Consider the following 57,317-nt stretch of genomic DNA (forward strand, 5'->3'; position numbering starts at 1 on the left):
CTGCGCGGCCGAGATCATGTAATTTTCGTCCACCGACAGGCGGATTTCGAAAGTCTGGCCAGCGCCGTTGTTCCAGGTCAGCGTGACGGGGCTGGTCGGCGTCAGTTCGCTGCCCTGCGCGGTCCAGACCGTGTCCTTGTTCGGCGTCTTGAGGCCCTCGCCCTGCCAGCCGAAGCCGGCGAAATAGGCATCTGCCGTGCCCGACGGGCTGTAGAGGCGGACGGCGGGCGAATCCTTGGCGATCGTCTCGCTGTAGGTCGGCAGCACGATATCGTCGATGCGCGCGCCCTTCAGGTTGATGGAGCCGGTCAGCTTGGGCGTGCGGATCGGCACGCGGGGGCTTTCCTTCAGCACGATCGCGCGATCGCGAATCACGGCAGAGCCGTCGGCCGTGTCGGTGCCGGGGGCGGCGACCGGGGTGGTCTTGCCGCCTTCGATCTTCGTGACGGGCGGATTGGCCGCCGGGAAGACATAATGCGAGACATAGGGCCAGCCGAACAGGATCGCTGCGGTCAGCAGCACCGCCAGAATGATATTCTTCTTATCGTCCACTTTGTTCGGCTCCGCCGTCTTATGTCTATATCGTCAGGGAACGGGATCGTAGCCCGAGCCGCCCCATGGGTGGCATCGCATTAGCCGCTTGAACCCCAGCCAGCTACCCTTGATCGCGCCATATTTGCGGATCGCCTGAATAGTATATTCCGAACAGGATGGGGCGTAGCGGCAGGTGGGGGGCAGGATGCGGGAAGGGCCGACCTGCCAGAAGCGCGCGATCAGGATCAGCAGGCGGGCGATCACGCCCCGTTTTCCTGCCTGGCGGTCTGCTTCTGCTGGTCGCGGGAGGGGCGGCCACGGCCCCTTGTCTTGCCGCCGGTGCGCGAAAAATCGCGCGGCGGGTCGATCGGGCGCGCCATGATCTTGCCCAGCGCCTTGCCCAATTCGGCATGCAGCAGGCTGAAATCGCGCTCGATACCGCCATCCCGGCCGATCAGCACATGATCCGCCCCGGCGATGCCGTGCAGCGGCAGCAGCTCACGCGCCAGGACGCGAAAACGGCGCTTCATCCGATTGCGGATGACAGCGCCGCCTACTTTCTTGGTGACCGTGATGCCATAACGCATCGCCGGATCGCCGTCGCCACGCTCACGCACCAGCAGGACAAAGCCCGGCATCGGCGCGCGGCGTCCGCGATTCGCCGCCAGAAAATCCGCGCGCCGGACCATCATGGCCGGCGCAGCAGCATTTTCGGGCGTTGAAATCAGGCGCTCAGGCTCTTGCGGCCGCGCGAACGGCGCGCGCGAATCACATTGCGGCCACCGGGGGTCGCCATGCGGGCGCGAAAACCGTGACGGCGCTTCCGAACCAGATTGCTCGGCTGAAAAGTGCGCTTCATCGTTCATTCCTCAAAAACAAATAGAGAATCAGGCGTGACAAAAAAGGGCCGCCAAATCAGCGGCCGCCAGTCAGGGGGCGTCCGATAGGCAAAAGGGGGGGGTAAGTCAATGGGCGGGCGACCCCAATCCCAACATCCGTTCGGTTCGAGCTTGTCGAGAACCCTTGCGTAAGGGTTCTCGACAGGCTCGAACCGAACGGAAGTGGGTTACTTCCCCCGCGCGCTCGCCACGCCGGCCTTGAGCGCATCATAGCCCACCGCGCCGTTCAGCACCTGACCGCCGATGACGAAGGTCGGCGTGCCGCTGGCCTGCAATTTCTGGGCAAGCGCGATGTTGGACTGGATCTCCGCATCATATTTGCTGGATGCGATCGCCGATTCGGCTTCCGACTTGGTCAGGCCCGCCTTGGCGGCGGCGGCCAGGATCGTTTCGCGCGATACCTTGCCCGCGCCGTAGAGCGCCCGGTGATAGGGCATATATTGGCCACGCTCGGCGGCGAGCAGCGACACCTTGGCCGCGTCGCTGCTGGCTTCCGACAGGATCGGCAGTTCGCGATAGACGACCTTCACCTTCGCGTCCGAACCGACCAGCTTGGCCAGATCGGGCAAGGACGCGCGACAATAACCGCAGGCATAGTCGAAAAATTCGACCACGGTGACGTCGGCATTGGCCGCGCCTTCCCAGGCGCCCGCATAAGGGGTTTCGAGCGTGCTGCGGCTGGCGTCGATCGTGCTCGACATGCGCTTGGCCTGCAACTTCTCCACCGCCTGCGGGATGATCTCGGGATGCTCCAATATATAGTCATGCACGATCTTCTCGATCGCCGTCTTGTCATTGGCATTGACGCTGGCGGGGGCCTGCGCGGCCAGTGCGACGCCGGCAATGGCGGTCAGGGCGAGGGCGCCAAGGGTCATCTGTATGGTCCTGTTGGAAAGGGCCGCGCGAAAGCTGGGCCGGGTCTGATCTGTCATATCTATCTTTTCTTGCGCTGCTGTTCGATCGCGGCGCGGGAGGTCATCGCGATATCCTGCGCCCGCAGATAGTCAACCGTGCCGGCCTGCAATCCCTGCATCGCGGCGTCCGCGCTGCGCAACGCCATGGGATGCTGGCCCATCATGGCATAGCGCTCCGCGGTCGCCAGTGCGGCGCGGGGCGTATCGCCGCGCCGTTCGTAGACGACGCCCAGTTGATACCAGGCAAAGGGATTTTCCCGGTCGCGCTGCACGGCCAGGCGCAACACCTGCTCGGCCTCGGCGAAATTGCTTTCATCCTCCGTCGCGATCAGCGCGTGGGAGAGCAGTACGGAAATAAGGGGCTGGTTGGTGATCTTCACCGCTTCGCGCAGCGGCGCGACGGCATCCTTTGGCCGGCCGCTTTCCAGTAATATCTGGCCCTTGAGTTCCAGAAAATAGGGGTCATGCGGCGCGGCCGCCAGCAAGGCGTCGGCCTCCTCCAGCGCTTTTTGCGGATAGGCGCTCTTATGCCAGGCATAGGCCCGGGCATAATGGGCGGGAATCGACTGGTCGCTTTCCGGATATTTCTGCAAGGTCTGGGTCGGTTCGGACACGAAGCCGATCAGCTTCGCCTTGATCCGCTCGAACCGCGCCTCCAGCGCCTTGTCGGGTGGCCGCTCCCAGGCCGGATCGACGGTATAGACTTCGCGCAGCACATTGATGCGCTCGCCCGACAGCGGATGGGTGCGGCCATAACTATTGTCCTGCGGGATCGCGAGACGATATTCCTGATTTTGCAGCTTCTTGAAAAATTCCAGGCTGCCCTTGCCGCTCAGCCCCGCCTGCGACAAATAGCGCGCGCCCGCCAGATCGGCGGAGCTTTCCTGCCCGCGCGAAAAGGCGAGATATTTGGTCATCGCCGCCTGCTGGCCCAGGCCCATCAACCCCATGCCCGCTTCCGCGCCACCCGCCGCGATCGCCGCCGCGCCCAGCACCAGACTCAATATGGTGACGCTGGTGGCTTCCTTGATGCCTTCGCCCGACCGGATGATATGGCCGCCCTCGATATGGCCCAGTTCGTGCGCCACCACGCCCTGCAACTGGTTCACATTGTCGGCCTGCGCGATCAGCCCGCTATGCACCCAGACATATTGGCCGCCCGCGACGAAGGCGTTGATCTCCGGGTCGTTGATCACCATCACCTGGACGTTTTTCGGCTCCATGCCGGCCGCCTTGACCAGCGGACCAGACATATCGGCCATGAAGGATTCGGTTTCGGCGTCGCGCAGGATGGATTGCGCCATGGCCGGCCGCGCCATCAGCGCGAGCGATGCCAGCAGGACGGCGAAGAATTGAAACAGGCGCATCATGGACGGGCGCCGATGCCATGTCCGCCCTGAACCGGCGGTGAAGACGGGGGATGGGGCGCAACCCATATGAAAAGCGCCGCTGCGCACCGGTCGGGACCGGAAGAGCAGCGGCGCTTGTTCATCACATCGAGTGTCCGGGCTTACTGGCCGAAGGTGCGCTGCCACCAGCCACGGCGTGGTTCGCCATTTTCGCCTTCGCCCTCTTCGCCGGCATCGGCATTTTCGGCGACGGGCACGTCCGGGGCGGCGTCCACTACGGCCTCGGTAGCGGGCGCGGCTTCTGCCTCGACTTCGGCAGCGACCACCTTCTTGCGGCGGGTACGCTTGGGCTTGGCCGGCGCTTCCTCGGCGGCGGCTTCTTCCGCGACCGGGGCAGCGGGTGCAGGCTCGACTACAGGAGCTTCCGCTTCGGCAGCAACGACGTCGGCCTTCTTGCGACGGGTGCGCTTGGGCTTGGCCGGCGCTTCCTCGGCGACGACGTCAACCGGGGCTTCGACCGGCGCGGCCGGAGCTTCGACTTCGGCCGCAACGGCTTCAGTCTCTACCTTCTTGCGCGCGCGGGGACGACGACGGGTCTTGGGTGCTTCCTCGGCCGGGGCTTCGGGGGCGACCTCGACGACAGGCTCGGCTGCGGCTTCCGCGACCGGCTCGGCGTCCACCGATTCGGCCTCAGCGGCGTCCGCCTCGGTCGACACGGCATCATCGCCACCTTCGCGACGGCGACGGCCACCACGACGACCGCGACGACCGCGACGGCGAGCGCCGCCTTCTTCCTCGTCACCAGCGGCAGCGGTTTCGACAGGTGCTTCCGCACCCTCCTCGGCCGGCTCGGCATCTTCGGCTTCGCCATCGGCCTGCTCGGAGCCTTCTTCGCCGCCTTCGCCATGCTGTTCGTCGCGCTGACCGCCACGACGGCGACGACGGCGACGGCGACGGCGGCCGCCGTCACGATCCTCGTCACCACGCTCGCCGCGCTGGCCACGTTCCTCACGGTCGGACTCAGCTTCGGCTTCGGCCTCTTCGACCTCTTCCTCTTCTTCCTCCTCGATGACGTCGAAATCGTCATCCTCTTCGGGCAGCGGCGCATAGGTCACGACGCGCTCGGGGCGGGGGCCGCTGGCCTCCACCGACATGCGGGCGCCTTCGACCTCGCCGTCGGGCAGGACTTCGATCCGCACGCCATAGCGCTGTTCGATCTCGTCCAGTTCGGCACGCTTGTTGTTGAGGACGTAGAAGGCCGCTTCCTGGCTGGCGCGCAGGGTGATGAGGCTGCCACGACCACGGGCCGCTTCTTCTTCCAGCATGCGCAGCGCGCCCAGGCCCGCCGACGATGCGGTGCGGACGAGGCCGGTGCCTTCGCAATGCGGGCACTGGCGGGTCGATGCTTCCAGCACGCCGGTGCGCAGGCGCTGGCGGCTCATTTCCATGAGGCCGAAGCCCGAAATACGGCCGACCTGAATACGGGCGCGATCGTCCTTCAGCGCCTCCTTCATCGCCTTCTCGACCTTACGGATGTTGGAGTTCACCTCCATGTCGATAAAGTCGATGACGACCAGGCCCGCCATGTCGCGCAGGCGCAACTGGCGTGCGATTTCGCGCGCGGCTTCCAGATTGGTCGCGACGGCGGTCTGTTCGATGCCATGTTCGCGGGTCGAACGGCCCGAGTTGATGTCGATCGACACCAAAGCCTCGGTCGGGTTGATGACCAGATAGCCGCCGGACTTCAGCTGGACGACGGGATTGTACATCGCCGCCAGCTGCTCCTCGACGCTGGCGCGCTGGAACAGCGACACCGGATCGGCATATTGCTTCACCCGGCGCGCGTGGCTGGGCATCAGCAGGCGCATGAAGTCCTTGGCGGCCTTGTACCCATGCTCGCCCTCGACGATCACTTCCTCGATATCCTTGTTGTAGATATCGCGGATCGCCCGCTTGATGAGGTCGCTGTCGTTGTGGATCAGCTCGGGCGCGGCGGCGCTCAGCGTCTTTTCGCGAATCTCGTCCCACAGGCGGGCGAGATAGTCGAAGTCGCGCTTGATCTCCGGCTTGGTGCGCTGGAGGCCGGCGGTACGCACGATGCAGCCCATCGACGAAGGCAGCGCCATTTCGGCGATGATCGTCTTCAACCGCTTGCGGTCGGCGGCGTTCGAAATCTTGCGCGAAATGCCGCCACCATGGCTGGTGTTGGGCATCAGCACGCAATAGCGACCGGCCAGCGACAAATAGGTGGTCAGCGCCGCACCCTTGTTGCCGCGCTCTTCCTTGACGACCTGGACCAGCAGCACCTGGCGGCGCTTGATGACGTCCTGGATCTTGTAACGGCGGCGCAGCGCCATGCGCTTGCGGCGCAGTTCGTCGGCGGCATCGTCGCCACCCCGGCCACGACCGCGTCCACCGCCGCGACGGCCGCCACGATCGGCGCTCGCTTCGCTGGTTTCGCCGCTTTCGGCCTGCTCGCCTTCTTCCTCATCGTCATGATGATGGCTGGCTTCGACATATTCGACGCCGCCTTCGGGCGCGACATGATCGTGATGATCATGATCATCGTCTTCATCGTCATAATCGGCGCGCAGTGCGGCTTCTTCTTCCGCATGGGCGCGCTCTTCGCGCAGCAGCGCTTCGCGGTCTTCACGCGGGATCTGGTAATAATCCGGGTGGATTTCGCTGAAGGCCAGGAAGCCGTGGCGGTTGCCGCCATAATCGACGAAAGCCGCCTGGAGCGATGGCTCCACGCGGGTGACCTTGGCCAGATAGATATTGCCCTTGAGCTGCTTGTGCTCAGCGGATTCGAAGTCGAACTCCTCGATCCGGTTACCCTTGACGACCGCAACCCGGGTCTCTTCCCGGTGGCGCGCGTCGATCAGCATACGCATTGTCATTTATAAGTCTCCGGCGTGGACGGGTCGCGACGCTGGGCCGCGACGCCACGCGATAGTGAAGGGACGGCCGGGCGCGCGCCGTGACGGGCGCGGATGTCGGTGTCGTCCAGGTTTCAAAGGAAAACTGCGCGTCTGCTGCGTCGGCAGGGCCGGACAAGTCGCCGGGCCGCTCCATCCACGCCGCTACGCCCGTTGCCGGGGTCAGCGTGGAATGGAAATCTTGCCTCATGCAGCGTCAACCTGTTCATGTCATCGACGGGGGTGCGATCCCGCGACCGCCGATGCTTATCTCATTGCCCCAAAAGGCCCTCTGTTAAGGGCGGACCTGTCAGGAATATGAATGGGTAGCAGTCAAACATCCATGGAGCAACGCCTGCCTGAAATATTGTGACGCGCTTGCCACATTTGGCGCCGCGTTGTCGCGACGCCGACTTTTCATACTGAAGCGGTCGTTAACCGTCTCATTTTACGCGACTCACACCGCTGATGCTTAATCCGGAATTCAGCGTGGGGACGCTCAAGACGGAACATCGTCATGAAAATTGGCTGGACGGCCAAAGGCCGTGCGTTGCACAAGCAGCGCATGTTCCAGAGCCTTGCCCTGGCAGGCATGATCATTGCGGCGGCACCCGGAAGCGCGGGCGGCATCGCCGGCGTCGATGTGCGGGACGACGATGTCGTCGTGCGATTCGATGGCCGGGTGGATGGCGCATCGGCGTTCCTGCTGGACGCGCCGCGCCGCATCGCGCTCGATATCGACGGCGCACAGATGGGCCGTTTCCAGTTTGCGCCGGGCAGGGGCAATATCGCCTCGGTGCGTCAGGGGCAGTTGAGCAACGGCACGGCGCGTGTGGTGCTGGACCTGTCGGCGCCCGCGACGCTCGGCAATCCCCGGCTGGCGCAGGACGGCAAATCGCTCAGCTTCTCGCTCCAGGGCGTCAGCGACACGCGCTTCCGCAGCGAAGTGGGCAAGGGACGCACCCGGTTCGACGGGCCGGTCGACATGGCCGCCCGTCCGCAAAAGCGCATCCATTCCATCACCGTGCCGATCCCGACCGCCGCGCGCGGCGTGGCGCTGCCGGCGGTGGAGGGCGCGCATGACGGCGCCCGCCCGCTGGTGGTGATCGATGCGGGCCATGGCGGCCATGATCCGGGCGCCATCAACAAGGAAAATGGCAAGCGGGAAAAGGACGTCACGCTGGCCATCGCCCAGGCGATTCGCGATCAACTGGTCAAATCCGGCCGGGTGCGCGTGGCGCTGACCCGCGACGACGACAAATTCCTCGTGCTTCAGGAACGCTATGGCATCGCGCGCAAGCTGGGCGCGGACCTGTTCATTTCCATCCATGCCGACGCGGCGGAAAATACCGAAGCGCATGGCGCCACCGTCTACACCCTGTCCGAAACAGCATCCGATCGTGAAGCGGCGCGGCTGGCGGCGCGGGAGAATAAGGCCGATATCATCAATGGCGTGAACCTGGGTGGCCAGTCGGGCGACGTCTCCTCGATCCTGATCGACCTGACGCAGCGCGAATCGATGAATATCTCGGCCAGTTTCGCGCGCCTGCTCCAGCGGGAAGCCGCGCCCTATGTGCCCTTCCGCAGCGCCTATCACCGCTTCGCATCGCTGATGGTCTTGAAGGCCCCCGATACGCCGTCGATCCTGTTCGAAACCGGCTATATCAGCAACGAAGCCGACAGCGCCTTCCTCGCCTCACGCGAAGGGCAGGGCAAGATCGCCCGCGGCGTCGCCCGCGCGATCGAGGTGCATTTCGCCCGCAAGCTGGCGATGCGCGACGGCACGGCGGGGGGCTGACATAGATCAGATCCTCCCCTGCAAGGGGAGGGGGACCGCCAGCGAAGCTGGTGGTGGAGGGGTAGCGCCCTATCGAGAGCGAAATACCCCTCCGTCAGGGCCATGCCCTGCCACCTCCCCTTCCAGGGGAGGAATGTAGGAAGCGTCGACTTGAAACTATAGCCACTGGCCTTGTCCGCAATTTGACCCTAGAGCCTCTTTCCCATGGAAGAGGCCCGTTCCGATACCGCCCCATCGTCTTTCGCCTACCGCTTGCGCCGTGACGCCGGGGGCTTTTTCAGTCGCTTGCGCCCGCTCTGGTCGCGGCGCCTGTTCCGCTGGGCGGCCATCGCGCTGGGCGGGCTGCTGCTGGGCATGGGCCTGTTCTGGCTGATTTTCGCGCGTGGCCTGCCCGACGCCGCGACGCTGCTGGAATATGAGCCGCCGCTGCCGACCATCGTGCGCGACATCAATGGCCAGCCGGTCCACAGCTATGCCCGCGAACGCCGCGTCCAGTTGCAATATAGCGATTATCCGCAGCAGTTGATCCACGCCTATCTGGCGGCGGAGGACAAGACCTTCTTCGAACATCATGGCGTCGATATCCCCGGTTTCGCCGGCGCGGTGTTCGATTATGTCAGCAAGCTGGGGTCGGGCCAGCGCGCGCGTGGCGGCTCCACCATCACGCAGCAGGTGGCCAAGAATCTGCTGATCGGCGACGAATATTCGCCCACGCGCAAGGTGAAGGAGATGATCCTCGCCTACCGTATGGAAAATGTGCTGTCCAAGCAGCAGATTCTCGAACTCTACCTCAACCAGATATTTCTGGGTCGCAACGCCTATGGCGTGCAGGCCGCCGCGCGCGCCTATTTCGACAAGGACGTCGCCGACCTGCAACTGCACGAAATGGCCTATCTGTCGATCCTGCCCAAGGGGCCGGCCAATTACCGCCCCGAAAGCGAAACCGGCCATGCCCGCGCGCTCGACCGCCGCAACTGGTCGCTGGGCGAGATGGAGAAAAATGGCTGGATCACCGCTGCCCAGCGCGACGCCGCCCGCGCCCAGCCGCTCGGCACGGTGGCCGCCCATGGGTCCAGTTTCGATGCGCGCGCCGGCGGCTATTATATGGAGGAGGTGCGCCGTCGCCTGATCCAGCGGTTCGGCGAAAAGGCGGAGGACGGCCCCAACAGCGTCTATGCCGGCGGCCTGTGGGTGCGCAGCCCCTATGACCCCGCCTTGCAGGATCATGTGGCGACCGCATTGCGCAACGGCCTGTTGCGTTTCGATGCCGGACGCGGCTGGTCCGGGCCGCTTGGCCATATCAATGTCGACAATGGCTGGGAGCGGGAACTGGCCGCCAGCTATATCGACGTCGACTATGCCGAATGGCGCGTCGCCGTCGTCATCAGCCGGTCGTCGAGCGATGCGCAGATCGGCTTTGCCGACGGGTCGACCGGCACGCTGCCGGCCGGCGCCGCCAACACGCCTTATCGCAAGACCGGCGGCCCGGCCTTTTCCGCGATGAAGCCCGGCGACCTGATCGTCGTGGCGCGCAATGGCGCCAGCTGGGCACTGCGCAACATTCCCGAAGTATCGGGCGGCATGGTCGCGCAGGAGGTCCATTCGGGCCGCATCCGCGCGATGCAGGGCGGATTCGATTCGCGCCTGTCCAGCTACAACCGTGCGACGCAGGCGCTGCGTCAGCCGGGGTCCACCATCAAGCCCTTCGTCTACGCCGCCGCGCTGGACGGCGGGATGACACCGGCCTCGATCATCGTCGATGGGCCGCTATGCGTCTATCAGGGCGCGGGTCTGGGCCAGAAATGCTTCCGCAACTTCTCGGGCGGCAGCGCCGGGCCGCAGACGATGCGCTGGGGCGTGGAACAGTCGCGCAACCTGATGACCGTGCGCGCCGCCAGCCAGACCGGCATGGACCGGGTCGTGCGCACCATCAAGAATATGGGCATCGGCGACTATCAGCCCTATCTCTCCTTCGCGCTGGGTGCGGGCGAGACGACGGTGGAGCGGATGGTCAACGCCTATGCGACGCTCGCCAATCAGGGGAAGCAATTCCCATCCAAGGTGATGGACTATGTCCAGGATCGCCGCGGCAAGGTGATCTGGCCGGAACGCTGGCGCCCGTGCGATGGCTGCAACATGGCCAATTGGGACGGCAAGCCCATGCCCCGCTTCGGCATGGAGGGCAAGCAGGTGATGAACCCGATGACCGCCTATCAGGTCGTCCACATCACCGAGGGCGTGATCCAGCGCGGCACTGCCACGGTGCTGGCGGATCTGAAACGCCCCCTGTTCGGCAAGACCGGCACCACCAATGGCCCGACCAACGTGTGGTTCGTGGGCGGATCGCCCGATATCGTCGCGGGCGTCTATATCGGTTACGACCAGCCGCGCAGCCTTGGCGGCTGGGCGCAGGGCGGGCGCATCGCAGCCCCCATCTGGAAGGCGGCGATGACGCCGCTGCTGGAAACCATGCCCAAGACGCCCTTCGTCGCGCCGGCCGGCATCCGCATGGTCGCGATCGACCGTCGTTCGGGCAAGCGCGTCTATGGCGCATGGCCCGGCACCGACGCCAAGCCCGCGATCATCTGGGAAGCGTTCAAGCCCGAATCCGAACCCCGCCGCACCATCCGCAAGGAAGAGGCGGAGGAGCAGGCCAAGGTCGCCGCCGCCCGCGCCGACCGCGCCGTATCGGGCGGCCGCCGCCGCACCGACGCCGACTTCCTGGAAGGACAGGGCGGGATTTATTGAGGGGGCGGGTTAAGCGCCCGCTATCCCTCCGTCAGGGCTTCGCCCTGCCACCTCCCCTTCCAGGGGAGGATTTTAAAATGCTGAGCCTTGTCCTCAATCAGTTCCTCCCCTGAAAGGGGAGGTGGCTGGCCGCAGGCCAGACGGAGGGGTAGGGTGCGGCATGCTCTATGGTCCCAAGAAAACGCAGCATCGCGCCCTTATCCTGCGCCGATCCATGACCTTGCCCGAAGTGTTGCTGTGGCAGGAACTGCGCAAAGGTCCTGCCGGCCTCCGCTTTCGTCGCCAGCATCCAGCTGGTGCCTATGTGCTGGACTTCTTCTGTCCGCGCCATCGGATCGCCGTTGAAGTCGATGGCGAAGTGCATGGGCGCGGAGACACGCCGGTCCGCGATGTTGCCCGCGATGCCTGGTTGATTGGGGAGGGGATCAGCATCCTGCACATCCGGGCGGCCGACGTGCTGCGCGATGTGGAGGCGGTCGTCCTCCACATCATCGTCAACGCGCGGGGTAGGCTGCCACCTCCCCTTTCAGGGGAGGATTAGGCGGCCCTGCGCCGCGCGGGCTGGCCTAACTCCATATCCATCAGCAATTGCACCGATCGCAGCGCGCAGCAGAAGGTGCAGAGCAGGGCGTCGCTGCATGTGTGGACGAAGGGCGCAGTGCGGCGGCCTTGCAGCAGGTTGATGAGGCGATTTTCGTCGTCGGACAGGGCCTTGCCCCGGCCCAGCCGTAGCGGACGGCCCAGCAAGGTGACGGTCAGGTCCAGCAGGCTGTCGATCGCCGGCAGTATCTGGCCGCAGCCATAATGGCCCAGTCGCGCATAGAGGCTGGTCAGCGTCGGACGGTGGTGCCGGCGCGCCTGGCCCCAGCAGCGCACGGCGTCGAGAAACAGGAACAGGGCCGAAGGGCTTTGGCGGGCGACGATGGAATGGGCGGTGTTAGGGATGGTCGTCATGGGATAGCCTTTTGATGAAGCCTGTCCCCCTTTTTGCCGCGCCGGCCGACCTGCGTTGGATCGGCTCTGCGCACACCCCTGTTAGCGGCCTGATATGTCCTGAAAATTTCGCATTTGCGCGCGGTTCGCAATAGGGCGACACCGGCTTTTCGACGGACCGCATTGCGCTTGCGATAAGGCAGGTGCTTGACGAACGGCCATTTCCTCAAGAAGTACGGCCGTTCGACAAATCGGGGCCGAACGCCTAGTGCACTGTTCGACCGCCGAGGCGTGAAAGTTGGAGAATCAGTCATGCGCGCCGAAGCGCAGCAATATATCGATCGTATCGACGCCGCGCTGGCCCTGCTGCGCCAATCGCTGGACTGGGACCGTGCCCTGCGCCGCCTGGACGAGCTGAATGCGCGCGTCGAAGACCCGACCCTGTGGGACAATGCCAAGCTGGCGCAGGAGGTGATGCGCGAGCGTACGCGCCTCGACAGTGCGATCGGCGCCACCCGCGCGATCGGGACGGACAAGACCGACACCGCCGAACTCATCGAAATGGCCGAGGCCGAGGGCGATGAGGATATGGTGAGCGAAGCGATCGCGTCCCTGAAGGCGCTGGCCGACCGAGCGGACGAGGACAAGATCAAGGCGCTGCTGTCCGGCGAGGCCGATGGCAGCGACACCTATCTGGAAATCCACGCGGGCGCAGGTGGCACCGAAAGCCAGGACTGGGCCGAAATCCTGTCGCGCATGTATCGCCGCTGGGCCGAACGACGCGGCTACAAGGTGGAACTGGTCGATTATCAGGCAGGCGAAACCGCCGGCATCAAGTCCGCGACCTTCCTCATCAAGGGCGAGAATGCCTATGGCTATGCCAAGACCGAAAGCGGCGTCCACCGCCTGGTCCGCATCAGCCCCTATGATAGCGCGGCGCGGCGCCACACCAGCTTCTCGTCGGTGTGGGTCTATCCGGTGATCGACGACAATATCGATATCGAGGTCAAGGAAAGCGACCTCAAGATCGATACCTATCGCGCATCGGGTGCGGGCGGGCAGCACGTCAACACCACCGATTCTGCGGTCCGCATCACCCACGTTCCGTCGGGCATCATCGTCGCGTCGCAGAACGACCGATCGCAGCACAAGAACCGTGCGACCGCGATGAACATGCTCAAGGCGCGTTTGTACGAAGCCGAACTGCGCAAGCGCGAGGAAGCGGCGAACACCGATTATCAGGCCAAGACAGAAATCGGCTGGGGCCACCAGATCCGCTCGTACGTCCTCCAGCCCTATCAGCTGGTGAAGGATCTGCGCACCGGCGTCACCTCCACCGCGCCCGACGATGTGCTGGACGGTGCGCTCGATCCCTTCATGGCCGCCGCCCTCAGCCAGAAGGTGACGGGCGAGAAGGTCGATGTGGAGGATGTCGACTGATGAACCGGGCGGTTTTGGCGGGCGCATTTGTCCTGCTGGCCGTCCCGTTGGCTGCCTGCGACCGGATGGGCGGCGGCAAGGGGACGCAGCGGTCCGCCGCCGCCGAACCCTTCCCCCAGGCCGACCGGCCGGTCGCCCCGATCGTATCGACCCGCTGGTCGAGCGAGGAATCCCGCGACCGGGTGAATGAGGCGGAGGATATCATGGACCGGGCGGGCATCCGTCCGGGCATGACCGTGGCCGATATCGGCGCGGGCGAAGGCTATTATACGGTGCGCCTGGCTAGGCGGGTCGGCGCCAAGGGTCGCGTCCTGGCCGAAGATATCATGCCCGAAGTGATCGAAGCCTTGTCGCGCCGCATCACGCGCGAAAAATGGGACAATGTCAGCGTGAAGCTGGGCGCGCCGGAAGATCCGCGCCTGCCCGAAAACAGCTTCGACCGAATCCTGATGGTGCATATGTATCATGAGATTGCCGAGCCCTACGCCTTCCTCTGGCACCTCAGTCCCGCGCTCAAGAAGGATGGCGAGCTGATCGTGGTCGATGCCAACCGCCCGACCGACCAGCATGGCACGCCGCCGCGCCTGCTGGGCTGCGAACTGGCCGCCATGGGTTTTCGCATGGAGCAGGTGATCGCCAAGCCGACTGCTGGCGGTTATCTCGCGCGCTTCCGCCGCATCGCCGCGCGACCCGACCCCGCCAGCATCGTCCCCTGCGCGTTTCAAGGCTAGCTTGCCCATGCGGCATGCCCTGCTGTAGGGCAGGGGTCATGCATTTCGATGATCAGCTTCAGCGCTATTTCGGCACCACCGACCTCGACACGCTGCCGGCCAGTACGGTCGAGGCCGGGATCGACCGGATGCGCGTGGATCTGGGTCTGGAGGAGGATCGCGGCCGGCGGTTCGCGCTCTGGTCGCTGTTGCACCTGCTAGGTGCGGCGCCCGACCTCGACGTCGCTTTCGAAGAGGAAGCGGACCGGGAAGCGGCGCGCAATTTCATGGACATGACGGACGAGGCTTGATCGCTGCTCATCGGTCGATGAGTTTTGATGAAGCCCGCTGCGCCCTCTTCCCTTCCGCCCCTCGACGGATAAGAGGCAAGGCCAATATTTCTGACCCAATATCTCCGGAGGATCGGATGGACTATCGCACGCTTGGCCGCACGGATATCAAGGTCAGCCTGATCTGCCTGGGCACCATGACCTGGGGGTCGCAGAATAGCGAGGCGGAGGCGCATGAGCAGCTCGACTATGCGGTCGGGCAGGGCGTCAACTTCATCGACACGGCCGAAGCCTATCCGGTCACGCCGGTCAGCGCCGATACGCAATTCCTGACCGAAACCTATATCGGCAACTGGATCGCGCAGCGCGGCAAGCGCGACGATATCGTGCTGGCGACCAAGGTGGCCGGGCCGACGCGCGACCCGATCCGCAAATTTCGCGGTGGCAACAACCGGCTGGACCGGTCCAACATCGTCGCGGCGGTGGAAGATAGCCTGACCCGGCTGAAGACCGACTATATCGACCTGTATCAGATCCATTGGCCCGACCGGCCGGTGCCATCCTTTGGCCGGCGCGGCATCGCCGCGATCGAGGATACGGATGAAACCGTGTCGATCGAGGAAACGCTGAGCGCTCTGGCGGAATTGGTGCAGGCCGGCAAGATCCGGCATTTCGGCCTCTCCAACGAAACGCCCTGGGGTGTCAGCGAATATCTGCGCCTGTCGCGTGACAAGGGGCTGCCGCGCCCGGCGTCGATCCAGAACGCCTACAACCTCCTCAACCGCACCTTCGAAATCGGCCTGTCCGAATTCGCCCTGCGCGAACATGTCGGGCTGCTCGCTTATTCACCGCTCGCGGGCGGCAATCTGACCGGCAAATATCTGGGCGGCGTCATTCCGGCCGGATCGCGCCGCGACGTGTCCCGCCAGTTCGTGCGTTACGACCTGCCCAATCAGGCGGTGGCCAGCGCCCGCTATGTGGCGATCGCCCATGCCTTCGGACTGGATACGGCGCAGCTGGCGCTGGCCTTCGTCAATGCCCAGCCCTTCGTCACGTCGAACATCATCGGCGCGACCAGTCTGGAGCAATTGCGGACCAACATCGCCAGCGTGGACGTCCATCTGACGCAGGAGCAAATCGCCGCGATCGAGGATATTCACCGCGTCATTCCCGATCCCTGCCCCTAAAGGCAGCATCGGTCAGGCGGCGCGGTGCGCCCGGGAAGCCTGATCGGACATATCGGGAAGGGCAAGGGCATCCGCCATAGCGGCGATTCCCTGCCACCAGTGATCGACCGGCGGAACTAGGATCGACAGCGCACCATGGCGAGGCCGGGCATGCCATGTGGTGCCGTCATTGTAGAAGCGCCAGAGCGGATCGCTGTTGACCGGGCGATGATGGAAGCGCGCCTGTGCGCCGCTTTGGCCGTTATCGACGGCGCGCAATTCGCTGGGAACCGCGCGGTAGCTGCCATCGGGATATCGCACATCAATCGCCATCGCATCCTCCATAGGCCCTCAACGCTTCACAAGCCTTTGAGTTCATTACGGCTTACGTCCCTATCGCAGGATTTTTGCGCAAAGGTTCGCACAGGCGATCGCGAAAGCGAATCAGTATAAATTTGACAACGCAATTGCGAATCTATCGCAATATCTGTAGGGCGCCTCCCCATGAACATAGCGGAAGGGGCGTTGGAATGAAGGTGAAGTGGATCGCGCTGCGCAGCGCAGCGGTTATGGCGCTGTGCCACACGGCGGCCTATGCGGCGGAAGACGCCATTCCCGCCGATGCGGATCAGGCGCAGGACAGCATCATCGTCACCGCCGCGACGACCGGTACCAAGACGGACACCGCGCTGGTCGAACTGCCCCAGCCGATCAAGGTGATCAGCGCCGAACAATATCTCTCCCAAGGTGCGATCAGCATCAGCGACACGGTGAAATATGCCGCCGGCGTGCTGGCCAATCCCTATGGCCGCGACACCCGCGTCGATGGCTTCAACGTGCGCGGTCTGGATGCGCTCCAGTTCCGCGACGGCATGCGCGACATCTTCAGCTACTATGCCAGCGTCGCGTCGGACCCGTACAACTTCTCGCGCGTGGAAATCGTGCGTGGCCCGGCATCGGTTCTGTTCGGTCAGGGGTCGATCGGTGGCCTCGTCAACCTGGTCAGCAAGACGCCCGAATTCCGCACAGGCGGGGAACTCAACCTCGTCTATGGCAGCTATGACCGCAAGGAAGCGATGGGCGACGTCAATGTCGCGCTGGCCGGCAATCTGGCGGTGCGCTTCGTGGGGCGCGTCCGCGACGCCGACACCTATGTCGATCATGTGCCCGACGACCGCGTGATGTTCGCGCCTTCGATCCGCTGGCAGCCCACGCCCGACACGGACATCGTGCTGAATGGCGTCTATCAGGAAGATGATACCGGCTCGACCTCGCAATTCCTGCCGATCATCGGCACCTTCCGCCCCAACACCGTCGCGGGCGAGCAGCTTGATCGCTATACTTTCGTCGGCAAGGCCGGCTGGGACCATTATAATGGCCGGTCGTTGCAGGGCGGCGGCTCCATCACCCACCGCTTTTCCGACGCGGTCAAGATCAGCCTGAAGGCTCGCTATATCGATAGCGACCTTTCCTATAACACCCATTATGCCGACAGCTATTCCAACCCGCAGGATCCCTTCTCGGTCTATGGCACCGACGGCCGCACCATCGCCCTGACCGCCGACGCCAGCGATGCGCGCATGAACGTCTTTTCGACCGACAATAATGTGCAGTTCAATTTCAACACCGGCGCCAATATCGAACATAAGCTGCTGGTCGGCATCGACTATAGCTGGAACAAGGTCGGCAAGCGCTATGATGGCGGCAACGAACTGGTCGATCTTTACGACATCGATTACGACTCGCTCAAGACCTACGACCCCACCGGGCCCTTCACCACGGAAAGCCAGAAGCAGCTGGGCATCTATGTCCAGGATCAGATCCGCTTCTACGACCGCGTCTCGGTCGTGCTGGGTGCGCGCCGCGACCGCGTGACCGGATCGTCGGGTCAGAAGGATAATGCCACCACCTTCCGCGCCGGCATCATCGGCGAAATCGGCGCCGGCATCTCGCCCTTCTTCAGCTACACCGAAAGCTTCCTGCCGGTCGCCGGCCGGATCGAAAGCGGCAAGGACGCGCAAGGCAACACGATCTACGGAGATCCCTACAAGCCGCAGACCGGGACGCAATTCGAAGCGGGCGTGAAGTGGCAGCCGGGCGTCAACACGCTGGTCACGGCAACGGTGTTCAAGATCAAGGAGCGCAATCGCGTCCTCTATCTGGCCGCTGGCGGCACCACCCAGTCGGGTGAACTCAACACCAAGGGGTTCGAGATCGAGGCCAGCCATACCTTGCCCGGTAATTTCGAGCTGCTGGCCAATTATGGCTATTCGAAGCTGAAATCGGAATCCAACACCAACCTGGATTATATGCCGCGCCACACGGCGTCGATCTGGTCGACCAAGACGTTCGGCCTGCCCGGTGAGGCGCAGCTGCGTCTGGGCGGTGGCGTCGTCTATAGCGGCAAGAGCGTCTCGACCAGCACGATCTGGTCGATCGTCACGCCCTCGCGCACCACGGTCGATGGGCTGGCGGAGATCAACTGGCAGAATTGGCGCTTTGCGCTCAATGCCACCAACCTGCTCAACAACAAATTCTACGCATCCTGCCTCGCGCGTGGCGATTGCTTCGTGGGCGCGCCGCGCAACGTGATGGGCACGGTTGGTTTCCGTTTCTGAAGATTATGACGGGAGAGTGAAGATGAAGATATTGTCCATGGCCCTGCTGGCGTTGGCCGGCCTGACCGCCACAGCGCAGGCGCATGAAGTGTGGGTGGAGCGCGACGGTACCGGCCCGGCGCGCATCTATCTGGGCGAACCGGCGGACGTTCTGCCCGAAGGCGGCGATCCCGAGTTCGAGAAGCTCAACGCACCCAAGCTTGTGCCCGCGTCCAAGGCGGCGCAGACCCGCAAGGCCGGCTATATCGAGGTGGCCGCCCCCGCCGGCGACGTGCGCGTCATCGACGACAGCGTGTTTGCACCCTGGGGTGAGGACGGCAAGAAGGAGGGCGTGATCTATTATGCCCGCGCCGGCCGCACCGAAGCCAAGGCGGGCCTGCCGCTGGAAATCGTGCCGACCGCCGCCAATGCCGACAGCTTCACGCTGGTACGCGACGGCAGGCCGGTGCCCGCCGCCAAGCTGACCGTCATTTCGCCTGACAAATGGACGAAGGAACTGGTCACCGACGCGCAGGGCCGGGTGACGTTGCCGATCAAGGCAAAGGGCCGTTTCATCGTCACGGCCTCGCAGGAGGAGAAGGGCGATCTGACCCTCGCCAATCAGAAGGTCGCGACCCTCTATCATATCGCGACGCTGACCTTCGTGAACGACTGACCATATACAGGGCCGGGGAGGGCGTTGTCTCTCCCCGCCTTCTTTGTGACAGGCCTGTCACGCGACTGACTTCGTGCCGTCAACCATCCCACATTGCACTGCAATATCGCGCAGCTAGGCCGCCCCCGACCAAGGGTCCAAAGGGGGATTATAAGTCCATGCGTATCACCACCGCTCTGCTGATGGCGTCGACCGCCGTCATCGCCATGCCAGCCTTCGCCCAGAATGTGGCGCCCGTCGATGCCGCCGCTGCCGATGCTGGCGCGGAAATCGTCGTTTTCGGCCGGGGCGAAACCCGCCAGGTGCAGGAAATCACCAGCAAGGACATCATCACGCTGACGCCCGGCACCAATGCGCTCAAGGCCATCGAGAAGCTGCCCAGCGTCAATTTCCAGTCGTCCGACCCGTTCGGCAATTATGAATGGTCGCAGCGCGTCACCATCCGCAGCTTCAGCCAGAACCAGCTTGGCTTCACCTTCGACGGCATTCCGCTGGGCGACATGAGCTATGGCAACCATAATGGCCTGCACATCACCCGCGCCATCAGCAGCGAAAATATCGGCAGCGTGCGCGTGTCGCAGGGCGCCGGCTCGCTCGGTACGCAGTCGACCGGCAACCTTGGCGGCACGATCGAAACCTTCTCCGCCGATCCGGCCGATTATCTGAGCGGTGGTTCATTGGGCGCGCAGGGCAACCTGACCTATGGCAGCGACGAAACCTGGCGCGCTTTCGGCCGGGTCGCCCTCGGCACGCGCGATGGCATTCGCGGCTTCCTCTCCTACGGCTATGGCGCGACCGACAAGTGGCGCGGTCAGGGCACGCAGGATCAGCATATGGGCAATGCCAAGGTCGTGATCCCCGTGGGCGAAGCGAAGATCGATGGCTGGCTCAGCTATTCGGATCGCCGCGAGCAGGATTATCAGGATATGTCGATGGGCATGATCCGTCGCCTGGGCTGGAAGTGGGATAACACCTATCCCGACTATAGCCGCGCGATCGACTATGCCGACCGGCTGAACGACGTCGATCGCGTCAGCAACAGCGGTGGTTCGCCCTTCCCCGATGGCCGCTACGACTATAGCGGCGCGCCGGTCGCCGGCGGTCAGGTCTATCCGGGCAATGTCACCAGCGCCGACGACGCCTATTATGACGCGGCGGGCCTGCGCAAGGATTGGCTGGGGTCGATCGGCCTGACCACGCCGCTGGGCGAAAACGCCAATTTCAAGATCAAGGGCTATTATCACAACAACAGCGGCATGGGCCTGTGGGCCACGCCCTATACGCCCAGCCCCAACGGCGTACCCATGTCGATCCGCACCACCGAATATGACATGGACCGCATCGGCGCGTTCGGCAGCGTCGATTACACGATCGGCATCCAGACGCTCAGCGTCGGCGCCTGGTACGAAAATAACAAATTCCATCAGGCCCGCCGCTTCTACGCCTTTGCCAGCCGCACCGATCCGGGCCTGAGCTTCCGCGACTATCCCAAGAACCCCTTCGCCACCCAGTGGGAGTTCGATTTCACTACCGATACGTTCCAGTACCATGTGCAGGACAAGATCGACCTGGGCACCGTGACGATCAACCTGGGGTGGAAGGGTTTCAACGTCACCAACAAGGCGGACGCGATCGTCGCCTCCACTTTCCCGGAAGGCAAGATCAAGGCGCAGGACTGGTTCCAGCCCCATGCCGGCTTCGCGGTGGAACTCAGCCCCGAAATGGAAGCCTTTGGCGGCTTCACGCAGGTGACCCGCGCCTTCGCGTCGGCCACCACAGCCGGTCCCTTTCAGACCAACCAGGCCGGCTTCGATCAGATCAAGGACGATCTGAAGCCGGAATCGTCGGACACCTATGAATTGGGCCTGCGCTATAACAGCCCCGTGTTCAACGGCGTGGTGGGCGCCTATTTCGTCAACTTCCGCAACCGGTTGAACGCGGTGCAGGTGGGCAGCCCGATCCAGGGTCTGGCGTCGGCACTCCAGAATGTGGGCAAGGTCCGCACGATCGGCGTCGAGGCGGCCGGTACGGTCAATCTGGGTTCGGGCGTCAGCCTGTTCGGTTCCTACAGCTATACCGACGCCACCTATCGCGACGATGTGTTCAACAGCTCGAACGGCATGCTGGTCGCCGCGCTCAAGGGCAAGACGGTCGTGGACAGCCCCAAGCACATGCTGCGCGGCGAGCTGAATTATGATCAGGGTCCGCTCTTCGCCCGTATCGGCGGCAATTATATGTCGAAGCGCTTCTACAGCTACACCAACGACGTGTCGGTCCCCGGCCGCGTGATCGTGGACGCTTCGATCGGTTATCGCCTGACCGACAAGATCGAAGTGCAGCTGAACGCCAGCAACCTGTTCGACAAGAAATATGTCAGCACGATCGGTTCGGGCGGTTTCGGCAACAGCGGCGACGCGCAGACCCTGCTGATCGGCGCGCCGCAGCAATTCTTCGCGACGCTGAAGGCCGGTTTCTAAACTCCGTAACGACGGACGGTTCGGTCACAAATGCGTGACCGAACCGTCATCATTTTGACCGAGTGCGGTTATCCCGCTGCAACGCCAATGTAGGCGCCCTGTCACGCGCGGCCTGTAATCCGGCGGCATGATCGCGACACATCCCCGCCAGATCCGCATCCCCGCCGCCGACAAGGCGCGGCTGCGCCTTCTCTTCCTTGCCAAGCATGCCTGTGCCGACGGCCGGCCGGACGCGCAGGATGGCAATCACGCCATCTATCATCATGAAATGCGCACGACGCTGGAGGCGATCGGCCTCAACGTCGATGTCGCGAACAGCTATGACGCGCTTTACGAGCGGCCCGATACGGACTTCGTCGTCACCCTGCTCAACCGGGGCGGTTTCCAGAATAGCGAGATGCTGGCCCCCTTGCTGCTCAGCCGGTGTGATATGCCTTATCTCGGCGCCAGCCCGATCGTGCGTGGCCTGTCCGACGACAAATATCTCAGCAAGATGATCGCCCGCGCGCGCGGCGTGCCGACCATGGCGGCGCAGCTTTTCCGTCGCGGCGGCCTGTTCGAGGCACCCGCGTTCGAAGCGGATCGGCTGGTGATAAAGCCCAACGCTTCCTCCGCCTCCTGGGGCGTGAAGATGGTCGATACATGGGCGCAGGCGCGCGATCATGCCGACAGCCTGTTCGCGCTGGGCCATGATGTGCTGGTGGAACAATGGGCGCCGCTGCTGGACGTCGCAGTGCCGGTGGTCGGCGGCAGCGGTGGCCAGCCCTGGATCCTGCCGCCGATGATGTATGTCCCCGCCGACCCGCATCGCGAGCGCAGCTATGAGGAGAAGCGCGGCCTGATCGACGCGGGCGACGATCCGCTGATCCTGGTGGAGGATGCCGACCTGCGCAGCCGGCTGGAAGCGATGACCGCCGCGCTGCTGCCCGAACTCTGGCCGTTCGACTATGGCCGTTTCGAATTCCGCTATGATCCGGCGAGCGGGCAATTGCTGTTCATGGAAGTGAACCTGTCCTGCAATCTCTGGTCGAAGAAGACGATCTCGCGCTCCGCCGCCTCGATCGGCGTCGATCATGCCGCTTTGGTCGAAACCATCGTCGGGCATAGCCTGGCGCGGCAGGGCCTGCTGGACGAAGCGATCGTGCAGGTGGCGGCATGAGTGGCCGGACAACGGCGATCCTGCTCGCCGGCCGCCGCGACGGCGCGACCGATCCGCTCGCGCTGACCCATGGCGTCAGCCACAAATGTCTGGTGCCGGTCGCCGGCCAGCCGATGCTGCTGCATGTCATCGACGCGCTGGTCGCCAATCGCCGGATCGGCACGGTCCGCGTGGTGATCGAAGATCCCAATTTGCTGGCGACCATCCCGGCGTTGCGCGGGCTGCTCCATAATGGCCGGCTGGTCGGCGTGCCGGCACAGCCCAATCTGGTGGACAGCGTGCTGGCCGGCGCGGAGGGGGCTGCCTTCCCGCTGCTCATCACCACCGCCGACAATGTGATGCTGACGCCGGACGCGATCGACGAGATGCTGGATGGCTGCGCCACGCAGGGTGCGGACGCGGCCGTCGCCTTCACGCGCCGCGCGTCGGTGCTGGCCGCCCATCCGGAGGGGCAGCGCAAATTCTACACCTTCGCCGACGATGGCTATTCCAACTGCAACACCTATTGGCTGCGCGATCGCAAAGCGTTGAAGGCCGCCGAAACCTTCCGGTCGGGCGGGCAGTTCGTCAAGCATCCCGGCCGCATCATCGGTGCCTTTGGCCTCATCAACCTCATCCGCTTCCGCTTTGGCATCGGCACGCTGGATCAGGCCTTCGCCCGCTTCTCGCGCCGCTTCCGCATGACCATCAGCCCGGTGATCCTGACCGACGGCGCGGTGGCGATCGATGTCGACAATGCACGGTCGCATGGCGTCGCCACGACCCTGCTCGACCAGCGCATGTCCATGGCGCAGGCGGCGGAGTAACGTCCCTTGCTGACCGTGCGTGCGCTGCCGCTGCGGGACCGGGGCGGCAATGCCCTGCTGCGGGCCTATCATGACGGGCTGGTCCGGCATTGGACCCCTGCGCAGCGTCTGGCCGGCCATCTGCTCGCCGCGCTGGGGCGGGGCGGCTGGACGCCGGCCGAGCGGCTGTATCTGGGCGACGCGGTGCGCGGGCAGGGCCTGAGCATGCGCGATCGCAAGGGGCTGCACCGGCTGCTCAACCCCGCCGCCTTTCCGCTCGCCACCAATCCGCTCAAGAACAAGCAATTGTTCGCGCGGGCCGCATCGGGCCTGCCGTTGCCGGACGCCTGCGATCCTGATCGGCAGGATCTGGACGCATGGCTCACAGGGCAGGATGATATCATCGCCAAGCCCAGCTACCGGTCGAAGGGGCAGGGGGTCGAGCGTTTCGTGCGCGAAGGCACTGGCTGGCGCGATGGCGATCGGGCGATGGACGCTGCTCAGCTTGCGACCCATCTGCGCCGCGTCTGGCGGCAGGGCGGGGTGATCCAGCAGCGCCTGCCCACGCATGGCGCGTTGGCGGACCTGTCGCCGGGCGCGCTGTCGACATTGCGCATCGTCACCTGCCTGAATGAACAGGGCGAACCGGAGATTTGCGACATGGCGCTGCGCCTGTCGGCTGGCGGCCCGCGCCCTGTGGATAATTTCAACGCCGGCAATCTGGTGCTGGCGGTCGATGGCGCGGGTCGTTGCGGTCCGGCCTGGCGCAGCGGCGGCAAGCGGCCGCCCTCCCGCCACATCAGTCACCCTGTGACCGGCGTGGCGATCGAGGGCGCGTTGCTGCCCGATCATGCCGCCGCGCAGGCGCTGGCGATCCGGGCGCATGAGCGGTTCCGCGAGGGCTTCACCCTCATCGGCTGGGATATCGGCCTGACCGCGCAGGGACCGGTGCTGATCGAGGGTAATTGGAATCCCGGCACCGACATCGTCCAGCTGGTGAACGGCCGGGGGCTGGCGGACAGCCGGCTCGGCATCCTTTACGGCCATGCATTGTCCCGCCTGACGGCGGAGGACTGGCGCGGGGCGCGGGTGGTGCAGCGGGACCGGCGATGAAGATCGCCCTCTATGTCCATGCGCTGGCGGCCACCGGCGTCGTCCGCAACGTCCGCCTGCTCGCCGCCGATTTCCGGGCGCGGGGGCATGATGTGACGCTGCTGACCGCGCTGCCGGGGGGCAAGGGCGTGGACGGCGTGCCGCATCATGCGCTGCTGTCCGACACGGGCGGATCGCGCCTGCTCCAGAAATGGCGCGCCATGCCCCGGCTGAAAGCCCATCTGCGCGCGCACCGGCCGGACCTGCTGATCTCCGCCGGCAATCATGGCCATCTGACCGCGCTGCTGGGCAGCCGGGCGATGCCGGGCCTGCGCCGCCTTTATCGCATCAGCAACGACCTGCGCCGCGCCGCGCCGGGCACACCCAAAAGCGCGATCCGTTCGGCCGGTCGATCGCTGGTCGCCCGGCTGCTGGCGGCGGATGCGGATCATCTGCTGCTGGTATCGCCGACGTTGGCGAGCGACACGCCTGCCTTCGGTCGCGCACTGGCCCAGGGTCGCGCCACCATCATCGAAAATGCGATCGACCCCGCCATCGCCCGCGCGCGCGCCGTCGAGCCATCGCCCCATGGCTGTTTCGACGATGATGTGCCGGTGGTGCTGGCGATCGGCCGGCTCGCGCCGCAGAAGAATTTCGGCACGCTGCTTACCGCCTTCGCCCGGTTGCGGGAGGGCGGAACCACCGCCCGCCTCGTCATATTGGGCGAGAGCCGCGACGATGCGCAGCGTCTGTTGCGAAACCAAGCGGACGCACTCGGCATCGGCGCGGACCTGCTGTTGCCGGGCACGGTCGACAATGTCTTCCCCTGGATCGCCCGCGCCGCCGCCTTCATCCTGCCCAGCTGGTGGGAGGGATCGGCCAATGTCCTGCTGGAGGCGATGGCGCTTAACATACCCGTCGTCGCCTCGCACAGCGCCGGCAATGCGGCGTCGGTGCTGGACGGGGGACGTCATGGCCTGCTCGTCGATCCGGCCGATCCGGCCGCCATGGCGCGGGCATTACAGCATCAGATCGACCCGGCCACCGCGCTGCATCCCGGCGACCGGATCGCGGCTTATGGCCTCGACGCGATGTTCGATCGATGGGCCGCTTTGCTGGATGGCATCGACCCGCATTGCCCCCGCGCGTCGGACAGGCTAATTCCTGTCCTCACGCATGAGCAACGATAGCCCGATCCTCCACCCCATCACCCACGACCGCTTCCTGGGCGATGTGCAGGCACTGGCCCGCGCGATTGAGGCCGGCGACTGGGCGCCCGACATGCTGGTGGGCGTGGGGCGCGGCGGGCTGGTGCCGGCGGTCTATCTGTCGCACCGGTTGAACCTACCGATGCTGTCGATCGACTATAGCAGCGCATCGGCAGACGCGGCGCTGACCGATGTGGCGGCGCGCAGCGCGTCGGGCACGCGACTGCTGATCGTGGACGATATCAACGACAGTGGCGGCACGATCGCGGCCTTGCGCCGCCTGCTGGCCGAAAAGGGCGGCGATGCCCGACATCTGCGTTTCGCCGTCCTGCTCGACAATAGCCGTTCGGGCGAGCGTGTCGATTATTGGGCGGACAGCATCGACCGCGATACCGACAAACGCTGGTTCGTCTTCCCCTGGGAAGCGCTCGCCACGCAGCAGGCGATCGTGGATGAAGCCTTGTCGGTGCCCGATCGCCTAGCCTGACCCGCCGCGCCTTTCGCGATCGGCGTTACACAGCAGGACATGGCAGGGACCGCCCGGCATGGGCTGCCGCTGCGGCGCGCGATGCTCGGGCGGCGGCGTCCCGCAAAAGGGGATGGCGCGCGCCGCAGCCGGGGCCGGCAGCGCCGCCGCCGCCAGATGAGGCAGGCGGCCGCCGCCAGCCAACCGCCTCTAGACCGCATGGCTGAACCGCTTTTCCTCGACCGCCAAATAGGCGTCGAATCGCACCGGTCAGTCGCTGGACGCGGATGGCCGCGCCGGTGTTGCAACCGCAATACCAGCATATGTCGTGGCAATAGGGGATGTGGACATAGAGGGAGAGCGGCGTGTCCGCCTTCATCCCGTCCAGCCGCGCCAGCAGGTCCGCTTCGCCCACGGCGTCGCTGAACTGGGCGGCGGGGAGATAGCTGGTGTAGCGCGGCACCGGCCGGGCGAGCAGATCGGGATGATAGGCAGGCGCTGGACGGGGGCGAGGCGGCCGCGATCGAGAATGTGCGGGAGGTCGCCGGAGAAGGCGTGTTTTCGCGCCATGGGCATGAAGATGTGTCGCTCGCCAGGCCGCGCAGCCTGATCAACCTGTTCGGCCTCGCCAGCGAATATCGGCGTGGCGACCATGCGACCTTGCTCAGCTTCGCCGACGCACTGCGGCCCGATGCGATCGACGTGGTGGGCGATTTGAGACCGGATGGCCTGGCGATCCTGATTGCCAGCGGAGACAGACCCGAAGCGCTGGAAGATGTCGCGCGCGCGACCGGCACGACCGCGATCGGCCATCTGCGCCCCGCCGACAAGCTGGCGCTGATCGAACGGCAGAAATGACGGGGTCAAAAGATCTTGATGGTCGGGGATGAAGACTGATCGGGAACTCGCGCCCTCGCCCCCTGTTGTCTCCTGTTGAAGGAGATATGGGATGCACAAGGAACGGGAAGATGGCGACATAGTCACCCATGTGTCGGAAACGGAAGCGCGCAGCGGATCGCGCACGCGGGTGACGCGCAACATATTGGTGGTCAGCCTGGTCTTGGTGATCGCTTTGCTGGCCATCACGATGGGCTTCGGCTTTTTCGAGACGGGCCAGTCCGGCGCCGATCAGGTCAATGGCGATAATGTGACGCAGGCCACCAATTAGGGTTTCGGGTCGGATGCCAGCGCGCGGACGCTTCTGGCCAGTGTCAGCGGGTTGAAGGGCTTCAATATCACCCCCTTGGCACCGGCCTCATGATAGCTTTTCACGTCGGCTTCGCGCGCGCGGGCGGTGACGAAGACGAAGGGCTTGTCGGCAAAACCGGGCAGATCGCGCAATTTGATCATCAATGTCGGACCGTCCATATACGGCATCATCACGTCCAGCATGACGAGATCGGGCCGCCATTCGTCATTCTTCGCCGCAGCGATCGCTTCTGCCCCGTCGGCGCAGAGGCGCAATTCTATACCGGGGTCGAGCGCCAGCGATAATTTGACGATATGGCGGATATCCTTGTCGTCATCGACATAGAGGATGCGCAATCTATCGGCTTCGCTCATGTCCCGTCATCTCCCCCTCCCTTCGCGTGGCGGGTCGCGACCACGCGGCGCACCGTCGCCTTGAGATCGGGCAGAGACGTGCGCGACTTGACCAATATGGCATCGATCTGCCCGGCAATCTCCATGTCGATGTCATGCGCGGAATAGATGATGGTCGGGATGGCGACGCCTTGCTCGTCGATCAGGTCGGGCAGCAGGTCTAGGCCCAGCCCCTTTTCCAGATGGACGTCCAATATCGCCAGATGCGGCGTTTCGACGCGCAGCAGCGCGCGCGCTTCCGCCAGGGTCGTGGCTTTGAGGATATAGGCGATGCCCTTGAGGGCGGACGCGGTAATTTCCAGCGTATCCTGATCATCGTCCAGATGCAGCACGGTCGGCCGGTCGATACCCGAATGGCGGAAGGACGCGGCGATCGCCGTCTTCAGGCGGCTGGGGTCGATCGGCTTGTCGATCCAGTCGATCAGGTCGAGCGAAAGCGGCGCGCCATCGTCCCCTACCGGTGCCGACACCATCAGGATCGACAAGGATTTCGGCCCTTCGATACGGCGCATTTCGCGCGCGAACTGAAACGCGTCGGCATCGTCGAGCGCCATGTCGAGCAGCAGGAGATTATAGCCGTTGGCGGCGATAGCCTCCCGCGCGGCGCGGGCGCTGGTCACGACACGGCAGGTATAGCCTTCCTCCGACAGTTGCGATTGCAGCTGGCGGGCGATGGCGGGATTGCTTTCGCAGATGAGGATGCTGACATGCCCGTCCCGGTCGGCCAGACGGTCGCGGGTTATGGACAAGGGCAGCATGATGGGGAGGGAAAAGGCGAAGCGGGTGCCGCCGCCGGAGCGATCCTCGAACCATAAATCGCCCCCATGCTGGCTGACGATTTCGCGCGCGATGGCAAGGCCAAGCCCGGTGCCCGGTGCCGCCTCGTCATTGGCGGCACGTTCGAACCGGCCAAAGATGCGTGAGCGGAACTCCTGCGGGATACCCGGCCCCTGGTCGTCGACATAAACGGTCGCGCGGCGACCATCTGCGCTGCGCCGCAGGCCTACGGAGACTCGGCTCCCTTCCGGCGCAGCCTTGACGGCGTTCGACATGAGGTTGGTGAGAACCTGAAGCAGTCGTTCCTCGTCGGCCTGAATCATCAGATGTTCGTCCGGCAGCGTGCAGTCGAGCACGGCGCCCGCAGCGCGAAGCAGGCTGCTATTATCCTCACAGGCACGCTGGATGACATGATAGAGATCTGTCGGCGCCAGCGTCATCCGCAATTTGCCCGAATCGATCCGGTCGATGTCGAGCATGTCGTTGATCAGGCGGATTAAGCGTTGCGCATTATTTTCGGCGATGGCGACCAGACTTGCCGGTTCTTCTTCCAGCCGATTGCCGACATCCAGCCGCAACAGCGCCAAAGCGCCGACGATCGACGTGAGCGGCGTGCGCAGTTCGTGGCTGACGGTGGAAATCAGATCGTCCTTCAGCCGCTCGATCCGCTTGCGCTGGACGATGTCGCGCAGCGACATGACGATATGATCGCCATCGGGCAACGGCATGACACCTAGCGCGATATCGACGGGCAGCAGTCGGCCGCTCTGGTGCCGCACCTGCCGGTCCGTCCAATAGGGCATTTTGAGTTCGCCATCGACCAGGCCGATACGGTCGAGGAAGCTGCCGACGCCGGGCGCTATGTCGGACATCACGTCGAAATCGCGCCGTGCCAGGTCGGCCGGTTCATAACCCAGCATCTTCGACGCGGCCTTGTTGATGGTTTCGATCGTGCCGCTGGGATTGATGATGATGATCGGGTCGATCGTGCTGTCGAGAATCGTTTCATTCCGCTGTGCGGCGGCATATCCCCGCAGTTCGATCTGATATTGGGACAGGCGCTGACGCCACAGGCCCAGCAGGGCGATCGCCAGCGACAGGCTGCTGATCGCGACCAATATCCACATCACGCGCTGGAGCATGTCGGTGCGATTGCGATAGGCGGCGGCACGGGTGTCGCCCATCCGTTGCTCGTCCCGGATCACCATGTCCAGTTGATGCTGAAGCCGCGCCATCAGCCTTTTGCCCGCGCCGTTGGTGACGCGTTTGCGCGCGACTTCCGGTCCCTGCGTGGCGTAGAGGCGCAGCACTTCGTCCATTTCGGCGATCTTGGCGCGCGCCAGCTTATGCAGGCCGGTAAAGCCTGCGCGCTGCTCCGGGACGTCGCGGTAAAGCCGGTCGGCCTTGGCAAAGGCCTGTTCAATACCGGTGTGCCATTCGCCGTAACGGGCGGTGAATTCCGGATCTTGGGTGATGACATAGCCGCGCTGGCTGGATTCGGCGGCGCGCAGTTGCGACAATATGTCGATCAAGAGCACGCGCCGCTCGAAACTCTTGTCCGTTTCGTCGCGCAGGCCGTTCCAGCGATCATATTCGCCGCCCAGCCAGAAGAGGAGCGCGGCAAGGCCCAGGGGCACGAACAGCGCAAGCAGCAGGAAGGGCAGGCCGCGTGGTGGACGAGGCGCGTCGCCGTTCATGCCGGGCGCGGAGCCGTGACGTCGCCCAGCAGAGGTTGCACGGCCAGCAGGGCCTGCGCCCGATTGCCGACGTCCAGCTTTCGGAAGATGGCGGTCAGATGCGCCTTCACCGTGGCTTCGGATACGTCGAGATCGGCGGCGATCTGCTTGTTCAGCCGGCCGTCCGACAGCGCGATCAGCACGCGCAACTGCGCACCGGACAGGCTGGCGATCCGATCGCGCAGAGTGTTGCCTTCGCTGGCCGGCTGGGCCTGCGGGAAGCAGGTCTGCCCTTCCGTCAGGCGCCTGATGTCGCGGGCCAGGTCGTCGAAGGGGCGGGTCTTGTGCAGGAAGCCGGCGGCGCCCAGCGCACGGGCGCTTTCGACCAGCGTCGCGCTTTCATTGGCGGAAATGAGTGCGATTGGAATCCGCCCCGCCTGATGCTGCAATTGCAGGAAGCCGGAAAAGCCGCGTGCGTCGGGCAGCACGAAGTCCAGCAGGATCAGGCGATATTTGCCGTGGCGCGACAGGGCGTCGAGCGCTTCGCCGATCGTGCCGGCGGTATCCACGGTGACACCGGGCATCGCCGCGCGCGCGGCAAGGCCCAGACCTTCGCGAATCAGGGGGTGATCGTCCGCAATCAATACGCGGCCGCCGGCTATGGTTTCTGCCATCCTCCAGCCTTATTGTTATTCATCCCGAAACGGAATGTGTTTAGTGATGCAGTAATTGGAGTGTGAGGGTAATGCGTCTATGTATCAATCGTAAAATACATTGGCGGTCATCTTTATCCTTAACGGATCATGATCGGGCCTTAGTGATGCGGGACTTGCAGAGATCATGTGCGAGGGCGAATATTCCACAGCGCTAGACGGCCTGACGCGCATGGCGGCGCTGTTCGGGCGGGATGCGCTGATGCCGATCGTTGCGGGTTTGCGCACCGAATTGCAGCAGGCGATCGATCGGCCCGATGCGGCCGATGCGCACAGGATCGCCGGGCTGGCGGGGACTTTGGGCTTTGCTTGGGTCAGCGCCAGTTGGCAGGCGGTGGATCAGGGCGGCGACGATCGGGCTGCTGCGTTGCGCGACAGTCGGATGGCGCTGATCGCGCTCGAGCGCTGGCTGCGGCAGGGGGCGTAGCGGTCAGACCAGGTCGGGCGCATCCAGCATCCCGGCCAGGGCGATGCTGCTGACCGGCTGGACGAAGCGGAAACCGCAGCTATCCTCCCGCACCCAGCAGATTTCGCCAGCCACCCCCTGACGATCACCCAATGTGAGGTCGAGTATGCCGGGCTTTCCGCGCTCGGTCGGGACAGGCAGGGTCAGCCGCGCCCCGCCGACGGAGATATTTTCGATCTGCGTCGGGATCGGCATGTCCCCCATCAGCAGCACAGCCTGTCGGCGGAAGGCGAAGCGGGGCTGGCGCGCGACCCGCCCTTCCTTGTTGCTGCGCGCGGCGAAGATATCTGCCGGATTGCAGCGCAGGTCGAACATCAGTCCGGCCTCATGCCCTGACATCCAGCAGATGCGGGCAAGCCGGGGGTCCAGCCCGCGCATCTCGATCAGCACGCGCGTGCCGGGCGCGGGAGGAAAGGGCATCTGGATGCGCATGCCGCCATCGGACAGGTCGCGGACCATGCAGGGCAGGCTGCGCCCTGCAAAGCTGATCTTGCCGATGGTGAAGACGGTGGCCGCCCGCCAATCCTGTCGCCGCTCCATGGGATTGAACGGCAGGTCGTTGGTCAGTTCCGGCAGCATTGTCAGGATCGGCGTCGGCGATGCCGGTTCCAGTCCGTGGGGCATGGTTACTCCTGTTCAGCGCAGCTTGACGCGGAAGCGGACCGTGAAGGAACCGCCCGCCTTGAAATTGGTCACGGGTTTGACGCGGATGGCGCGGACATTGGCGTCATAGCCGTCCGCGTCAGGCACCGGGGTGTAGGTCCAGCTGGTGCCGTTGGAAAATTCGATCCCGTCGGATGCGCTGGCCAGGTTGGTGAATGTGTAGGTCAGGCCGCTGTCGCCGACGCCCAGAACGATCGCGCCATTGGTGAAGATCACCGGCCCGCTGCCGCCGACGCCCAGATCGCTGACGCGCAGGATGACGTTGGCGGGCAACTGATCCTCGAACGCGATGCCGCGCACCGTCTTGCCGGCATTGGCGAGGGGGTTGGCGAGCGTGGCCGTATAATCCAGCACCGCGCCGGGAATGGCACGCGGGATCAGATTCCCCATCGGATCGGACACCATGGCCACCGATTTGGTGGCGGTGATCGGATCGGCCAGCGCCGCGGTGGGCAGCATGGCCAGCAGGAAAAGGACAAGGGTTGATTTGCGCATCAGCGACCCTTTCCAAGCAGGCCGGCGACGGTGCCGCGATCGAACTTCATGCGCATCGTGACATAGGGGCCGCGACGGGTATAGCGATCATCCTCGAAATCGCGGTCGCGATAACCCGCGATATTATAGCCCGCGCTGATCCACACATTGGGTGCGGGCGAGACGCCGGCCGACGGTCCGCCGCTGAAGGCGAAGGCGCCCCGGTTCCAGGCATGTTGCACCGACCCCTGCACGCCGACGTCGAAACGCTTGCCCAGGTCCATGCGCAGGTCGAAACCGGTCACGTCGATATAGCCGGCATAATCGTCCGCACCATAGCTGCCGCGTACCCATTTGGCGCCATAATAGACGGTCGCCTCGACCGCGTGGCGAGCGCCTTCCGGCCCGGTGCGATAGTTGACGGCCAGGTTGTTGATCAGGCGCAGCGTGCGCTGGCCAACGCCATTGCCCGCCGGCACGCCCAGCACATTGCCGCCGGTGATGCCCGAATCCGCGCTTTCCTTGCGCAGTTCGAACCGCTCCAGCATCGACCAGTGGCTGTCGAGCGGGCGCCAGGCGAGCGCGACCGAGCTAGTCAGGCTCTTCGCCTGCGCGCCGGTGGCCTGGCCCAGCGTGGAATAGCGAACGGTGCCGGCCAGCGTCTTGCCCTCGCCCAGCGCACGCACGACGTTGGTGGTGATGTTGAAGCGGCTGTTCTGGTCGGACTTGCGATATTCGACCCGGCCGTTCCAGGACCAGAGGTCCGCACGATAATTGGCGCCCAGCGTCACAGCCTTATAGTCACCATCATTGCCGTAAAGGCTGCCCAGCGCGCCGCCACCGACGCTGCCGGAACCGCTGGTCTGGAATGGCTGAACCACGCCGCCGGCGGGGATCTTGCCGCGTACCGTGGTGCTGGCGTCGAAGGTCGCGTCGATGGTCCAGCGGTCGCTGATCGGCAGCGACTGGATCAGGCCGTAATTGGCGAACAGGCGGCCGCCATTTTCGCCCGACGTCTGGTTGTTGATGGCGGTCGTGACCTTGGCGCCCTTCCACGGCTGAACGTCGAAGCCGATCTGCGCGGTGTGGGCGGTGAAATCGGCACCCTGCGCGATTTCATAGCCGCCGATCAGGCGGATGCCGGGCTTCACGCGCCAGGCGGCGATCAGCTGCTGGCGGGCGGGGAAATCGACGCTGTCCTTGTCGCCGCCGGGCGCGAACTGGGTCTGGGCGGTCAGAGTCAGCTTGCCGCCCAGCATCGCCTGCGTGCCGCCCAGCGTGAGCAAGCGGCTGTCGCGGTCCTTGCCGTCGATGCCGCGATCCATCGCAAACTGTGTACCGGCGAACAACGTGCCACGTTCGCGGCGATATTCGATGCGCGCTTCGCCCGCGACGCGGCTGCCTGCGCCGATCAGCTGGTCCTGATACCAGGCCGAAGCGGTGGCGGCCCATTTGTCGGCAATCTGCACCCGGCCGTCGAAACCGACGCGGCGCGTACCGGCCTCTACCAGATTCTGCTGGCCCAAACCGAATGCATCGTCCTGCTGGCGGGCATAGGCCAATATGTCGGCGCCCTTGCTGTGATGTTCGACCTCCGCCAGATAGGCGCGGCCGTCGGACAGGCCATCGCGGCTGCCGGCGGCGACTTCTGCGCGCAGCTGGGTCGTGTCGGTGAGGCGTGCGCTCAGGTCCGCGCCCAGCAGCAGGCCGTTGCCATGGCTGTTGTCCTTGATCGCCGACACGCCGACTTCGGCCTTGCCCTTGGCGAATTTGATCGCGGCACGGCCGCCGGCGGTCAGCTTCTTGCCCTTGCCGTAGGTTTCATAGTCGACGACGATGAAGACCGGGTTGTTGGCGGCATCGCGGCCCAGCACCGGCTCACGGAAGCGGATCGTGCCGATGGTCGCGTCGATATCATAGTCGATATGGCGAGTCAGCGGCGTCGAGGACAGGATGCGCTCAGGGCGCAGGCGGTCGCGCACCTCGATGCTCAGCTTGTCGCTATTGGGCACGATGTCGCGACCCGACAGGCGATAGGGGCCGGTCAGGCCATTGCCCTGAATCTCGTCGCGGGCATGCAAATCGTCGCTGTTGGCGGCAAAGGCGGTGAAGCTGAGGCGATCATTGGCAAAATCGGCCTTCATTCCGTTCAGCGTGCGGCTGTAGCGGGTCAGCTGCGTCTGGGTCATGCCGGTTTCGAAGTCGCCAAACAGGGCGCTGAAATCCTGCCGCTCCAGCCGCAGATAGAGTTTGCGGGCGGTGGGCGCGTCCTGGCCCTGACGGGTGGCATCGCCATAGACGGTGTAATAGCGATCCGGGTCGATCTGGCCCAGCAGCCCGCGCGACCGGTCATATTGGCGGTCGCTGTCATAGGCGATCGTCATCAGCCAGCTGCCCTTGATCCGGCCCTTGGCATAGAGCGCCAGCTGGCCGTCGGTGATCAGGCTGTTGCGGCTAGAGGCAGGCAGGCGCGCGGACCGCTTGCGCAGCGTATCATAGCCGATCGTGCCCGATCCGAAGCCCACTACGGTCCAGTCGCGCGCGACGGCGGTCAGGCGGCTGCGCAGTTCGATCACGCGCTGCTGCCGGTCGTCGGTCAGGGTCACGGTGGCGCGCAGCGCGCCGGCCTGGGTCGTGGGTTGCAGCGCCATATAGGCGATGCCTTCGTCGCCGATCACCAGCGCGGTGCCGCTGTTGCGGCCGATGCGATCGCCGGGGCGGGCGCCCGCGACGGTGGCATCGACCGCGATGCTGTAGGGCTGGTCGATGGTGACGGGAACGGTGGTGCCGTCGCGCACCGGGCGGCCGGTCCGATCGGTCAGGCGGAAGGCCAGGATCGGGCTGGTCAGGCCGTCGGCGGCCAGCTTGCCGGCTTCGGGAACCAGCACCGCGTTGGCGGCCGGGCCGGAATAATGGACCGTGCCGTGCAGCGTCTGCGCGACGGTCCCGTTTTCGTTCATCACCGTGGCTTCCAGCGCATTGTCGCCGGGTTCCAGGCCGATGCCCGACCATTTGGCGATGGCGATGTCGCCATCCGTATCGGTCGTGTCATAGGCCAGCGCATCGACCAATGTGCCGTTCAGGCGCAGCGCGACCTTCTGCCCGGCATGATGCTGGACGACGACGCGGGTGGATGGCGAGCGGGGGTTGTAACCCTGGGCCGGGAACAGCAGGGCGACGCCGGCATCCTGCCCGGTCAACCATTCGCGGTTGCCCGCGGCTTCACCGGCATCAGGCGCGACCGGCAGGGCGTCGGCCGTGCTGGCGGCAGCGATGCCGGTCAGGCGCAGCTGGAAATCCACGCGCTTCAGCAGGCCGCCATCGCTTTCGACGAAGCGAGAGATGGCGCTGCCGGCCTGGCGGGTGTCTGCGTCGCACAGCGACGGCGCATGGCTGGCGGGCAGGCTGGCGCTGTCGAGTTGCACGACATGGCGGCCGTTGCGCACGCCCTCGAAATGATAGAGGCCATCCTTGTCGGTGACGACATAGCTGCCATCTTCCATCAGGATACGGATGCCGGCCACGCCCTTGCGGCCGCTGGCGGGGCTGTTGCAGTCGCCTTCGGTCACGCGGCCGACGATGGTGAAGCCGTCGGTGAAGAGCAGCGCGCCGATCCGCACGGAGGCGGCGGCCTCGTTACTGGTCGAGCCGGCCGAACCGGAGGCGAGCACGCGGTTGAGCGCTTCGCCACGCGGCGCACCGGGGGCGACGGACACGACATAGCGCACCTCCGCCGTCTTGCCGGCGGGCAAGGTGGGCACGCTGAAGTCCAGCGTGCGGCCATCGGTTGCGACCACAGGTTCTTCCGCACCGCGCGACGATCCGCGCTCGTAGCGCAGGCCGGGCGGCAGAATGTCGGTCAGGTGGATGCCGCTGGCGTCATTGTCCGAACGATTGTCGACCCGGACCAGATATTGGATGAAATCGCCGGGAGATGCCTCGCGCACCGACGCCGTCTTGGTCAGCAGCAGATGGGTGTCGCCGATCCGGTCGAGCGGGATGTCGGCAAAGAAAGGTTCGGGGTCCGACAGCACGAAAATGCCGGCGAAAGAGGCTTCGTTGAGGATGAAAGGCTGATTGAACGGGCCGCGCAGAGCCTCCAGATCCGCCCGGCTGCGGGTCGATGGAGCGACATAATGGCTCGGCGGCGTGACGCGCAGATGATAGCGGCCCGGCGCGGTCAGCGGAAAGCGATAATTGCCCTGCGGAAATTTGTAGAGGCGGCCACTGGCGTCGGTGACGCTGCCACCGCTGACGACGGTGGAGGGATAGGCGCTGGTGCCATCGTCGCCAAACACCTTGGCCGGCTGGTCATTTTCATCCAGCAGCGTCACGGTCGCGCCATCGACCAGCGCGCCGGTTTGCGAATCGAACACATAGCCGGTCGGGTCGATCAGCAGCGAGAAGTTGGATCCGTAGCTATACTCGTCCTCGTCGAAGCTGACGAAGACATGCGCATTGCGCTGCAAGGTGGGATCGCACGGGTCGATGCTGGGATCGACCCCGGTTTCGGGCAGGCCGCCTGCGAATACGCCCGTATCCGGGCCGGTTTCGAGCAGGGGCATGCGATAGGACAGAAATTGGCTGCCGGCGTTGATCCAGGCCGTTTCCCGGACACCGGGGTCGCGATTGCCCCCAGGATTGTCGAGAACGATGATGAAGGCACTGGCCGGATTGACACGCTCCGCCACCGGAGCGCGCGCAAGATCGGCGGCATCGACGGGTGCGGGGGTGAAAGCGATATTGGGACTGGTCTGGCATGTGGCGCCAGACATGTCGTAGCCGATCGGGAGCAGACGAAAGCTCAACCGGGTCGGCCGCTTGGCGCGGCCTTCGACATCAAAGGTTACGGTATTGGAATCGACGCTGACCGGACCGGTCGGTTCCTGCCAGGTCAGCGTCGCTGTATTGGTGACACGCGTCTGCCCCTGCGCCGTGACCGGGATCACGGCGGCAAGGCCCATAAGGGTAGCTGTCAGGCTGGCAAAGGCGTGGATTTTAGGCATAGGTTTCCTTTCGGCGCGCGCGGGTTAAGGCGCACGACGTGGTTTTTTCCTTTGCTGTGGAGGGGGTTAGTTGATCGTCACTTTGAAGGCGACGGCCACTGAAGCAAGCCCCGCGACGGTGCCGACATTGGCGGTCACGGTTTTCGTTCCCGTATTATAGTTGGCGGTATAGCCGTCGATTTCGGCTGCATCGTCGGCATCGTCATCCTCGGTCGTCCCAAGAAGGACGCAGGTACCCCCCGGCAGCCCGACGCTGATCGAACCCGGCACATAGGTCGTGTTCGTCGGCACGATATCGGTCAGAACGACGCCGTTCGCACCGGTCAAAGCGGTTCCGTTATGCACGAGCAGGCAATATTGCACCGTCGCGCCCGGCAACGCCTTGGGATTGACGAGGTTGACCCCGTCCGACAGGACGAGTGCGGACTTTGTCACGTTCAACGCCACATTCTGGGTGCCGATGACATAGGACGCATAAGCGCGACCCTGACCATTGCGCGCGACGTCGCCCAGATTGAGCAGGCCGTCGCTGTCGTCGTCCGCGAACACGATATCGACGACATTGTCGGCATTGCCGAGGCTGAGGTCGGTCGGGATCAGGATCGCGCCCTTCGTGCCCGATGCGCCGCCGGCCGCCGCAATGACATGCAGCGATACCTGTGCTTCATGAATGCCCACGGTCGAGGGGATGTTGCCCACGATGAACACCGCGACCGATGCTTCGGGCGCCAGTTCGTCGATATAGGTCTGGGTATCGACATCCGCGTCATAGACGCCGTTATTATTGCTATCGACGAAGACCTTCATCGACGAAATGTCGAAATCGTCGGTGCCGGTCAGGATTCCCACGGACAGGGTCGTCTGGTCGGGATCGAGCCAGAAATCCTGGATGCCGTTGGTATGGTTGGTCACCTTGAACTTGGTGACCGCCGCCTGCTGGCTCAGATTGACCTGCGTGGCGCCGGTCTGGTCGGTGATGACGGTGAAATCGACCTTGCGGTCGACCACGAACTTGGCGGTGTTGGATGTGGTGGTCTGCGAAGCGCCGTTGACGGTATAGGTGACGGTGGCGGTATTCGAGACTTCCGTGCCGGCGGCGGTGGCCGTCGATCCGGATTGGGCATGCGCCGTGCCGGTCGCAACCATGGCGGCGCCGCCCAGCAGCATCAGCCGCAGTGAGCGAGACATCATTGTGTGAGTTCCTGTTGCTTGAGGGGCATGCGCGCGAACGCCCGGGGGAGCGATCACTTGAGGACAGCCTTGAAGGCGAGCTGACCCTGTCCTCCGGCAGGGACGGTCGCGATGCGCCAGCGAATATGGCGGACGTCATTGGATGTGGCCGCACGGCTGTTGCCGCCGGCCGTCGGCACGCGCAGCTGGGCGAGCGGGCCGTAGGTCTTGCCGTCCACCGACAGGAGCGGCGCGGCCGATCCGGCGCCGGGCGCGCGATAGGTGATCGCGCCGGGGACGGGATTGTCGAGGACGATGTCGGACAAGGGCTGGGCGCCCGTGTTGCGATAGGCCAGCACAAAGACGACATGGTCGCCCGGCACCGCGCGCGTGGCCGGGGCCAATGAAGTGCTGACGGCGCCCGCCTTGTCGAGGGCACGTTGTTCGACGAAAATCTTGGAGGCGACCTGTAACGGTCCCTGAGCAGCGACTGCCGGCGTGCCGACGGCCGCAGCGGCGATTAAAGCGGTAATCAGTGTACGGGCCATGGGTTTCGGTCCTTGCTGTGAGGCACTGGAACCCATGGATGATTTTGCGGCTAATGAACTCTTACCGTCCGGTCCGTCGCGGAGCGAAGTTCGACCATGGTCTAATGGTCATCCGATTTTCGTATCGGAAACGTCCAGCCGCATGGCCTGCGCGACCAGCCGAATGACTCGACCGACAGGGCGCCCGATATGTCAGTCGAACAGCAATACCGGCTTGATCGCGGCGCCGCTTTCCGCATCGTGAAAAGCATCGTTGATCGCGTCGAACGGATAGAAGCGGATTAGCCGGTCGAAGGGGAATTGCCCGGCCCGATGCAGCGCCACCAGATGCGGGATGAAGCTTTTGGGATCGGCGTCTCCCTCCACGATGCCACGGATCGTGCGGCCCCCGCTCATGATGTGCGACACATCGGCCTGGACCATCGTGCCAGGCGCGGCTGCGCCGACGATGCCGCAGGTGCCGCGCACGCCCAGCATGGCGATGCCTTGCTGGATGACGGCCGGCAGACCGGTGCAGTCGATGGCGAAGTCCACGCCGGCGGGCAGCATGTCCAGTACGCGCGCGACCGGATTCTCACTTTGCCCGTTGATGGTCAGCGTCGCGCCCAGTTCGGCCGCCAGAGCGAGGCGGTCCGGGTTCAGGTCTATGGCGATGATCGACGCCGCACCGACGACCCTGGCCGCCATGATCGCCGACAGGCCGACCGATCCGGCGCCCAGTATGACGACGCTCTGTCCCGGCTGGACCTTTAGCGCGTTCATCACCGCGCCGGCGCCAGTCAATATGCCGCAACCCAGCGGCCCGGCGATGCGCAGGTCCAGGTCGCGCGGCACCACCACCGCATTGCGGACATGGCAGATGGCATGGGTCGCGAAAGAGGATTGACCGAAGATGTTGGCGAAGACCGGGCTGCCATCCGGCGCCTTCAGCGCGCTGCTGCCGTCCGGGCGGGTGCCGAAGAAATTGCGCGGGAAGAAGTCGTGGCAATAGCTGCTATGGTCCGAACAGCAAGTTGGACAGGTGCCACAGCTATTATAGCTCATGACGACGGGATCGCCCGGACAAATGTCGGTCACGCCTTCGCCCACCTGTTCGACGATCCCGGCACCTTCATGGCCCAGCACCACCGGTTGGGGGACGGGGACGCCCTGTTGCCACATGGTCGCATCGGTATGGCAGACGCCGGTGGCGACCAGGCGGATCAGCAGTTCGCCGGCGCGGGGCGCGTCGATGGTGAGGGGGCGAATGACCATGGGCCGGTCCAATGCTTCGACGATAGCGGCGCGAATATCCATATGGTCCTCTTCCTTTTGCCTGAGTGTATTATCTATGGGACCGATATCAAATTGCGGCAAGTCGGCCAAGTCGGCGATTCGCGGCTGCAGATTTTTTTGACATATTTTCCGGAAATAGAACGGGAAAAAGCCAAAAATAAAGGATGTGCGCAACGTGGGGCGGATAAGAGCCCTTAATATTTCATGCCTGCAAGGGGATTGCCTTGTCCCGTCATCTTGTTTAATGTGACCGATATCACGAGCAAGCGGATGGTAGATCCGGCAGTGTTGGGAGGATGAGTTGATGCATCGTATGATGGTGAATCGCTTCAAATATGGATTGATGGGCGGCGGGGCGGCACTGTGCGCGCTGGTCGTGCCGGCGATGGCGCAGCAGGCAGCGCCCCAGCCACAACAGGCCGAAGTGGATGACGTGGCCGCCGCCGATATCGTCGTGACCGGCTCGCGCATCGCCCGGTCCGGTTTCAATGCGCCCACGCCCGTCACCGTGGTTGGAGAGGAACGGCTGGCCCAGCGCGCCATCACCAATGTCGGCGATGCCCTGAACGAATTGCCGTCCTTCCGTCCGCTGGTGACGCCGGCGACGCAGCAGGCGGCGGGCGGCAATATCGGTGCCCGCGTGCTCGACCTGCGCGGTCTGGGGGCCACCCGGACGCTGGTGCTGCTGGACGGCAAGCGGTTCGTGCCTTCCACGACACAGGGCACGATCGACGTCAACCTGATCCCCAGCTCGCTGGTGTCGCGCACCGAAGTCGTGACCGGCGGCGCGTCGGCGGCCTATGGGTCGGACGCGGTGGCGGGCGTCGTCAACTTCATCCTCGACCGCGACCTGACTGGCCTCAAAGGCTCGATCCAGGCGGGCCTATCCGGCCGGGGCGATTATGGGCAGCAAAATGCCCAGTTGGCCTGGGGCACGAAGTTCGCCGACGACAAGGGTCATTTCATGATCGCGGGCGAATATGACAAGTCGGACGGGATGGGCGATTGCTACACCCGCAGCTGGTGCCCGCGCGAACAGTTGATCGGCAATACGCCGGCGGGCGCGGGCGGCCTGCCCGCCAGCATTCGCGGTGGCCCGGCCGGCACCGGGAACATCTCGTCGGGCGGCCTGATCGTCGCCAATACAGGGCCGCTGCGTGGACTGGCGTTCAATCCGAACGGCACGACCCATGCCTATAATTTCGGCACCATCTACGGCACCAATCCATCGCCGCTGTTCACACAGGGGGGCGAAGAGTCCGTACGCAACGGATTTCTGGACGGCATCCTGCTGATCCCGCCGGTCAAGCGTTTCGTCACCTACAGCCAGGCGTCCTACGAATTTTCCGACGCGCTGAAGGCCAATCTCGACCTGTCCTATGCCCGGTCGCAGGGCATGGTGATCGGATCGGTCGCGCGCACGACGCAGACGATCCAGCGTAACAATGCCTATCTGCCATCAGGTGTCGCGGCGATCATGGACGCGAACGGCATCAGTTCGTTCAGCCTTGGCCGCGCGCTGATGGACCTGGGCGGGTCGGTCAATCATAGCGATAACCAGACCTATCGCGCGGTGCTCTCGCTGGAGGGCAGGATCAGCGATAACTGGCGCTGGGACGCCTATTATCAATATGGTCGAAACGAATTCCGACAGGATTATACGGGCAACGTCGTAGGATCGCGCGTCACCAACGCGGCCAACGCGGTCAATGTAAACGGGCAGGTGGTGTGCGGCATCAATGCCGATGCCAACTCCGCCAATAACGACCCCAATTGCGTGCCGATCAACCTGTTCGGCGCCGGCAATATCTCGCCGGCGGCCGCCGCTTATATCGCGCCTTCGGGCTATCAGACCACCGACACGACCGAGCATGTGATTGCCGCCAATATCAACGGCGCGGTCTTCGCGCTGCCGGGCGGCGATTTCTCGATCGCGGCGGGCGGCGAATATCGCAGCGACAAGGCGGTCGGCACGGCCGATGCGCTATCCACCGCCAACGCCTTCTGGTCGTTCAATGGGAAGGCGGTAAATGGCAGCATCCGCGTCGCCGAAGCCTATGTCGAGGCGCTGGCGCCGATCCTGAAGGACGTCGCATTCGCCCAGACGCTGGAGTTGAACGGCGCGGTCCGCCGCACCCATTATCGCCGCTCCAGCCCCGGACTGGACACCACGACGGTCAATGCCACCACCTGGAAGCTGGGCGGCGTCTATGCCCCGATAGAAGAAGTGCGTTTCCGCGTCACCCGGTCGCGTGACATTCGGGCGCCTAACCTGACGGAGTTGTTCGGTCCGGTAACGCTGGGCCGCACCACGATCGTCGATCCGCTCAACAATGGCGCGCAGATTCAGGTGAACAGCTTCTCCGGCGCCAACCAGCAATTGTCAGCGGAAAAGGCCGATACCTGGACGGCTGGCGTGGTGCTAGCGCCCAAGGGCTTCCTGCGCAATTTCCGCTTCTCGGTCGATTATTACGACATCGACTTGAAGGGCGCGATTTCGACCCTGGGCGCGCAGGTGGTGGTCGATCGCTGCGCGGCGGGGCAGACGTCGCTGTGCAACTTCGTGCAGCGCGATGGAGCGGGCGCGCTCACTAGCGTCAGCGACGTGCTCCAGAATGTCAGCCAGGTGCGCAATCGCGGCATCGATATCGAGGCCAGCTATCGCACCGATGTCGGCACGCTCGGCAGCCTCGACTTCCGCCTGCTCGCCACCCATTATCTGAAGCTGGAAATCGGCGGCATCGATCGCACCGGCCAGACCGGCTATCGCCCCGGCACCACGACAGGCGTGCCCGACTGGATCGTGGACGGCACGGTGCTGTGGGATCTGGGCAGCGTCGCGCTGAACCTGCACGGCAAATATATCCCCAAGGGCGTGTTCGACACGACGTTGCTGGGGCCGCAGGATGACGGTTATTCGGCCGGCCTGCCCAACAGCGTGAACAATAACCGCGTCGCCGGCCGCTTCTATCTCGACCTTGGCGCGACGGTGAAGGTGAACGACCAGTTCGAGCTGTTCGGCGTGGTCAACAATTTGCTGGATAAAGACCCGCCGCTCGCCGCCAGCGCGCAGGGGGCCACCAACCAGGTCTATTTCGATCCGATCGGCCGCTACTTCAAGGTCGGCGCCCGCATCCGCATGTAGTTGTTCGAACTTCGCGGTACCGGTCCTCTTCCCACCCCGGACGAGGGCCGGTCCAGACAGATACCACCCCATTCAACAAAGGAAATTGGCAAGCCCATGGCGAAAAAGTCTCTGCAACAACTGCTCGAAACCAGCGACAAGTGCATCGTCGCTCCCTGCGTCTACGACTGTGCATCGGCGCGGGCGGTGGAGATGGTCGGCTTCGAAGCGATGATGCTGTCGGGCGGCGAAGTGTCGATCGCGATGAACGGCGTGATCGACTATGGCTTCAGCAACCTGACCGATGTGGAATGGATCACCAGCCGCATCAGCCAGACATCGCCCATTCCGCTGGCCGCCGATATCGAGGATGGCTTTGGCGGGCCGCTGGCCGTGTATCGCAGCGCGCGGCGCATGGCGATGGCGGGCGCGACCGCGCTTCAGCTGGAGGATGCCGACGATATGGAGGAATCCACCGGCCTGCTGCCGCGCGAACGCTATCTGGAAAAGGTGCGCGCGGCGCTCGCGGCGCTGGAAGGCACCAATTGCTTCCTGATCGCGCGCACCAATGCCGACCCGGAAACGCAGATGGACGAAGGCTGCGAGCGGATGCGGCTGGCGCATGAACTGGGCGCGAAGATGACCACCGTGGTCAAGATCGGTACGCTGGAGCATGCGCAATATGTGTCGGCGCGGGTGCCGGGGTGGAAGATGTTCCCCGACGTGCGCAACATCAACGGCAAGCCCGCGGTGACGGTGGACCAGATCCATCCGCTCGGCTTCAACATGATGACGATGCACTATACGCTCAAAGCCGCGATGGACGGGATGCTGGAACATGGCATCCGCAACTTCGCTCAGCAGGGCTGCGACTATACCTGCGAGAAGGTCGACGCGACCGGCATCATGGGCATGAGCGCCACGCCTTTGTTCGATCCGCAAAGCTATATGGAGCTGGAGGGCCGTTTCTCGGGCCGGGCCAAGGAATATACGATCGTCGGCAATCAGGTCGAAAGCTTCCCTGAAGGCTTCGTCCGCTCCTCGATCGACGATCGCCTTTAAGGCGTAAATCCTCTCCCCTGGAAGCCCGGTCGACTGCACGCGACCGGGCTTTTTTTGTGCGTACTGTAGGAAAGTCGGCGCTTAACTTCGCACATCTCCTGCCGTTTGCGACATTTTGGAATGAATGTTGGATATTTTATGTCGTGGCGGGTGTGATTGCGGACGGTTGAAAGAGCGGATTTTAGGATAGCAGATGGGGTGGGTGTAGGACAGGATTTGGGTGGAGCGCGGACGGTTCGGCTTTTTAGCCCTCTCCCGTTTTTCACGGGAGAGGGTTGGGTGAGGGTCTTTCTGCTTTCTGGCAGGAGGTCCGTGTTCAGGAAGAAGAAAGACCCTCACCGACTGCGACTAAGGCAGCAAGCTGCCAAGTCTCCGTTGCCTCTCCCGCGAAAGCGGGAGAGGGTAAAAGGAGCGTCCGATTTTGGTCGCTTGCAGTCCCAGCCTTTCGTCACGCCGGGCTTGACCCGGCATCCCGCTTCTGTCCGGGCGCTGTGAGTGAAGAAAAGCTGGACCCCGGATCAAGCCTGTCCTTGGCTTGTCGAAGGGTCCGGGGTGACGATGAATAGGTAGGGGCGTGTGACGTCAGCTCTCCAACCTCGCCAGCCTTAGTGCCCTGTACGGCTTTAACGCGAGCAGCAGCAGGCCGCACATGATCGGGGCGGCGCAGCCGACGACGATGGCGAGGGAATAGCGGATGTCGGTGGGGGCGGTGAAGAGATGGTCGGTCATGAAACCGATCACCACCGGGCCGATGCCGATGCCGACCAGCGAGATCACCATGATGTAGAGCGCCGTCACTTGGCCCCGCGCGCGGTTGGGGAGGATGAGTTGCAGCGCGGTGCCGGCGCAGGGGACGGGCATGCAGCTGAGGAACATCGCTGGCGCGATCAGTGCCAGCGCGACCCAGGCGTTGGGCATCAGCGGGGCGAGCGTGCCGAAGATGCCGCAGGCGAGGAAGCCGAAGGCGGCGACGCGCAGATGGGCGTCGACATGGCCGGCGCGGGTCAGCCGGTCGCTCAGCCAGCCGGCGAAATAGGTGCCGCCCGTGCCGCAGATCATCATGATGAGGCCGAAGCCGATGCCGACCTGCGCCGGGGTCCAGCCATAGACGCGGGCGAACAGGGCGGGCGTCCAGACATTATAGGCGAAATTCACCACCGTCACCATCGAGAAGCCGGCGAACATCAGGGTGAGTGCGCGTCGGCGGGCGCGGATGACGCCCAGCACTTCGGCTATGGTGAGCGGGGTCGTGCCACCGGGGCCGCGCCGTTCCGGTTCCTTCATGAAGAGCAGCAGCGGCGCGAGCAGCAGGCCGGGGGCGCCGACGATCAGGAAGGCCGCCTGCCAGGGTTCCAGGCCAAAGGGCAGGCCGGTGCCGTGCCAGCGTTCGGTGAGCGACTGGAGCAGCTTGCCCCCGGCCATGAAGGCCAGGCCGATCCCGAAGGGCGCGCTCAGGAAAAAGACGCTGACGGCGCGGCCTAGTTTTTCGGGCGGGAACAGGTCGCTCAGCAGCGACAGGCCGCTGGGCGTGACGCTGGCTTCGCCGCAGCCGACCGCGACGCGCGAGAGGAAGAGTTGCGAGAAATTGCGGGACAGGCCCGATGCCATGGAGGCGATGCTGAAGAAAAAGAGGCTGATGCCCAATACGATGCGCCGCTCATAGCGGTCGGCAAGGCGGCCGAGCGGCACCGCGCCCAGCGTGTAGAAGATGCCGAAGGCCACCCCCTGCAACAGCGCGAAGCTGGTGTCGTCCAGGCCGAATTCCGCCTTCACCGGTTCGACGGTCAGGTTGAGGACGACCCGGTCGAACTGCGACGCGATCGAGGCGAGCGATAGCAGCAGCGCCACGGTCCAGGCCCGGCGCGGGTTCGGCCATGGGCGCTGGTCGGTGGCGTCAGGGGCGGCGATGTCCGGCTGGGGCATCAGGGCCATGGTCATCCTCTCGTTTTGCGGGCTGGCGACGTCAGCCTCTTTATGATGGGTGCAGCGCGGCCTCGATCTGGCGGACCTGTTCGGCAACGGGCAGATTGCCGTCGATGACGAGTGCCCGCTCGTCCGTGTCGGGCGGTTCCAGCGTGGCAAGCTGGCTATCGAGCAGGGAGGTCGGCATGAAATGGCCGGGGCGCTGGGACATGCGCCGTTCCAGATCGGCGCGGGACAGATGGGGCAGGGCGAACAGCACATCGCCCACCTGCCGGCGGATCAGGTCGCGATAGTCGCGCTTGAGCGCGGAGCAGGAGGCGACGGCGCCTTGCCGTGAGGCGATCAGTGCGGTCGCGACATTGTGCAGGAAGGGCTGGCGCGCATCGTCGTCCAGGGGCACGCCGGCGGTCATGCGGGCGACATTTTCGGGCGGGTGGCACAGGTCGCCCTCCACGAAGGACCAGCCCAGATGTTGGGCGAGGGCGCGACCTAGGGTGGACTTGCCGCAGCCCGCTACGCCCATCACCACGACGGCGCGGGTCATGCCGGCTGCTCCCCGTCCATGTCGAACAGGCGCATATAGGCGGCGCTGTCCGCCGGGCCGAGGCCACCGGCAACGGCCATGCGGTGCAGGTCGGCGATCAGCGAGGTGACGGGCAGCGGCGTGCGGGTGGCCAGCGCGGAAGCCTGCACCGTTTCCAGATCTTTCAGCATATTGTCGATGCGGCCGGTCGGCGTGTAATCGCGCCGGGCCATTTTCCCCATATATTCCTGAAGGATGCGGCTGTCGGCACGGCCGCCGGCAAGGGCGGCGGGGATCAGCGTGGCGTCCACGCCATGGGCTTCGGCAAAGCGGACCGCTTCGGCGACGGCCATGAAAGCATTGGCGCACAATATCTGGTTGATTAGCTTCACCGTCTGGCCCGCGCCGGGCGGGCCGAACAGGGTGATGTTGATGGAAAGATGATCCAGCACGGGGCGGGCGCGGGCGAAATCCTCCGCCGTGCCGCCGACCATCAAGGTCAGCTTGCCCTGCGCGGCGGCGGGCGCCCCACCCGACAAAGGCGCATCGACCCAGCCCATGCCGCTGCCTTCGCGCAGCCGCTGCGCCATGATCGCCGTGCGGCCCGCGTCGATGCTGGACATGTCGATCAGAAGTTTGCCGGCATCCGCCGCCTGCGCCACGCCATCGGGGCCGAAGACGGCCTGCTCCACGATGGCCGCGCTGTTCAGGCTGATGATGACATGGTCGGCGTTGGCGGTTGCTTCGCGCGCACTGCCAGAGGCGATCGCGCCGCGCGCGATCAAAGGCGCCATCTGCGCGGCATTGCGGTCATAGAGGTGTAGGGTGGCCCCGCTATCCAGCAGGCGGCCGGCGATCGCCGACCCCATGACACCCACGCCGATGACCGCAAGCTGCATATTATCTGTCCTTGATGGAGGCCCGCTCCACGATGCGCAGGCCCACGTCGACGACGGACGGGGCCGGGGTGGCATCGCTGGCGAGCATGTCGACCAGCATCTTGCCGGTGCGAAGCCCCAGCGCGCGGAAGTCGACATGGATGGTGGTGAGGGCCGGATTGATTTCCCGCCCGATTTCGAAGTCGCCGAACCCCATGATGGAGATGTCTTGGGGAATGCGGATATTCATGCGCTGCGCCTCCATCACCGCGCCGACGGCGGACAGGTCGGACACGGCGAAGATCGCCTCGATATCCGGCTGTGCCTCCACCAGCGCGCGAAAGGCGGTGGCGCCATGGTGGAAGCTGACGGGCGCGCTGCCATGGCGCAACACGGCGTCGGTGGGCAGGCGGGCGAGGCGCAGTTCATCCTCGAACCCGCGCATACGTTCTTCGCCGCGATGGTCGGTGACTTCGCCGTCTGGCGAGGCGGCCAGTGCGCCGATGCGGGTGAAGCCGCGATCGAGCAGATAGCGGGCGGCGGTGCGGCCGACCTGATAGTTGGAAAAGCCGATCGCATGTTCGATCGGCTGGCTGGGCAGGTCGGCAATCTCCACCACCGGCACGTCGGCCGCCATCAGCATGCGCGACGCATTGCGCCGGTGCATCGCGCCGGTCAGCACGATCGCTTCGGGCCGGCGGGCGAGCAGGTTCAAAAGCTGCCGTTCCTCCTCCGCCATGTCATAGTCGGTATAGGCGATCAGCAGATGATAATTGGCCTCCCGCAGCGCCTCCGTCAGGCCATGGGCGACCGCCGCGAAATTGGCGTTGGTCAACGTCGGCAGCATCAATGCGATAAAGCCGGTGCGGCGGCTGGAAAGGCTGCCCGCCGTCTTGTCGGGAACGTAGCCGAGATCAGCGACGGCCTTCAGCACCTTGTCCCGCGTGGTCGGCAGGACCAGTTCGGGATCGCTCAGCACCCGCGATACCGTCATGCGCGACACGCCGGCCAGCCGCGATACGTCGCGGATGGTCGGGCGTTGCGACGCGCGCCGGCCGGGTTTCGGCTCGGCGGCGACTGCGGTTTCGCGGGGGGGACGGCTCATGGGCGGGGCTTTCCTGATGGCTGCTATCCGTGTCGCATATCAGCGTCAGGCGGTGGCGGCCACTGCGTTGCCGCCGCTGATGACGTGGTAGAAACGCCCCTCGAACATCTCCAGCAATTCCAGCGTCAGGGCGCGGGCCTGGGTACGGATGGGGGAGGCGAGTGCTTCGTCCAGTGCGGCGAGCGACGGATAATCGACCTGCTGCATCATCGCGATCGGCGGCGCGCCTTCATCGACTTGATCCACGAAGAAGAGGCGGACGTTGCTGCCATGGGGGAATTGGCCCCAGAGCGGGGCGAGGCGGGTGCGGACTTCCTCGCGGAAGCGATCCTCGAAACCCGGCTTGATCGTACCTTCGAAAATGGCGGTGCGTGTGATCACAGGATATCCTCGTTGATGGCGATGTGCAGTTTGACGAAGCGCGAGCGGTCGCCCGCCTGTTCGAAGGCATCGACCGATCGTTCGAGCGGGAAGGTGCCCGACAGGATCGGCGACACGTCGATCGCGCCGCTGACGATCAGGTCTACGGCCAGGCGAAACTCGCCATTGGCGCGGAAGGCGCCGACGAACTCGATCTCGCGCGATTGCAGCGGGTTGACCGGGATGGGGGCGGTGCCGGGGGGCAGCATGCCGACCTGCACGATGCGGCCGCCGCGCCGAACGATGGGGAAGAGCGAGAGCAGGGCGGATGGCGCGCCTGATGCTTCGAACGCGACGTCGAAATGACCGGCGGGGCTGGCATAGGTGGCCAGCGCGTCGGGATCGGTCGCGACGTTGATGGTGCGGGTGGCGCCCATGCGGTCGCGCGCGACCGCAAGCGCGGCATCCTCGACATCGGTGCAGACCACCTCGATCGCGCCGGCATGGATCGCGCAGCGCGCAGTCAGCAGGCCGATCGGGCCGGAGCCTGTGACGATGACGCGCTTGCCCATCAGCGGGCCGGCGCGGTTGACGGCGTGGAGGCCGATCGACAGCGGTTCGGCGACCGACAGGGCGAGCAGGTCGGCATCGGCCGGAACCGGGATGATCTGATCCCCGCGCAGGATCAGCGTCTGTGCAAAGCCGCCCTGCACATGGGGGAAGCGGCCGGCGCTGCCCAGGAAGACCATGTCGGTGCAGAGGTTCATGCGGCCGGCGCGGCAATAGTCGCAGGTGAGGCAGGGGCGGCTGGGGTCCAGCGCCGCCTTCATGCCCGGTGCGACATGGGTGACGGCCGATCCGACCTCCAGCACGACGCCGGAAATCTCATGGCCCAGCGCCATCGGCTCGCGCACCGCAAAATCGCCCACGGCGCCGCGATGATAATAGTGCATGTCCGACCCGCAAATGCCGCCATAGGCGACGCCGACCCGGACCTCATCGGCGGCCAGCGCCGGCTCGACACGGGATTCCACCCGCAAATCCTTCTTCCCATGACATATCGCAGCCAGCATGAGTCTCTCCTTTGATGGGACCGATATCATTTGTCACATCGTGCCGCAATGATGTTATGAGCCAAGAGAAAATGAAAATTGCCGATTGCAATGTGACCGGTCACTTTATACGCTTAGGGCAAGTATGGAGGTTTCCCACATGACCCTTTTCTCTCTCGAAGGGCGCACGGCGCTCGTCACCGGCGCGGCGCGCGGTATCGGCTTTTCGATCGCCACGGCGCTGGGGCAGGCCGGTGCCCGCGTGGTGCTGAACGGTCGCAGCCAGGCGGCGCTGGATGAAGCGGCGGCACAACTGGCGGCGCAGAGCATCGCGGTCGCGACCAGCCTGTTCGACGTCACTGATCAGCCGTCGGTCAACGCCGGCATTGCGCAAATCGAGGCAGATGTCGGGGCGATCGACATCCTGGTCAATAATGCCGGCATCCAGCGCCGCGCGCCGCTCGACACGTTTGACGACGATGACTGGCGCGCGTTGATGGCGACCAATTTGGACAGCGTCTATTATGTCAGCAAGGCGATGGCGCCGCACATGATCGCGCGCGGCCATGGCAAGATCATCAATATCGGCAGCGTCCAGTGCGAACTGGCCCGCCCCGGCATCGCCCCCTATACCGCCAGCAAGGGCGCGGTGAAGAATCTGACCAAGGGCATGTGCGCCGACTGGGCGCGGCACGGGCTTCAGGTCAACGCGATCGGGCCGGGCTATTTCGACACGCCGCTGAACAAGGCTTTGGTGGAAGATCCGGTGTTCGACGCCTGGCTGTGTCAGCGCACGCCGGCCGGCCGCTGGGGCAAGTTGGAGGAACTGCACGGCGCGGCCGTGTTCCTCGCGTCGTCCGCATCCAATTTCGTCAACGGCCAGACCATCTATGTCGATGGCGGCATCTTGTCCGTCATCTAAAGGGGAAACGGGATCATGGGAAAACAGGTCGCGTTGCAGCTTTGCCCGCTGTCGGAGTATCTGGAGGCGCAACTGGCCGAACGTGGCCCGGTGGTGCGCTGGTTCGAACTGGACGAAGCGGCGCAGCGCGCGTGGCTGGCGACACAGGCCGATAGTGCCAATGTCGTCGTCACCGGCGGGCATCTGGGCTGCACCAACGATCTGATCGACGCGCTGCCGTCGCTGGGGCTGATCGCCATCAACGGCGTGGGTTTCGACAAGGTCGATGTCCCTTATGCGCAGGGTCGGGGCGTCGCCGTCAGTACGACGCCCGGCGTGCTGACCGACGATGTCGCCGACCTGGCAGTCGGCCTGACCATCGGATTGCTGCGCGGGCTTGCCGCTGCCGACCGCTTCGTGCGCGACGGGCGCTGGCTGGAGGAAGGCTTTCCGCTGAAGCGCAAGGTGACGGGGCGGCGCTTCGGCATCGTCGGGCTGGGCCATATCGGCCGGGCGACGGCGGACCGGCTGGCGGCGTTCGGGCCGATCGCCTATCATGGCCGCATGCCCAAGGATGCGCCCTATCGGTTCGAGCCTGACCTGCATGTGCTGGCGCGGGACAGCGACGTACTGCTGCTGGCCTGCGCCGCGACGGAGGAGACGCGCGGCCTGATCGATGCGTCGGTGCTGGAGGCGCTGGGGCCGGAGGGCTATCTGGTCAATGTCGCGCGGGGCAGCGTGGTGGATGAGGATGCGCTGGTGGCGGCGCTGGATCGCGGTACGATCGCCGGTGCGGCGCTGGACGTGGTGGCGGACGAGCCGGTCGTGCCCGTTGGCCTGATCGCCAGCGAGCGCACGGTGCTTGCGCCCCATATCGCCAGCGGCACGGTCGAAACGCGCAAGGCGATGGCCGATCTGGTGCTGGCCAATGTGGATGCGCTGTTGGCCGGTGCGCCGCTGCCGAGCGCCCTGAAATGACCGGGCGCGTCGCCGTCATCACCGGCGCGGGCAGCGGGATCGGCCGGGCGGTGGCGATCGCGCTCGACCGGCGCGGCTATCGACTGGCGCTGGCCGGACGGCGCGCGGAGGGGCTGGCGGAGACGCTGGCGTTGCTGGAGGGCACGGGACATCTGACCATGCCCACCGACGTCACGGATGCGGCGAGCGTCACGGCGCTGTTCGACGCCACGGTCGCGGCGTTCGGCCGGGTCGACCTGCTGTTCAACAATGCGGGCGTCAATGTGGTCGACGTGCCGATCGACAGGCTGGAAGAAAGCGACTGGCGCCGGGTGATCGACACCAATTTGACCGGGGCGTTCCTGTGTCTTCAGGCGGCGTTCCGCGCGATGAAGGCGCAAAGCCCGCAGGGCGGGCGCATCATCAATAATGGCTCCATTTCCGCGCATAGCCCGCGCCCGGATTCGATCGCCTATACCGCCAGCAAACATGGTGTGACCGGCCTCACCAAATCGACCGCGCTGGACGGGCGACCCTATGGCATCGCGTGCAGCCAGATCGATATCGGCAATGCCAGCAGCGCCATGGGCGATCGCATGTCCTTCGGCGTGCCGCAGGCCAATGGCGAACGCATGCCCGAACCGGTGATGGACGTGGGCCAAGTGGGGGAAGCGGTCGCCTATATGGACGGGTTGCCGCCCGAGGCCAATGTGCAGTTCATGACGCTGATGGCGACCAACATGCCCTTTGTCGGGCGCGGCTAAGAAAAAACCCCGCACGCTTCATCTTGTTCGGGTGCGAGCACTAAAGGCTTATTTACGATCTTGCGCTACAGCATGGCCAAACATTGGAGAGTTTGGCCCGTTGCATTTCAAGACTTCCTATCCGGGTCGGCCGCTGGCGTATCTCTCCTTTCCGGCGAAGATCCTGAGCAGCTACGCGCTGGCGGCCTTGTTGCTGATCGGATCGCTGCTGCTGTTCGGGATCCATCAGGCGCGGGAAGAGGATCGCAGCGAGATCGCCTATACGAGCAAGGCGGTCGAGGCGGCGATCGACGCGAAGGCGAAGAATTTCCGCAGCTGGCTGAAAGGCTATGCGCTGTGGGACGAGCTTTATGCGCATATGGTGCGGACCGTCGATCCGGTGTGGACCAACGATAATGTCGGGCCGGGTGTGTGGAAATCCTTCACCATGCCGATGCGGGGCATCTATGTCAGCGATGCCGCCAACCATGTTTTCTACAGCTATTGGGACAAGGGTGAAAAGCCGTCGTTGCAGGCATTGCGCGGCGCCGACCTGCCGGACCTCTATCGGGCGGCGGACCGGACCGATACGCCGATCATCAGCCATATCCTGTACGAAAGACAGCCCTATTTTCTGGGCGTGGCGCGGATCCGTCCGACCGACGGCAGGATAAGGGACGATCGCGATCCCAAACGCTATCTGATCTGGTTGCAGCCGGTTGCCGGCCGCCTGCTGGACGATATCGGCCAGTCGATGGCGATCGATCATTTGCGCTGGGAAACGGGAATCGATGGCGTGGACGGGCCGCAACTGGACCTGTTCGCCGAACCGGCGGTGACAGGCTATATCAGCTGGACCCCGCGCCGTCCCGGCACGGCGATGCTGCAACATGGCTGGTTGCTGGCGCTGGGCCTGGTGGTCGTGACGGCGCTTGTGGGGCTGGCCCAATATCTGCTGGCCCGACGATTGAACCAGCTGTTGCTGGACAGGCAGGCGGAGGCGCAGATGCAGGCGGAGCAAAGCCGCCGCGCGACCGACCTGTCGATGCAGGCGGAGCGGGAGGCGCAGGCGCTGATGGCACGACTGCGCGAGCAGGAGCAGGCGGTGGTGCGTGTTTCCGAGGAGCGCGATGAAGAGCGCGAGCGGCGCAAGGAAGAGGGGCGGACGCGATCGCTGGCGACGTTGGCGCTGTTCGAGCAGGATTTCGATAGCGTGCTGCGGCCGATGCTGGAAATCGCGACGGCGCTGAATAGGCAATCGGGGGAGTTGGAACGCGGCGCCGAAGCCGGGCGCGACGCGGCCGCGATCGTCGCCAGTTCCGCATATCATTCGACCGAATCGATCGACATCGTGGTCGACGGCAACCAAGCGCTGAGTGAGGCGACCGTCAGCCTGGACGGCAATGTCAGTGCGGCGGTCGCCTCGACCCGGCGGGCGGAACGGACGATCGACGATCTGGTCGCGCGGCTGGCGGACCTGAGCGCCAACACGGTCGCCGTCGAAGCGGTGGTGTCGTCCGTGGCCGGGATTGCCGCGCGCACCAATACGCTGGCGCTCAACGCCCGGATCGAGGCGGCGCGGGCGGGAGAAAGCGGCAAGGGTTTCGCCATCGTCGCCAATGAAGTGCGCCAGATGGCGGAGCTGACCAGCCAGTCGACCGCATCGATCACCGCCGTGCTGCGCATGATGCAGGACACGGCGCAGACCGCGACGTCGGGCGTCCATGCGGTGCGCGATCTGGTGGGGGAGATTGCGCGCGTCACCGGATCGTCGCGCGCCGCGCTGGACCATCAATCGCTGGTCGCAGGCGAAATTCGCGATGCGGTGATGGGCACCAAGGCGCGCATGACCGATACCGATGCGGCGATCCGCCAGCTGGAATGGGTGATCGGATCGTCCGAGCGCACGGCCCGCGCGGTCACCACCGCAGCGGGCGAATTGCGCGACCGTTCCGCGCAGCTGCAGGCACGGGCCGGACAATTCGCCGATACGCTGCGGCAGGAAGGCCGGGGTTGATCAGGGCGCGGTCAGTTGATGGAAATAGGCCAGCGTCTCTTCCATCACATGGGGCGGTTCGGGCAGGGGGTAATGGCTCAGCTTCACGATCACCGTGCGGCTTTGCGGATGGACGTAGATGAACTGTCCCGCGAGGCCGAGCGCGGTATAGGCGCCCGGCTGATCGTCCAGTTGCCAGAATTGGAAGCCGTAACCGCGCCCGCCAAAGGGCGTGGGCTGGGCAAAGGGGATCATGCTGGTCGCCTGTTTCATCCAGCCGCGCGGTAGCACGGGCTTGCCGTCGCGCAGGCCATCGTCCAGCATCAGCTGACCCAGCCGCGCATAGTCGCGCAAGGTGGCGTTGAAGCCCATGCCGGACAATTCGCGCCCCTTGCCCTCCGGCCCGTCGGCGATCCAGAAGGCGTCGCCCTCCATGCCGGCGGGTTGCCACAGGTTCGCGGCGGAGAAGGCGGCGAGCGACTGGCCGGTTGCCCGTTCCAGCACCCAGCCCAGTACGGCGGTGTCCAGCGTCGCATAGTTGAAGCGGCTGCCGGGCTTTGCGGCGCGGGCGATGGTCGTGGCGCGATCGGCGAAGCGTTCTTCATTGAGGATGATGGCGTGGCGGTGGATCAGCGCGGCGACACTGGGCTTCTCGCCGAAATCATAGCGTTCGTCATAGTCGACGCCGGATCGCATCTGGAGCAACTGACGGATCGTCACGTCGCCGTAGGCGCCCTTGCGCAATTCGGGGACATATTTGCCGGCCGGATCGTCGAGCGAAGCGATCTTACCCCGGTCCAGAGCGATACCGATCAGCAGCGATGTGATCGATTTGGCCATGGAGAAGGAGATGAAGCGATCCGACGGATGCGATCGGTTGCGATAGTCTTCGAACACGACCTTGCCATCGCGCAGAACGATGATCGCATTGGTATAGGTGCGGCGCGCCCAGTCGTCATAGCTGCGGGTGACGCCGTTCAGCTGGAAAGGGGGCGGGGTGATCGTCCGGCCATCGGGCAAGGCGCGGACGGCGTCGCCATGCGGCACGGCGCGGGTTTCGAACATATCGGCCGAATGGCGGAAGTTGAAGGCATTGATGTCGGCATCCAGCCAATGTTCGCGCATCTGAATGACGGGATCGGCGGGAATGTCGGTCGGATTGGCGGCGGGCGATGGCATGGCTATGGCCGTCAGCATCATTGGCGCCAGCAGGCGCAGGGACAAGCGGATCATGGAAACCCTCGTGAAAAAGGGCGGCGCGGGGAAAGACCGCGCCGCCGATCAATCGATCAGAACTGCTTCTTGAGCGTCACCGCCCAGGTGCGCGGCAGGCCCGGCGCACCGGACAGGACGCCCACCGAACTGAAATTGGTGTTCATCGAGGTGAAGTAATATTTGTCGGTCAGGTTGCGCACCTCCAGCGATGCGCTCCAGCCATCGTCCCCGCTGCGCCAGGTGACGCGGCCATTGGCCAGGAAATAGCCGTCGATCCGGCTGGTCGCGACCAAGGTGGGCAATGCGCCGCCGCCTGCTCCTGTGGCCGTGGCCGACACGGTGGCCGCGTCCGTGTTGATCGCGTCGACATAGATATGGGACTGGTAACTGCCGTCCAGACGGAAGCTCAATTCCCCGCCCAGCACGTCCGGCACATCATATTGCGCGCCGGCATTCCATTTCCATTTGGGCGTGAAGGGCGGCACCATGTCCAGCGTGACGCCGGTATTGGCGCTGCCCAGCGACGTATATTCGAAGTCGAGATAGCTGAGCGATCCATCGAAGCTGAGGCGGCTGGTCGGCCGGATCGTCGTTTCGAACTCTATGCCCTTGACGTCCGCCGACCCGACATTGGTGGGCTGAAGGCAGGGCGTGCCTTCCGCGCCCGCATCGGTCGGGCAATTGAACACGGTCAGGATGATATTCTTGTAATCGTTGAAGAAGGCCGAGACGTTGAAGCGCAGCATGCGATTGAACAGGTCGGACTTGAACCCCGCTTCATAGGCGGTGATGGTTTCGGGCGAGAAGGGGCGAACCTGGCTGGGGTAGAAGGGGCGCGGATTGACGCCGCCCGCGCGATAGCCGGTCGACACCTGAGCGTAGATCATGAATTCGGGCGAGAAGCGATAGTCCGCCGCGATGCGCCAGTCGGTCCGCTGCGACTTGAAAT

The 57,317-nt window shown here is 64.7% G+C and carries 50 protein-coding genes and 1 pseudogene (2 of these 51 cut by a window edge); 24 read left to right on the plus strand and 27 right to left on the minus strand.

The window, feature by feature from the left end; all coding sequences use genetic code 11:
- From yidC to F4U95_RS07600, 7 genes are all read right to left on the minus strand, one after another.
- Positions 1-552: the 5' end (the start) of a membrane protein insertase YidC gene (gene yidC, locus F4U95_RS07570; RefSeq protein ID WP_150425192.1), read on the minus strand. The gene continues 1,149 nt to the left of window position 1, outside the view; the window shows 552 of its 1,701 coding nt (coding positions 1-552); its start codon is at positions 550-552; its stop codon lies beyond the left edge, outside the window.
- 33 nt (positions 553-585) lie between these two features.
- Complete coding sequence (gene yidD / locus F4U95_RS07575) at positions 586-798, minus strand: membrane protein insertion efficiency factor YidD (protein WP_120251642.1); 213 nt, start codon at positions 796-798, stop codon at positions 586-588.
- On the minus strand, positions 795-1,223 hold the full coding sequence (gene rnpA, locus F4U95_RS07580) for a ribonuclease P protein component (protein WP_150425264.1): 429 nt from the start codon (positions 1,221-1,223) through the stop codon (positions 795-797). The genes yidD and rnpA overlap by 4 nt, the downstream gene beginning before the upstream one ends.
- 35 nt (positions 1,224-1,258) lie before the next feature.
- Positions 1,259-1,393 carry a 50S ribosomal protein L34 gene (gene rpmH, locus F4U95_RS07585; RefSeq protein ID WP_021317369.1) on the minus strand — a complete coding sequence of 45 codons (135 nt, stop codon included), beginning with the start codon at positions 1,391-1,393 and terminating at the stop codon, positions 1,259-1,261.
- A gap of 207 nt (positions 1,394-1,600) precedes the next feature.
- Complete coding sequence (locus F4U95_RS07590) at positions 1,601-2,365, minus strand: DsbA family protein (RefSeq protein WP_211363955.1); 765 nt, start codon at positions 2,363-2,365, stop codon at positions 1,601-1,603.
- A 2-nt stretch (positions 2,366-2,367) separates the two neighbouring features.
- A complete protein-coding gene (locus F4U95_RS07595; protein WP_150425194.1) occupies positions 2,368-3,717 on the minus strand; it encodes a M48 family metalloprotease in 1,350 nt (449 codons plus the stop codon).
- Between the two features lie 140 nt (positions 3,718-3,857).
- Complete coding sequence (locus F4U95_RS07600; protein ID WP_150425265.1) at positions 3,858-6,584, minus strand: Rne/Rng family ribonuclease; 2,727 nt, start codon at positions 6,582-6,584, stop codon at positions 3,858-3,860.
- A gap of 547 nt (positions 6,585-7,131) precedes the next feature.
- On the opposite strand from F4U95_RS07600, the gene F4U95_RS07605 reads away from it, so the two are divergent.
- The 3 genes from F4U95_RS07605 (at position 7,132) to F4U95_RS07615 (ending at position 11,701) form a co-directional block, all read left to right on the plus strand.
- A complete protein-coding gene (locus F4U95_RS07605; RefSeq protein ID WP_150425195.1) occupies positions 7,132-8,412 on the plus strand; it encodes an N-acetylmuramoyl-L-alanine amidase in 1,281 nt (426 codons plus the stop codon).
- 204 nt (positions 8,413-8,616) lie between these two features.
- Positions 8,617-11,160, plus strand: a complete 2,544-nt coding sequence (locus F4U95_RS07610) for a penicillin-binding protein 1A (RefSeq protein ID WP_150425196.1) — start codon at positions 8,617-8,619, stop codon at positions 11,158-11,160.
- Positions 11,161-11,320: 160 nt separating this feature from the next.
- A complete protein-coding gene (locus F4U95_RS07615) occupies positions 11,321-11,701 on the plus strand; it encodes an endonuclease domain-containing protein (protein WP_150425197.1) in 381 nt (126 codons plus the stop codon).
- Here the strand turns inward: F4U95_RS07615 and F4U95_RS07620 are convergent.
- A complete protein-coding gene (locus tag F4U95_RS07620; protein ID WP_150425198.1) occupies positions 11,698-12,114 on the minus strand; it encodes a hypothetical protein in 417 nt (138 codons plus the stop codon). The two genes, F4U95_RS07615 and F4U95_RS07620, sit on opposite strands and share 4 nt — an antisense overlap.
- Before the next feature lie 291 nt (positions 12,115-12,405).
- Between F4U95_RS07620 and prfB the strand changes: the two genes are divergently transcribed.
- The 4 genes from prfB to F4U95_RS07640 all read left to right on the plus strand — a co-directional run bounded on the left by prfB (position 12,406) and on the right by F4U95_RS07640 (position 15,720).
- Positions 12,406-13,533, plus strand: a complete 1,128-nt coding sequence (prfB, locus tag F4U95_RS07625; RefSeq protein ID WP_150425199.1) for a peptide chain release factor 2 — start codon at positions 12,406-12,408, stop codon at positions 13,531-13,533.
- On the plus strand, positions 13,533-14,264 hold the full coding sequence (locus F4U95_RS07630; protein ID WP_150425200.1) for a class I SAM-dependent methyltransferase: 732 nt from the start codon (positions 13,533-13,535) through the stop codon (positions 14,262-14,264). The genes prfB and F4U95_RS07630 overlap by 1 nt, the downstream gene beginning before the upstream one ends.
- Before the next feature lie 38 nt (positions 14,265-14,302).
- The gene (locus tag F4U95_RS07635; protein ID WP_150425201.1) at positions 14,303-14,554 is read left to right on the plus strand and encodes a hypothetical protein; all 252 of its coding nucleotides are present in this window, start codon (positions 14,303-14,305) and stop codon (positions 14,552-14,554) included.
- 116 nt (positions 14,555-14,670) lie between these two features.
- Positions 14,671-15,720, plus strand: coding sequence for an NADP(H)-dependent aldo-keto reductase (locus tag F4U95_RS07640; RefSeq protein ID WP_150425202.1), 1,050 nt, complete (start codon positions 14,671-14,673; stop codon positions 15,718-15,720).
- Positions 15,721-15,732: 12 nt separating this feature from the next.
- Here F4U95_RS07640 and F4U95_RS07645 read toward each other — a convergent pair whose 3' ends face one another.
- Positions 15,733-16,032, minus strand: coding sequence for a hypothetical protein (locus F4U95_RS07645; protein ID WP_150425203.1), 300 nt, complete (start codon positions 16,030-16,032; stop codon positions 15,733-15,735).
- A 197-nt stretch (positions 16,033-16,229) separates the two neighbouring features.
- Between F4U95_RS07645 and F4U95_RS07650 the strand changes: the two genes are divergently transcribed.
- The 8 genes from F4U95_RS07650 to F4U95_RS07685 all read left to right on the plus strand — a co-directional run bounded on the left by F4U95_RS07650 (position 16,230) and on the right by F4U95_RS07685 (position 26,180).
- On the plus strand, positions 16,230-18,317 hold the full coding sequence (locus tag F4U95_RS07650) for a TonB-dependent siderophore receptor (RefSeq protein WP_150425204.1): 2,088 nt from the start codon (positions 16,230-16,232) through the stop codon (positions 18,315-18,317).
- Between the two features lie 22 nt (positions 18,318-18,339).
- Positions 18,340-18,972: a DUF4198 domain-containing protein gene (locus F4U95_RS07655; RefSeq protein WP_150425205.1), complete on the plus strand. Its 633-nt coding sequence runs from the start codon at positions 18,340-18,342 to the stop codon at positions 18,970-18,972.
- 158 nt (positions 18,973-19,130) lie between these two features.
- Positions 19,131-21,449, plus strand: a complete 2,319-nt coding sequence (locus F4U95_RS07660; RefSeq protein WP_150425206.1) for a TonB-dependent receptor — start codon at positions 19,131-19,133, stop codon at positions 21,447-21,449.
- Between the two features lie 127 nt (positions 21,450-21,576).
- Positions 21,577-22,608 (plus strand): D-alanine--D-alanine ligase family protein, encoded by a 1,032-nt coding sequence (locus F4U95_RS07665; RefSeq protein WP_150425207.1) that lies wholly within the window; start codon positions 21,577-21,579, stop codon positions 22,606-22,608.
- Positions 22,605-23,414, plus strand: coding sequence for a nucleotidyltransferase family protein (locus F4U95_RS07670; protein ID WP_150425208.1), 810 nt, complete (start codon positions 22,605-22,607; stop codon positions 23,412-23,414). The genes F4U95_RS07665 and F4U95_RS07670 overlap by 4 nt, the downstream gene beginning before the upstream one ends.
- A gap of 15 nt (positions 23,415-23,429) precedes the next feature.
- Positions 23,430-24,506 carry a sugar-transfer associated ATP-grasp domain-containing protein gene (locus F4U95_RS07675; protein WP_246171529.1) on the plus strand — a complete coding sequence of 359 codons (1,077 nt, stop codon included), beginning with the start codon at positions 23,430-23,432 and terminating at the stop codon, positions 24,504-24,506.
- Positions 24,503-25,675, plus strand: a complete 1,173-nt coding sequence (locus tag F4U95_RS07680) for a glycosyltransferase (protein WP_150425210.1) — start codon at positions 24,503-24,505, stop codon at positions 25,673-25,675. The genes F4U95_RS07675 and F4U95_RS07680 overlap by 4 nt, the downstream gene beginning before the upstream one ends.
- Complete coding sequence (locus F4U95_RS07685) at positions 25,662-26,180, plus strand: phosphoribosyltransferase (protein ID WP_150425211.1); 519 nt, start codon at positions 25,662-25,664, stop codon at positions 26,178-26,180. The genes F4U95_RS07680 and F4U95_RS07685 overlap by 14 nt, the downstream gene beginning before the upstream one ends.
- A gap of 229 nt (positions 26,181-26,409) precedes the next feature.
- On the opposite strand, the pseudogene F4U95_RS07690 reads toward F4U95_RS07685, so the two are convergent.
- Positions 26,410-26,637: pseudogene (locus tag F4U95_RS07690) on the minus strand (coproporphyrinogen III oxidase); the annotation flags it as partial.
- Positions 26,638-26,714: 77 nt separating this feature from the next.
- Here F4U95_RS07690 and F4U95_RS07695 point away from each other — a divergent pair.
- Both F4U95_RS07695 and F4U95_RS07700 read left to right on the plus strand, forming a co-directional pair.
- Positions 26,715-27,017, plus strand: coding sequence for an HAD family hydrolase (locus tag F4U95_RS07695; RefSeq protein WP_246171522.1), 303 nt, complete (start codon positions 26,715-26,717; stop codon positions 27,015-27,017).
- Positions 27,018-27,108: 91 nt separating this feature from the next.
- Positions 27,109-27,327, plus strand: coding sequence for a hypothetical protein (locus F4U95_RS07700; protein WP_120251663.1), 219 nt, complete (start codon positions 27,109-27,111; stop codon positions 27,325-27,327).
- On the opposite strand, the gene F4U95_RS07705 is transcribed toward F4U95_RS07700, so the two are convergent.
- Genes F4U95_RS07705 through F4U95_RS07715 form a run of 3 tightly spaced genes read right to left on the minus strand, consistent with a single transcriptional unit; the run spans position 27,324 to position 30,888 of the window.
- Positions 27,324-27,722 (minus strand): response regulator, encoded by a 399-nt coding sequence (locus tag F4U95_RS07705; RefSeq protein ID WP_150425213.1) that lies wholly within the window; start codon positions 27,720-27,722, stop codon positions 27,324-27,326. The genes F4U95_RS07700 and F4U95_RS07705 overlap by 4 nt on opposite strands.
- A complete protein-coding gene (locus tag F4U95_RS07710; protein WP_150425214.1) occupies positions 27,719-30,235 on the minus strand; it encodes an ATP-binding protein in 2,517 nt (838 codons plus the stop codon). Before F4U95_RS07710 ends, F4U95_RS07705 begins: the two co-directional genes overlap by 4 nt.
- Entirely contained in the window at positions 30,232-30,888 is a 657-nt protein-coding gene (locus F4U95_RS07715; RefSeq protein ID WP_246171523.1) for a response regulator transcription factor, read from the minus strand. Before F4U95_RS07715 ends, F4U95_RS07710 begins: the two co-directional genes overlap by 4 nt.
- Positions 30,889-31,054: 166 nt before the next feature.
- Here F4U95_RS07715 and F4U95_RS07720 point away from each other — a divergent pair, with 166 nt between their 5' ends.
- Positions 31,055-31,354, plus strand: coding sequence for a hypothetical protein (locus tag F4U95_RS07720; RefSeq protein ID WP_150425215.1), 300 nt, complete (start codon positions 31,055-31,057; stop codon positions 31,352-31,354).
- Positions 31,355-31,357: 3 nt separating this feature from the next.
- Here F4U95_RS07720 and F4U95_RS07725 read toward each other — a convergent pair whose 3' ends face one another.
- From F4U95_RS07725 to F4U95_RS07750, 6 genes are all read right to left on the minus strand, one after another.
- On the minus strand, positions 31,358-32,017 hold the full coding sequence (locus F4U95_RS07725; RefSeq protein ID WP_150425216.1) for a PilZ domain-containing protein: 660 nt from the start codon (positions 32,015-32,017) through the stop codon (positions 31,358-31,360).
- A gap of 12 nt (positions 32,018-32,029) precedes the next feature.
- Complete coding sequence (locus tag F4U95_RS07730) at positions 32,030-32,551, minus strand: hypothetical protein (RefSeq protein WP_150425217.1); 522 nt, start codon at positions 32,549-32,551, stop codon at positions 32,030-32,032.
- On the minus strand, positions 32,551-37,536 hold the full coding sequence (locus F4U95_RS07735; protein WP_246171524.1) for a hypothetical protein: 4,986 nt from the start codon (positions 37,534-37,536) through the stop codon (positions 32,551-32,553). Before F4U95_RS07735 ends, F4U95_RS07730 begins: the two co-directional genes overlap by 1 nt.
- Before the next feature lie 66 nt (positions 37,537-37,602).
- On the minus strand, positions 37,603-38,727 hold the full coding sequence (locus F4U95_RS07740) for a hypothetical protein (RefSeq protein WP_232015781.1): 1,125 nt from the start codon (positions 38,725-38,727) through the stop codon (positions 37,603-37,605).
- Between the two features lie 53 nt (positions 38,728-38,780).
- On the minus strand, positions 38,781-39,254 hold the full coding sequence (locus F4U95_RS07745) for a DUF11 domain-containing protein (RefSeq protein ID WP_120251671.1): 474 nt from the start codon (positions 39,252-39,254) through the stop codon (positions 38,781-38,783).
- 192 nt (positions 39,255-39,446) lie between these two features.
- The gene (locus F4U95_RS07750) at positions 39,447-40,550 is read right to left on the minus strand and encodes an NAD(P)-dependent alcohol dehydrogenase (RefSeq protein ID WP_150425218.1); all 1,104 of its coding nucleotides are present in this window, start codon (positions 40,548-40,550) and stop codon (positions 39,447-39,449) included.
- A 283-nt stretch (positions 40,551-40,833) separates the two neighbouring features.
- Here F4U95_RS07750 and F4U95_RS07755 point away from each other — a divergent pair, with 283 nt between their 5' ends.
- Positions 40,834-43,674, plus strand: coding sequence for a TonB-dependent receptor domain-containing protein (locus tag F4U95_RS07755; protein WP_150425219.1), 2,841 nt, complete (start codon positions 40,834-40,836; stop codon positions 43,672-43,674).
- Between the two features lie 96 nt (positions 43,675-43,770).
- The gene (locus F4U95_RS07760; RefSeq protein WP_120251673.1) at positions 43,771-44,715 is read left to right on the plus strand and encodes an isocitrate lyase/PEP mutase family protein; all 945 of its coding nucleotides are present in this window, start codon (positions 43,771-43,773) and stop codon (positions 44,713-44,715) included.
- Positions 44,716-45,297: 582 nt separating this feature from the next.
- Here the strand turns inward: F4U95_RS07760 and F4U95_RS07765 are convergent.
- From F4U95_RS07765 to F4U95_RS07790, 6 genes are read right to left on the minus strand one after another with little or no spacing between them, the layout of a single operon-like run.
- Entirely contained in the window at positions 45,298-46,647 is a 1,350-nt protein-coding gene (locus F4U95_RS07765) for an MFS transporter (RefSeq protein WP_161600381.1), read from the minus strand.
- A gap of 40 nt (positions 46,648-46,687) precedes the next feature.
- Complete coding sequence (locus F4U95_RS07770; protein ID WP_246171525.1) at positions 46,688-47,182, minus strand: gluconokinase; 495 nt, start codon at positions 47,180-47,182, stop codon at positions 46,688-46,690.
- On the minus strand, positions 47,179-48,060 hold the full coding sequence (locus F4U95_RS07775; protein WP_150425221.1) for an NAD(P)-dependent oxidoreductase: 882 nt from the start codon (positions 48,058-48,060) through the stop codon (positions 47,179-47,181). The genes F4U95_RS07770 and F4U95_RS07775 overlap by 4 nt, the downstream gene beginning before the upstream one ends.
- A 1-nt stretch (position 48,061) precedes the next feature.
- Positions 48,062-49,144 (minus strand): LacI family DNA-binding transcriptional regulator, encoded by a 1,083-nt coding sequence (locus F4U95_RS07780; RefSeq protein WP_211363956.1) that lies wholly within the window; start codon positions 49,142-49,144, stop codon positions 48,062-48,064.
- 45 nt (positions 49,145-49,189) lie between these two features.
- Complete coding sequence (locus F4U95_RS07785) at positions 49,190-49,525, minus strand: hypothetical protein (RefSeq protein WP_120251676.1); 336 nt, start codon at positions 49,523-49,525, stop codon at positions 49,190-49,192.
- Positions 49,522-50,577: an L-idonate 5-dehydrogenase gene (locus F4U95_RS07790; protein ID WP_150425222.1), complete on the minus strand. Its 1,056-nt coding sequence runs from the start codon at positions 50,575-50,577 to the stop codon at positions 49,522-49,524. Before F4U95_RS07790 ends, F4U95_RS07785 begins: the two co-directional genes overlap by 4 nt.
- 139 nt (positions 50,578-50,716) lie before the next feature.
- Between F4U95_RS07790 and F4U95_RS07795 the strand changes: the two genes are divergently transcribed.
- The 4 genes from F4U95_RS07795 to F4U95_RS07810 all read left to right on the plus strand — a co-directional run bounded on the left by F4U95_RS07795 (position 50,717) and on the right by F4U95_RS07810 (position 55,174).
- Entirely contained in the window at positions 50,717-51,478 is a 762-nt protein-coding gene (locus F4U95_RS07795; RefSeq protein WP_150425223.1) for an SDR family oxidoreductase, read from the plus strand.
- A gap of 15 nt (positions 51,479-51,493) precedes the next feature.
- Positions 51,494-52,435: a 2-hydroxyacid dehydrogenase gene (locus F4U95_RS07800; protein ID WP_150425224.1), complete on the plus strand. Its 942-nt coding sequence runs from the start codon at positions 51,494-51,496 to the stop codon at positions 52,433-52,435.
- Positions 52,432-53,178, plus strand: coding sequence for an SDR family oxidoreductase (locus tag F4U95_RS07805; protein ID WP_150425225.1), 747 nt, complete (start codon positions 52,432-52,434; stop codon positions 53,176-53,178). Before F4U95_RS07800 ends, F4U95_RS07805 begins: the two co-directional genes overlap by 4 nt.
- Positions 53,179-53,278: 100 nt before the next feature.
- On the plus strand, positions 53,279-55,174 hold the full coding sequence (locus tag F4U95_RS07810; RefSeq protein ID WP_161600382.1) for a methyl-accepting chemotaxis protein: 1,896 nt from the start codon (positions 53,279-53,281) through the stop codon (positions 55,172-55,174).
- Here F4U95_RS07810 and F4U95_RS07815 read toward each other — a convergent pair whose 3' ends face one another.
- Together F4U95_RS07815 and F4U95_RS07820 are read right to left on the minus strand one after the other, a co-directional pair.
- A complete protein-coding gene (locus tag F4U95_RS07815) occupies positions 55,175-56,386 on the minus strand; it encodes a serine hydrolase domain-containing protein (protein WP_150425227.1) in 1,212 nt (403 codons plus the stop codon).
- 56 nt (positions 56,387-56,442) lie between these two features.
- A protein-coding gene (locus tag F4U95_RS07820; RefSeq protein WP_150425228.1) for a TonB-dependent receptor crosses the window boundary here: on the minus strand, positions 56,443-57,317 show its 3' portion. It continues 1,648 nt past the right edge of the window; the window shows 875 of its 2,523 coding nt (coding positions 1,649-2,523); the start codon falls outside the window, past its right edge — the gene reads right to left on this strand; its stop codon occupies positions 56,443-56,445.

Origin of the sequence: Sphingobium limneticum (assembly GCF_008710165.1) — a bacterium.
GTDB classification, from domain to species: domain Bacteria; phylum Pseudomonadota; class Alphaproteobacteria; order Sphingomonadales; family Sphingomonadaceae; genus Sphingobium; species Sphingobium limneticum.

What these genes read in the sequence shown, in the direction of transcription:
- F4U95_RS07770 (WP_246171525.1), bottom strand. Translation starts at nt 47,182, where the DNA reads ATGACCCGCGCCGTCGTGGTGATGGGCGTAGCGGGCTGCGGCAAGTCC.
- F4U95_RS07715 (WP_246171523.1), bottom strand. Translation starts at nt 30,888, where the DNA reads ATGGCAGAAACCATAGCCGGCGGCCGCGTATTGATTGCGGACGATCAC.
- F4U95_RS07780 (WP_211363956.1), bottom strand. Translation starts at nt 49,144, where the DNA reads ATGAGCCGTCCCCCCCGCGAAACCGCAGTCGCCGCCGAGCCGAAACCC.
- F4U95_RS07725 (WP_150425216.1), bottom strand. Translation starts at nt 32,017, where the DNA reads ATGCCCCACGGACTGGAACCGGCATCGCCGACGCCGATCCTGACAATG.
- F4U95_RS07795 (WP_150425223.1), top strand. Translation starts at nt 50,717, where the DNA reads ATGACCCTTTTCTCTCTCGAAGGGCGCACGGCGCTCGTCACCGGCGCG.
- F4U95_RS07655 (WP_150425205.1), top strand. Translation starts at nt 18,340, where the DNA reads ATGAAGATATTGTCCATGGCCCTGCTGGCGTTGGCCGGCCTGACCGCC.
- F4U95_RS07710 (WP_150425214.1), bottom strand. Translation starts at nt 30,235, where the DNA reads ATGAACGGCGACGCGCCTCGTCCACCACGCGGCCTGCCCTTCCTGCTG.
- F4U95_RS07640 (WP_150425202.1), top strand. Translation starts at nt 14,671, where the DNA reads ATGGACTATCGCACGCTTGGCCGCACGGATATCAAGGTCAGCCTGATC.
- rnpA (WP_150425264.1), bottom strand. Translation starts at nt 1,223, where the DNA reads ATGGTCCGGCGCGCGGATTTTCTGGCGGCGAATCGCGGACGCCGCGCG.
- F4U95_RS07660 (WP_150425206.1), top strand. Translation starts at nt 19,131, where the DNA reads ATGCGTATCACCACCGCTCTGCTGATGGCGTCGACCGCCGTCATCGCC.
- F4U95_RS07605 (WP_150425195.1), top strand. Translation starts at nt 7,132, where the DNA reads ATGAAAATTGGCTGGACGGCCAAAGGCCGTGCGTTGCACAAGCAGCGC.
- F4U95_RS07610 (WP_150425196.1), top strand. Translation starts at nt 8,617, where the DNA reads ATGGAAGAGGCCCGTTCCGATACCGCCCCATCGTCTTTCGCCTACCGC.
- F4U95_RS07590 (WP_211363955.1), bottom strand. Translation starts at nt 2,365, where the DNA reads ATGACAGATCAGACCCGGCCCAGCTTTCGCGCGGCCCTTTCCAACAGG.
- F4U95_RS07680 (WP_150425210.1), top strand. Translation starts at nt 24,503, where the DNA reads ATGAAGATCGCCCTCTATGTCCATGCGCTGGCGGCCACCGGCGTCGTC.
- F4U95_RS07670 (WP_150425208.1), top strand. Translation starts at nt 22,605, where the DNA reads ATGAGTGGCCGGACAACGGCGATCCTGCTCGCCGGCCGCCGCGACGGC.
- F4U95_RS07665 (WP_150425207.1), top strand. Translation starts at nt 21,577, where the DNA reads ATGATCGCGACACATCCCCGCCAGATCCGCATCCCCGCCGCCGACAAG.
- rpmH (WP_021317369.1), bottom strand. Translation starts at nt 1,393, where the DNA reads ATGAAGCGCACTTTTCAGCCGAGCAATCTGGTTCGGAAGCGCCGTCAC.
- F4U95_RS07705 (WP_150425213.1), bottom strand. Translation starts at nt 27,722, where the DNA reads ATGAGCGAAGCCGATAGATTGCGCATCCTCTATGTCGATGACGACAAG.
- F4U95_RS07730 (WP_150425217.1), bottom strand. Translation starts at nt 32,551, where the DNA reads ATGCGCAAATCAACCCTTGTCCTTTTCCTGCTGGCCATGCTGCCCACC.
- F4U95_RS07735 (WP_246171524.1), bottom strand. Translation starts at nt 37,536, where the DNA reads ATGCCTAAAATCCACGCCTTTGCCAGCCTGACAGCTACCCTTATGGGC.
- F4U95_RS07775 (WP_150425221.1), bottom strand. Translation starts at nt 48,060, where the DNA reads ATGCAGCTTGCGGTCATCGGCGTGGGTGTCATGGGGTCGGCGATCGCC.
- F4U95_RS07650 (WP_150425204.1), top strand. Translation starts at nt 16,230, where the DNA reads ATGAAGGTGAAGTGGATCGCGCTGCGCAGCGCAGCGGTTATGGCGCTG.
- F4U95_RS07615 (WP_150425197.1), top strand. Translation starts at nt 11,321, where the DNA reads ATGCTCTATGGTCCCAAGAAAACGCAGCATCGCGCCCTTATCCTGCGC.
- F4U95_RS07805 (WP_150425225.1), top strand. Translation starts at nt 52,432, where the DNA reads ATGACCGGGCGCGTCGCCGTCATCACCGGCGCGGGCAGCGGGATCGGC.
- F4U95_RS07685 (WP_150425211.1), top strand. Translation starts at nt 25,662, where the DNA reads ATGAGCAACGATAGCCCGATCCTCCACCCCATCACCCACGACCGCTTC.
- F4U95_RS07645 (WP_150425203.1), bottom strand. Translation starts at nt 16,032, where the DNA reads ATGGCGATTGATGTGCGATATCCCGATGGCAGCTACCGCGCGGTTCCC.
- F4U95_RS07720 (WP_150425215.1), top strand. Translation starts at nt 31,055, where the DNA reads ATGTGCGAGGGCGAATATTCCACAGCGCTAGACGGCCTGACGCGCATG.
- F4U95_RS07760 (WP_120251673.1), top strand. Translation starts at nt 43,771, where the DNA reads ATGGCGAAAAAGTCTCTGCAACAACTGCTCGAAACCAGCGACAAGTGC.
- F4U95_RS07700 (WP_120251663.1), top strand. Translation starts at nt 27,109, where the DNA reads ATGCACAAGGAACGGGAAGATGGCGACATAGTCACCCATGTGTCGGAA.
- F4U95_RS07595 (WP_150425194.1), bottom strand. Translation starts at nt 3,717, where the DNA reads ATGATGCGCCTGTTTCAATTCTTCGCCGTCCTGCTGGCATCGCTCGCG.
- F4U95_RS07620 (WP_150425198.1), bottom strand. Translation starts at nt 12,114, where the DNA reads ATGACGACCATCCCTAACACCGCCCATTCCATCGTCGCCCGCCAAAGC.
- F4U95_RS07800 (WP_150425224.1), top strand. Translation starts at nt 51,494, where the DNA reads ATGGGAAAACAGGTCGCGTTGCAGCTTTGCCCGCTGTCGGAGTATCTG.
- F4U95_RS07790 (WP_150425222.1), bottom strand. Translation starts at nt 50,577, where the DNA reads ATGCTGGCTGCGATATGTCATGGGAAGAAGGATTTGCGGGTGGAATCC.
- F4U95_RS07755 (WP_150425219.1), top strand. Translation starts at nt 40,834, where the DNA reads ATGCATCGTATGATGGTGAATCGCTTCAAATATGGATTGATGGGCGGC.
- F4U95_RS07740 (WP_232015781.1), bottom strand. Translation starts at nt 38,727, where the DNA reads ATGATGTCTCGCTCACTGCGGCTGATGCTGCTGGGCGGCGCCGCCATG.
- F4U95_RS07750 (WP_150425218.1), bottom strand. Translation starts at nt 40,550, where the DNA reads ATGGATATTCGCGCCGCTATCGTCGAAGCATTGGACCGGCCCATGGTC.
- F4U95_RS07630 (WP_150425200.1), top strand. Translation starts at nt 13,533, where the DNA reads ATGAACCGGGCGGTTTTGGCGGGCGCATTTGTCCTGCTGGCCGTCCCG.
- F4U95_RS07600 (WP_150425265.1), bottom strand. Translation starts at nt 6,584, where the DNA reads ATGCTGATCGACGCGCGCCACCGGGAAGAGACCCGGGTTGCGGTCGTC.
- F4U95_RS07815 (WP_150425227.1), bottom strand. Translation starts at nt 56,386, where the DNA reads ATGATCCGCTTGTCCCTGCGCCTGCTGGCGCCAATGATGCTGACGGCC.
- prfB (WP_150425199.1), top strand. Translation starts at nt 12,406, where the DNA reads ATGCGCGCCGAAGCGCAGCAATATATCGATCGTATCGACGCCGCGCTG.
- F4U95_RS07745 (WP_120251671.1), bottom strand. Translation starts at nt 39,254, where the DNA reads ATGGCCCGTACACTGATTACCGCTTTAATCGCCGCTGCGGCCGTCGGC.
- F4U95_RS07635 (WP_150425201.1), top strand. Translation starts at nt 14,303, where the DNA reads ATGCATTTCGATGATCAGCTTCAGCGCTATTTCGGCACCACCGACCTC.
- F4U95_RS07765 (WP_161600381.1), bottom strand. Translation starts at nt 46,647, where the DNA reads ATGGCCCTGATGCCCCAGCCGGACATCGCCGCCCCTGACGCCACCGAC.